The following is a 57671-nucleotide window of genomic DNA, read 5'->3' on the forward strand; positions in this document are numbered from 1 at the left end:
GATTGCTGGAACGCCTGGGCGAGGTCGACATCCTGGTGAACAATGTCGGGATCTTCGAGGTCGCCGCCTTCGACGACATCCCTGACGACGACTGGCAGCGCTACTTCGACGTCAACATGATGAGCGGCGTGCGGCTCGCGCGCAACGCGCTCCCCCGCATGCTGTCCGAGAACTGGGGCCGCATCATCTTCATCGGCACCGAGTCGGCGGTGAACGTTCCGGCCGACATGCTGCACTACGGCACCACCAAGGCCGCGATGCTCGCCCTGAGCAACGGTCTGGCGAAGCTCACCCGGGGAACCGAGGTGACGGTGAACACCATCCTGGGCGGGCCGACGTACTCCGACGGAGTCGCGCGAGCCGTCGAGCAGATCTCCGAGGCGCAGGGCATGCCGACCGACGACCTGAAGGCCGCGATCATCGGAGGCAACCAGACCTCGCTCCTGCAGCGCTTCATCGATCCGAGCGAGATCGCGAACCTCGCCGTCTACCTGGCCAGCCCACTCTCCTCAGCCACGAACGGCGCCGCGCTCCGCGCCGACGGCGGAGTCCTCACCACCACCCTCTAGTCGTGCGGCTGCCGCTCCCTCCAAGACGAGAACGAAACACAACAGGCCCTTCTCGACGACCCAGGGTGAGCGCGCGGCCGCTGTGCGACCGCTCGCGAACATATCGCCTCGCGCCGCAGAAGCGGCGGAGCGAGCAACGAGCGACGCGCGACCGCAGGCCGCGCATCGCGGGAAATGGCTCGGTGCCTATACCGCTTTACGAGCAGCGCGGCGGGCGGCCAACTCGTCTGCCGGGTCGAGAACGACGGAGTCGAGTTCGACCAGGCTGTTCTCGACCTCGCGGAGCACCTTGCCCACGGCGATGCCGAACACACCCTGCCCACGGCTCACGAGGTCGATGACCTCGTCGTTCGAGGTGCAGAGGTAGACGCTCGCGCCGTCGCTCATCAGAGTCGTCTGTGCGAGGTCGTTGATGCCCGACTCGCGCAGCTGGTTGATGGCGGTGCGGATCTGCTGCAGCGAGATCCCCGTGTCGAGCAACCGTTTGACGAGCTTGAGCACGAGGATGTCGCGGAAGCCGTAGAGACGCTGCGACCCCGAGCCGGCGGCTCCGCGCACGGTGGGCTCGACCAGTGCGGTGCGCGCCCAGTAGTCGAGCTGACGGTAGGTGATCCCCGCGGCGCGCGCGGCGACGGCCCCACGATATCCGCTCGCGTCATCGAGGTCGGGAAGACCATCGGTGAACAGGAGTCCGAGATCGTAGCGCGAATCGTCGTCCTGGATCAACTCGCTCATCAGCGCCTTCCATCGTCCGGGGCATCCGGTACTCGTCTTGTGCTTACCCCACGCTATCGATGCTGACTCCGCGGGGCAACGACATCACCACTTCGGCGCGCGGCGTGTCGCGCGTCCGACCGAATCGTTATCGGCCTCCGGCCCCGCCGTTCCGGGCTAGGGCGCGATCCGGCCGAGTGCCGAGCGGATGAGACTGGATCGCACGATCTCGAGCTGCCCCGCGATCTCCATCGCCAACTCGGCGACCTTGGCCCGGCTCGACGGGTCACGGCGCCGCGCCACCGGCATCAGCGCGCTCTCGATCAGGCCGAGCTCGCGTTCGGTGGCCTGCCGGAAGCCGCGCAGGTGCCGCGGCTCGATGCCGCTGCGCTGCAGTTCGACGAGGGCCTTCAACACCACGAGCGAATCTTCACCATAGGAATCGGCCGGGGTCAGCACCGAAGCGGAGAACGCGTCCTGCACCAGCATCGGTGTGGCACCGGCTTCGCGGGTGAGGTCGTCGCGGCTCAGCCGGCGACCGGTCTGCAGGATGGACGCCCCGCCGGGAAGAGCCGAACCGGGCATCGGCGGGTTGAGCCCCGCATCCACGTCGGCCAGGTAGTCCTTGATGACGGCCAGCGGCAGGTAGCAGTCGCGCTGCATGGTGAGGATGAGGCGCAGCCGGCTCAGATCGTTCTGCGAGAACTTTCGGTAGCCCGACTGGGTGCGGGCCGGATGCACCAGGCCACGCTCCTCGAGGAAGCGCAGCTTCGACGGGGTCAGGTCGGGGAAGTCGGCGGTGAGCTTCGAGAGCACCTGACCGATGCCGAGGAGTTGCGACGAGCCGGATGCGGTGCTCGCCGAGGATGCGGAGGAACGCGCCCCCCGCTCCGGAGAAGGCTGAACTGCGGCCGCCACTACTCTCCCGCTGCGGTGACCACGTCGATGCGCGACGGGTAGAACGTGAGGCGGAACTTGCCGATCTGCACCTCGGCGCCGTCGTCGAGCAACGCGTCGTCGACGCGCACGCCTTCGACGTAGGTGCCGTTCAGCGAACCGAGGTCGCGCACCTGGAAGGTGTGGCCGTGGCGGGAGAACTCCGCGTGGCGGCGCGAGACCGTCACATCGTCGAGGAAGATGTCGGCATTGGGGTGACGGCCCACCGTGCTGACGTTGGTGTCGAGCAGGAACCGGGCGCCCGAATTGGGGCCACGCCGCACGATCAGCAGGGCCGAACCCGACGGCAGCGCCGCGATCGACTCCAGCTCTTCGCTGGTGACGCCGCCCTCGAGAGCAGCGAGCTGCGCCGCGAACTCGCCCGTGAGCGACAACGTCGTGTCGCCCGTCGTGGTGGGGACGGGGATGCTCGTCGTGTGTTCGATGTTCGCGTCGTTCGTCATCCGGCTGCCCTCCTTGCTCCGACCAGCGTAGCCGATCGCGGCGCCTCGCCAACCGGGAATTGCCCCTGGGAATGCCGAGCGCGGCCTACACTTCTCCCATGGCTCCGTTGATTGCTTCGATCTGGGTGTTCGCCGCGATCTGCTTGGTGGTCTGGGTCGCTTCTCTGATCACCCGGGAGTACTCCTGGGTCGACCGGATCTGGTCGGTCATCCCGATCGTCTACGTCTGGATCTTCGCCGGGGCAGCCGGGTTCGCCGACCTGCGCCTCGACCTGCTGGCCGTGGCGGTCACCCTGTGGGGCGCCCGCCTCACCTTCAACTTCTCGCGCAAGGGCGGCTACGCGCCCGGCGGCGAGGACTACCGCTGGGCCGTGCTGCGGGCCCGGATGACGCCGTGGCAGTTCCAGATCTTCAACTTCTTCTTCATCACGATCTACCAGAACGTCATCCTGCTGCTCATCACGCTGCCCGCCTTCATGATGTTCGAGCATCGCGCGACGCCGTTCGGCCTGCTCGACGCTCTGCTCTTCGTGGTCTTCCTGGCCTTCCTCGTGGGCGAGACGGTGGCCGATCAGCAGCAGTGGACCTTCCAGCAGTGGAAGAAGAGGGAGATCGCGGCGGGTCGGGATGCGCGGCCGCGCTTCGTGCAGACCGGCCTGTTCCGTTTCTCCCGCCACCCGAACTTCTTCTTCGAGCAAGCGCAGTGGTGGGTGGTTTTCTTCATCGGGGCGACGGCCGCCGGCACCGTCTTCCAGTGGACCGTGGCGGGCGCCGCCCTGCTCACGATCCTCTTCATCGGGTCGACCGTCTTCACCGAGAGCATCACGCTCTCGAAGTACCCGGAGTACGCCGACTACAAGAAGCGGACGTCCGCCCTCATCCCGTGGTTCCCCGGGAAGACGACGGACGTCCAGGTGCCGAAATCGGCCGAGGTCAGTTGATCTCGAGCGGATGACCGCCGTTGCGGCCGTCCTCACCGCGATCGAGCGTCGCGATCGTGGCGATCTCGGCCGACGTCAGCTCGAAGTCGAAGATGTCGAAGTTCTCGGCCATCCGGTCTTTGTTGTTGCTCTTCGGGATGACGATGTTGCCGATCTGGGTGTGCCAGCGCAGGATCGTCTGCGGCACGGACTTGCCGTGCGCCGCGGCGATGCCGACGAGTTCGTCGGACTGGTTGATCTTGCCCTGGCCGAGGGGACCCCAGGCTTCGATGGCGATGCCCTGCGCGGCCGCGAAAGCACGGAGCTCGGCCTGCTGGAAGTCGACGTGCAGCTCCACCTGGTCGACCGCGGGAACCACGCCGGTCTCGGCGATCACACGTTCGAGGTGGTCGATGGTGAAGTTCGAGACACCGATCGCTTTCGCCCGTCCGGATGCCTGGATCTCGATCAGCGAGCGCCAGGCCTCGACGAAGGTGTCCTTCTCCGGCGTCGGCCAGTGGATGAGGTAGAGGTCGACGTAATCGGTGCGCAGGCGGGCGAGGCTCTTCTCGAAGGCCTCCTGCGCATTCGTCTGGTCGGCGTTCCAGAGCTTGGTGGTGATGAAGAGGTCTTCGCGGGCGATTCCCGATTCGTGCACGGCGTGCCCGACGCCTTCTTCGTTCTGATAGATCTTCGCGGTGTCGAGGTGGCGGTAGCCCACGTCGAGGGCGTCGCGCACGATGCGGTTGGTCTTGTCCGGGTCGACGCGGAACACGCCGAAGCCGAGCTGGGGAATCTCGATCCCGTTGTTGAGCGTGACGGTGGGAACGGTGTTTTCAGTCATTCGACCACCCTATTCCTCCGCCCTCATGCCCCTAATCGTCTTCGGTGACCAGACTCTGAACGATGAGGTCGAGCACGGCCTCCCCGTATGCGTCTTCGGCGGTGAGCGCTTCGTAGCCACGCAGCGTGCCGCGGATGACCGCGCTCACCACGAAGAGCGGGTCTCCGCCGTCTCGGTCGACCGCGAGCGACCGGAAACCGTCACGCAGCAGCTCCCGCAGCTGGTCTTCGCGCGGTAGCCACAGCGTGTCGGAGACGTCGACCGAGTCGAGGGCCCATTCTGTGGTGCCGTTGAAGCCGATCAGCTGGCCGGACGGGAAATCGTGCACTTCGACGGTCATCTCGGCGACGGTGAACACGTCTCCGGCCGCCTCGGAGGTCTCGATGACGAAGCTGTCACCCGAGCGCGGGTGCCATCGGAGACCGGCGGTGCGGAGGGCGCGGGCGAGCTCGATGGAGATCATCAGCCCATCATTCCAGCGTTCGGTGCCCGGCACCGGGACGGATCGGCAGATCGTTGGCTAACGTGGAGGTAATGGCTATCGAGCGACGGACCTTCCTGGCTGGGGCGATCTCGGCCGCCTCCCTCGCCGCGCTCGCGGCCTGCACCCCTCCCAAGCCGGTGCCGCCGACGGCGACCGTCACCACCACTCCGACCCCACCTTCTCTCGTGCCGCGCCCGGCGTCGTTCCTGCGGAGCGCGTGGGCCACCGATCCCTACTCGCTCGGGTCGTTCAGCATGACGCCTGTGGGCGCGACTCCGGCCGACCGGGCGGCGCTGCGCGACACCGTTGCGAGCCGGGTGTTCTTCGCCGGCGAAGCCACCTCGAGCGAGTTCCCCGGCACGGTGATCGGCGCCGATGCCTCCGGAACCGCAGTCGCCGATCGTGTCGCGGCGCTCGCCCGTCCCGACGATCGGATCGCCGTGATCGGCGCCGGGATGGCCGGCGCGACGGCCGCCCGGGCCCTGGCCGACTCCGGATTCGACGTGGTGGTGATCGAGGCCCGCGACCGCGTCGGCGGCCGGATCGACACGCGGGAGGGCGGCGACTGGCCTTTCCCGGTGGAACTCGGTGCGGCATCCGTCTCCGGCGACACCCTCGACCAGCTGCTGCGGACGAACGCCGTCGGCACCATCTCGCTCGACGCGACGCGCGAGACCCGCACCCTCGACGGCGTGGTGGTGCCGCCGTCGACCGTCGGGCCGAACGCCGTCACCACCGCCGTCGACTGGGCCCGGGCGCAGCCGACCGACACCTCCCTCGCGAGCGCGCTCTCCGCATCCGGCGCGTCTGCCCTTTCTACGGCACCCGCGCCTGACGGCGTCTCGCCCAGCGACGAACTGACCCACTACCTCGAGACGGCGATCGCGAGCGAATACGGCGCGAACTCGTTCCGCCTCTCGGCCGGCTACGGTCTCGACCGCGCGGGCCTCGCGGCCGGTGGTTCGCTCGTGGTGGGCGGGCTCGAATCCGTGATCGAGAGCGCCCTCGACGACCTCGACGTGCTGCTGTCGAGCATCGTCATCCGGATCGCCTACGACGACGACGGCGTGAGCCTGCGGCTCGGCACCGGCGAATCGCTGTCGGTCGACCGGGTCGTGGTGACGGTGCCGATCGGCGTGCTGCAGGCGGGCACCATCGAGTTCGACCCCGCCCTGCCCGAGGCGACGACCACCTCGATCGAGGCACTCGGTATGGGAACCCTCGAGCAGCTCTGGCTGCGCTTCGACGAGCCGTTCTGGTCGACCGATGCCACGGTGCTCTCGGTGGTCGACGAGACCTCCGAGATCGCCGAGTGGATCAACCTGCTGCCGGCGACCGGTCAGCCGATCCTGGTGGGGCTGACGGCGGCCGAAGACGTGCCGGTGACGCTGAAGCAGAGCGACGACGAGTTCATCGAGGCGGCGCTGCGGACGCTCGTTCCGTTCGTCGACGAGTCGCTCTCGACCGCAACGCCCTCGCCGACCCCGACAATCGTGCCCTGAGTCGCGCGTCGGCGCGTTCGCTCAGCGGAAGGAGCGGATGCAATCGGCTGATCGCCACGAGACCTGCCTGGATTCCCGCGAACAGCCCGATCGCGATGCCGCAGTAGAGGGCGAACTCCCCCGGGCCGCTCACCTGGTCGGGGTCGAGGAAGAAGTAGGGGTACCAGCGCACGATCGACCCACGGATCAGCGTGAACACGCCCCAGACCACCGGGAAGACCAGCACGATCGCGGCTGTGCGCCAGGGGATGCGCACCCGGCCGACCCCGATGAACCAGTCGAGCACCACGAACGCCGGTATCCAGAAATGCAGGATCTGGCTCGACCACGGCACGTCGATGCGGTAGTGGTGGCTCCCGGCCTGCGAGACGATCAACCCGAAGACGATTCCCGACACGACGACGTAGGTCGTGACGATGGCGCGTACGCTCGCCAGGAACGGACCCATCCGGTGGCCCACCAGCAACAGGGCGCCGGAGGCGCCGAGCACCACCACGTTCACCAGATTCGACTGGAACGTGAAATAGCTGAAGTAGTTGATGGTGGAGAAGGTGCTGAAACCGAGCACGTAGTCGAAGTCGAAGATCAGGGCGATGGCGCCCAGCACGCCGACCGCGAGGCGCACGAGACCGAAAGCACGTCGCACGCGGGCTCCGATCGTCTGCTCCTGGTCTGCTCCGCACGGCAGGTGCGCCCACGGAACGAGGTCGTCTTTCGAGGGTAGTCGCTCTCGCGTGGCAGGATTTCAGGATGGTGCGTCGGCGTGTGGTGGTGCGGGGACAGGTGCAGGGGGTCGGCTACCGCTGGGCAGCGCGCGACCAGGCCGTCGCGCTGGGGGTGACGGGTTTCGTGCAGAACCTCCGCGACGGGTCGGTGCTCGCCGAGGTGGAGGGCTCGGCCGCTGCGGTCGACGCGATGGTGCAGTGGATGCGCTCGGGCCCGCCCGGCGCCACCGTCACGTCGATCGAGATCGATGCGGATGCCGCGCTGGACACGCCCATATCGGCCGGTTTCGAGATCCGCCACTGAGCACCAGGCGCATCGACCCGTCACTTCGTGCCGCTTTGGTTCTCGCAAAGCGGCACGAAGTGACGGGTCGACGTGTGCGGGTTGCTCAGATCGAGACGCCGTACGCGGTGGGCGACTCGTTCTCGCCGCTCTCGTAGACCCGTTCGGCCGATCCGACGATGAGAGGATCGGGTGCGCCGACGATCTCGGCATCGCGTTCGGCGTAGTCGAAGAGGCTCAGCACATGGCGCATCGCCTCGAGCCGGGCACGCTTCTTGTCGTTGCTCTTCACCACGGTCCAGGGCGCGAGATCGGTGTCGGTGGCGGCGAACATGGCCTCTTTGGCAACCGTGTACGAGTCCCACTTGTCGAGCGAGGCGATGTCCATCGGGCTCAGCTTCCACTGGCGCACGGGATCGACCTGGCGGATGGCGAAACGGGTGAGCTGCTCGCTCTTGGAGACCGAGAACCAGAACTTCACCACGTCGATGCCGTCTTGCACGAGCATCCGCTCGAAGGCCGGGGCCTGTTGCAGGAACTCCTCGTACTGGCGGTCGTCGCAGAAACCCATCACGCGCTCGACGCCCGACCGGTTGTACCAGGAGCGGTCGAACATCACCATCTCGCCGGCGGCCGGGAAGTGCTGCACGTAGCGCTGGAAATACCACTGGGTGCTCTCGCGCTCGGTGGGCTTCTCGAGCGCCACCACCCGGGCGCCGCGCGGGTTGAGATGCTCGGTGAAGCGCTTGATGGTGCCGCCCTTGCCGGCGGCGTCGCGGCCTTCGAACACGATCACGAGACGGCGGCCTTCGAGCTTGATCCAGTTCTGGAGCTTCAGGAGCTCGATCTGCAGGAGACGCTTCGTGCCTTCGTACTCGTCGCGGTCCATCCGCTCGTCATAGGGGTAGCCCTCGCGCCAGGTGTCGACGACGGCGCCGTTGCGATCGACCAGCACGGGGTCGTCGTCGTCGGTGTCGACCACGACGTAGCCGAGCATGTCGTTGAGATCGAGCTGTGCGATCGTGGCGTCGTCGGCCATCGGTTCTCCTTCACGCGCGTGTGCGTTCGGGAGTATCGCGCAGCTCGCGAACCGATGGTCGACGCCGAGGTGAACGGATGCTTAACGCGAGCGGGTGGGGACCTGGTGGTAGCCGTCGCGGGTGAGTCCGCGAGCGGCGGAGACGACGCCCCAAAGAGCGAGTGAGCCGAGTGCAATGGTGAAGACGATCATGATGTCCTGCCTCCGTGAGTTGGTGTGAGTACACACTGCTCGCTGAGGCGAGGCGGGCTCATCCGTCGAATGCCCTATCTTCGCCGGGCCCGAGGAACGCCGTCTAAGGCACCTAGGGGCGGCTTTCGACCACCCGGACCGCCTCGAAGCTCCGGGCGAGGTAGGCGGCCTCGGTGCGGGAGGAGGTGTTCGTCTTGCGCAGGATGTTGGAGACGTGCACGCTGGCGGTCTTCGCGCTGATGAACAGCTGTTCGGCGATCTGGCGATTGCTGAGTCCCTGCGCGATCAGAGTGAGCACCTGGCGCTCGCGCTCGGTGAGGTCGTCTTCGACCGAACGCACGGCGGGCAGCGCGATCTCGTCGGGGGCGGTGGCGGTGGCGCCTCCGCCGCTGTCGCGACCACCTGCGATGCGCACCAGGCCGACCCGGCGCTCCAGATCATCGACCCGATCGACGATGAGGCCCATGTCGATGCGCTCCGCCGCCACGCGCGCCTCGTTCGCGCGAAGCCGGGCGCCGGACCGGTCGCCGGCGGACGCCAGGGCTTCTGCGTGCCGGTAGCGGGCGTAGGGCTCGAGGTGCGCGGGAGCGATCGGTGCAACCGTCGCCTGCACGGCGGCCGCCCAGAGTGCACAATCGCTGCCCGCGCGATCGGGGCCGCCCAGCTCGGCCTCGAAGAGTGCCACATAGGCTCCCGCGGTCGGCCAGCCGGACACCAGGGCGAGTGCCTCGCGCAGACGGCGCTCGATCTCGTCGAGACCACCTTCGGCGCCGGTGCCGGTACCGGCGCCGCTTCCGTCGCCCGCTCGCAGGTCGACACCGGATGCGCGGGCGCAGCCCAGCACGCGCGCCGCGATCGCGAGCACCGGCAGGTCGTGGGCCGGGAAGGTGCGGTGCTCGGGCGCCAGGATGACGCTCACCTCACGCCAGGCTTCCGCGACGTTGCCACGGGCCAAGGCGATCTCGCCGGCGACGGCGCCGAGACCGAGGCGCGACTGCGCGTCGATCCGCAGCTGCAGGCTCAGCGGGGCACGCCAGCCGCGCAGCAGCTTCTCGGCGAGGGCGGCGTCGCCCGACCATACCGTGGCCTGCAGCTTCATCCGTTGCAGATGGGCGCTGAACCCGATCGGCGGGTCGAGCTCCAGGGCGCGGTCGAGCATCTCGTTGGCCCGGCGGGACTCGCCGAGCGAGAACAACGGCTGGATCACGTTGAGCATCAACATCGCGCCGGAGGTGCGCTCGACCCCGCGCTGCCGGGCGCGCTCGGCGCCGGCCTCGGCGATGCGGATGGCCTCCTCGAAGCGGCCCAGCAGGCTCATGGCGTCGGATTCGTTGACCCAGTACCGCAGGCGGGCCGACTCGTTGCCCTCGGCCAGCTCGCCGGCGAGCGCGAGATCGGCGAGACCGGAGTCGATCTCGCCGAGCGACAGGCGCGAGATGCCGCGGATGTTCGCGGCCACCGACATCCGGGGCCGCGAACCGACCTCCTCGGCCTCGGCGTAGGCCGAATCGGCGGTGGCCACCGCTTCGTCGAAGAGCGCCTCGAGCATGAGACGAGCGGCGAGTTCGCCCAGCACGTTGGCCCGCAGCACGCTGCGGGGCCGGCCTTCGAGCACGGTGAGCGCCTCACGCAGCAGCTCGATCGAGCCGGTGTGCCCGATGTTGGCGAGGAACGACGCCTTGTCGCGGAGCAGCTTGGCATAGATGTCGGCGTCGGACGGCGATGAGGCACCGATGGCCTCGTCGATCAGGGCGATCGCCCGCTCGCTCTCGCCCGCGTTGCGGAGGATGTAGCTCGTCTCGGCGAGCAACTCGACCCGGGTGCGGTCGGCCAGCGCCTCGGCATCGGGCACCTGTTCCCAGAGCTCGATCGCGCGCTCCCCCATCCGCGCGGCCGTCGAGTTGGCGAAGGAGGCGCGCGCCTGCGCCATGGCCGTGAGCGATGCCGTGAAGGCGGCACGCACGTTGTGCGCCGCCATCCAGTGGTAGGAGATGGCCGTCGAGTCGACGCTGGGGGCGCCCTGCCGGTCTTCGAGGGCCTGCGCGTAGCAGGTGTGGAACCGCATCCGCTCGCCCGGCAGCAATTCGTCGTGGATGGCCTCGCGCACCAGGGCGTGCCGGAAGGAGTAGGCCGTGTCGTCGACCACGAGCACCCGCGCCGTGACGGCTTCGCGCGCCGCGTCGTCGATGGCGTCGGGCGTGGCGTCGCTCACATCGGCCAGCAGCTCGTGCTCCACTCGCGCGCCACCGGCGGCGATGAGTCGCAGGATGCGCTGCGTGGGTTCGCTGAGGGTCTCGTAACGCGCCAGCAGGATGTCGCGCAATGTGTCGGGAAAGCTCTCGACGGTCTCGAAGTCGCAACCCAGGATCTCTTCGATGAAGAACGGCACCCCGTCGGTGCGCTGGAAGACGACGCCGAGATCGTAGGCGTCGAGCGGGGTGCCGAGCAGCGCCGTGGACAGCTGACGCACCTGCCGGCGGTTCAGTCGGGGCAGCTCGAGCCGCGAGACCCGCCGGTTGCGGTCGAGTTCGGGCAGCCAGGCGCGCAACGGATGCCCGCGACCCAGCTCGTCGCTGCGAAAGGTGAGCACGAACAGGATGCGCGATTCCTCGACCACCCGCAGGAGGAAGCGGAGCAGGCCGAGCGTCGCCTGATCGGCCCAGTGCAGGTCTTCGATGACGAGCACGAGCGGGCGCGTACGCGCCACGTTCTCGAGCACCGTGGCCACCGCATCGTAGAGCCGGTCGGGCCCGCCTCGGCGCTGGCTCTCCGGCACATCCGTCTCCCCCAGTTCGGGCAGCAGGATGGCCAGGGCATGACGCGAGAGGCTCGCAGCCGAACCTGTGGCCTCCAGGATCGCGGCTTCGCCGAGCTCGGCTACGAGCGCCCGCAACGGAGCGACGATCGGTGCGTAGGGCGGTGCATCGCGGTCGAGGTCGATGCACTGCCCACGTAGCACGATGCTGTCGGACGGAACGTGGTCGAGGAATTCTGCGACGAGGCGGGTCTTGCCGATTCCGGCCTCGCCGCTGACGACGACCGTGCGAGTCGACCCGGTTCGGCTCTCGCGCACCGCGGTGCGCAGGGAGTCGAGGTCGTTCTCGCGGCCGATGAGCAAGGGGCTCGTCGTCTGCATACCTACATCGTGCCACCGGCCACCGACATCCGTCGAAGCCAGCGGGTCACCCGCTTGGGCACGCTCGGCGCCGGAACCTGCTGCTCGATCCGCTCTGCGGCGACCCGCCGGAACTCCAGTTCCTGCGTGAGTCGCTCTTCCTGGGCCTGGTGGAGCCAGCTGAACGAATACTCGGTGATCGACATGATGTCCTCCGTGGGGTTTCTCGATGGTTCGAGATTCCTCTCTAAGGCGGAGGCCCGACATCGGGCAGATGCCCTATTCCTCACTGAGGCACCTTAAGCGGTGCTGACCTCCGGTCCCGTCGAGACCACACGGCGCAGCACGAGCGTGACGATCGCGGCCACCACGCATCCGCCCGCGATGAAGAGCAAGGTGCTGAAGAGGCCGAGCGATGCCTGGACGAGCGGGAAGAGGAAGGTGCCGAGTGCGGCCCCCGCCTTGCCGCTGGCCGCCGCGAAGCCGGCGCCGGCCCCGCGCGTGACGGAGTCGAAGGCGAGGGTGGGCAGCGCGAATGTGGTGGAATTGGGGCCCGCATTCATGAAGAGGTTGAACGCCGCGAAGCCGATGAACACCAGGGCGAGCTGCACCGGTGTGTCCTGTGGCATCAGGTTGGTGACCGCCAGCAGGGTGAGACCCGCGGCCATCACCACGAAACCTGCGACCTGCAGCACGATCAGGCCGAGCTTGCGCACCAGGATGAGCGCGGCGGCGAAACCCACCACGAGGAAGAGGTCGAGGAACGCCGCGCCCTCGGTCGAAGTGATGTCGTCGGCGATGAACTGCGTGTTCGAACTCGCGCCGTGCGGCGACAGCGCGATCGCCGCGATGATCGTCGGGGTGAACACCCCCACGCCGTACGTGGCGATGTCCATGAAGAACCAGGGCACACTGGTCAGGATCGTGGCGCGACGCAGGCGCTTCGAGAACAGAGAGCGTTTCGGGATGCCCGGCTCCGCATCCGCAGGTCGGAGCACGCCGGTGATCAGCGGAGCCGGCATGGGCACCGCGACGGACTCGCCACGGTCGAGAGCGGCCACGGTGAGCTCCACCGCGGTGCGCGGCAGTTCCTCCTCCTCGAGTTGTTCGGGAGTGAGCGCCACCGGTTCGGGGCCGCGCGCGGTGAGCTCCTCCACCAGCACCGTGCGCCCGGCGAACACCCGCATCGCTTCCGCCGCCTCGGCGAAGCGCGCCGTCGATGCCAGCCAGAGCGGGCTCTCCGGCACGGTGCGCCGCAGCACCACGATCACGAGGGCGGGCACCACGCCGACGGCGAGCATCCAGCGCCAGGCATCCGGATTCGGATCGAGGGTCAGCACGAACAGGCCCACCAGCGCCCCGAGCAGCTGACCCACCGCCTGAAAGCTGAAGGCGCCGATCAGCAGGCGCGAGCGGAGCCGGGCAGGAGCGATCTCGGAGACGTAGCTGGCGCTGATCGGATAGTCGGCGCCCACGCCGACGCCGAGCAGGAAGCGGAACAGGATGAGCCACCACACTCCCGGAGCCAGCGCGGAGGCGAGGGCGAAGACCACGAAGAGCGTGAGGTCGATTCGGAAGGCGAGCCGCCGCCCGATGCGGTCGGAGAGCGGGCCCATCACGGCCGCGCCCACGATGGCGCCCACGATGGCGGCCGAACTGATGAGACCCGTCTCGAGCGGCGTGGTCGACCAGTCCACCACGATCAGGGGCAGGGCGACACCCATGATGAAGAAGTCGAAGCCGTCGAGCATGATGCCGAGCGACGAGAGCAACCACACCCGCTTGTGCGCCTTGCCGAAGCGCATTCCGTCGATCAGGCGCGCGATGGCGGAATCCGGCATGCCCGCATCCTCCCCGCCCCGGGTGAACTCCGCGTGAACCTCTTCGCCAGACGCCAAAATCCGCCCCGAACCGAGGTTCGAGGGGCGGATTTTGGCGGGTCGCGATGAGGATCGCGGCCAGGTGGGGGTGGGGGTGGGGCTAGTCGGCGAGGATGAGGTAGAGGGCGCGGCGGGCCTCGTCGACCTTGGCGGTCGCCTCGGCGCGCTGCTCATCGGTCGCGGCGAAGCGGAACTGCTGCACCACGCCCATCAGCTTGGCCACCGCGGCGTGGAACTCCGCGTCGGCAGCCGACTGGCCGGGAGTGGCCTCCCAGGCCTTGGTGAGCTCCTCCTGGTGCTCGGCCACGTAGGCCTTGCCCGCATCCGTCAGTTCGAACTCGGTGCGGCGGCCGTCTCCGGTCGACACGATGAGCTCCTCGTCGACGAGCTGCTGGAGGGTGGGGTAGATCGAGCCGGGGCTCGGGCGCCACACTCCCCCGGTCTTCTCCGCGATCGCCTTGATCAGGCCGTAGCCGTTCGAGGGTGCCTGGGAGAGCAGGGAGAGGATGGCCGAACGCACGTCGCCGCGGCTCGCGCGCTGCGGACCGCGAGGCCCGAAGCCGGGGCCGAAGCCCCCGAATCCGGGGCCACCAGGGCCGAAGCCCCGACCGCCTCGCCCGCTGTGCCCGTGGGGCCCGCGCTGCCAGCCGTGCTGTTCGTGAATGGGTTGTGTGTTGTGAATGCCTCGCATGGGATGCATCCTTTCTGTCAGAGTCTGTGTCGCGAGTGTTACGCGATGTGTTAAAGATATATCGCTAATCGGATGATGTCAACTCATCGATATATCGTTCACAGCGAACCTTTAGAATCGCAGCATGCATGAGGATGCCTGGGATCGCACGACCATCGAGCCGCAGAGCGTCAACGCTCCCCTGTCCACGTCGGCGATCTTCCTGACCGTCACCATCCGCGAGGGCGAGGATGCTGCCGACCGGGTTCGCGACGTCGTCTCCGACATCGGCGGGCTGGTGCGCGCCGTCGGTTTCCGCGACCTGAACGGACACCTCTCCTGCAACGTCGGGATCGGCTCCGCCGCCTGGGACCGCTTCGGGCATCCCACGCGCCCCGCTCAGCTCCGCCCCTTCTTCGAGGTGCGCGGCCCCGTGCACACCGCCGTGGCCACCCCGGGTGACCTGCTCTTCCACATCCGCGCCGAGCGCGCCGACCTCGCGTTCGAGCTGGAGCGCCTGCTGCTCGGCAAGCTCGGTGACGCCGTGACCGTGGTCGACGAGGTGCAGGGCTTCCGCTATTTCGACTCCCGCGACCTGCTCGGCTTCGTCGACGGCACCGAGAACCCCACGGGCTCCTCGATGGCCTACTGGTCGCTGGTGGGAGAAGAAGACGAGGAGTTCGCCGGCGGGAGCTACGTCGTGGTGCAGAAATACCTGCACGACCTCGACGCCTGGGGCGCGTTGAGCACCGAAGACCAGGAGCGGATCATCGGCCGCACCAAGGCCGACAACGTCGAGCTCGACGAGGGCCCGCACGACCGCAAGTCGCACAAGTCGCTCAACACCATCGTCGACGCGAACGGGCAGGAGCACGACATCTTGCGCGACAACATGCCCTTCGGCCGCCCGGGCGAGGGCGAGTTCGGCACCTACTTCATCGGATACGCGCGGGAGCTCTGGGTGATCGAGCAGATGCTGCGCCGGATGTTCGTGGGCGACCCCGTGGGCTCCTACGACCGCATCCTCGATTTCTCCCGGGCGGTCACCGGGTCGACTTTCTTCATCCCGTCAGCCGACATGCTGGAGTCGCTCGGCGACTAGACCGCATTCCTTCCGGCCCGGAAGGCGTGGCCGCGATGCGTGTCCGGCAGGTGCGCGTTGCCCTCGCCGAACAGGCGCTCCCGCAGCGTCGCCCCCTCGTACTCGCTGCGGGCGAGCCCGCGGCGGCGGAGTTCCGGCAACAGCAGCTCGATGAAGTCGTCGTAGGTGTCGGGCGTCATGTGCGGCTGGATGAGGAATCCGTCGGCCCCGGTCTGCGCCACGAACTCCTCCACCTGGTCGACGACCTCCGTCGGGCTCCCGACGAACACGCTGCCGTTGATGCCGGTGCGCCGGAAGTTCTCGAGGATGTCCCGCACCAGTGGCGCAGGCTTGCCGTCGCGACCGAGGTAGCGCTCGAGGTTCGACTGGCCCATCTCGGTGCGCGACTGGGCGATCGGCTTGTCCGGATCGAGCGCCAGCAGGTCGACTCCGGTGTTGCCGGCGTAGATCGCGGCGGCGCCCTCGGGAGTGGACATCGCGAGCATCTCGGCGTGCTTCGCCCAGGCCTCCTCGCTCGTCGGCGCCGTGATGAAGAGGGCGCCCACCACGATCTTGATCGCGTCGGCCGGGCGACCGGCGGCGACCGCACTCTCCCGAATGCCCGCGATGTTGCGCGCCACCGTCTCGGGTTCGCCGCCGCCCACGAACACCGCTTCGGCGTTGCGTCCCGCGAATTCGCGTCCGCGGCCCGAGGCGCCGGCCTGCACCAGCAGCGGAGTGCGCTGCGGCGAGGGCGGGAGGTTCAGGATGCCATCGGTGCGGAAGTACGGTCCGTCGTGGTGCACGATGTGCACCTTGTCGGGGTCGGCGTAGACCCCGCTCGCTTTGTCGCGCACCAGCGCGTCATCCTCCCACGACCCCTCCCAGAGGGTGAGGTTCACGTCGACGTAGTCGTCGGCCATGTCGTAGCGGAGGTCGTGCGCGATCAGGTCTTTGCCCATCAACGCCGCTGCGGTGGCCCCCGACGAGCCGGTGACGATGTTCCAGCCGATCCGGCCGTCGGTGAAGTGGTCGAGGGTGGCGAAGCGACGTGCGTTGGCCGCCGGCGGCTCGACCGTGGTCGACGTGGTCACGATGAACCCGAGCTTCTCGGTCACGGCCGCGACGGCCGTGATGAGCGGCATGGGGTCGCCGTGCGGGATGCCGCGTCCCTCCCGCACCGCGGCCGGCAGCAGTTCGCCGTCGAGGGCCGGAAAGCCGTAGCTGTCGGCGAGGAAGAGGAAGTCGAACCGCGCCTCCTCGAACTTCCTCGCCAGGGCGGTCCAGTGCGAGAGCTTGGTGAAGTCGGCCGAGGTGTCGCGCGGATGCTGCCAGGCTGAACCGACGGTGCCGTTCGGACCGATGTACTGGAAGATCCCGAGAATGAGAGGGTTCATGGGATATTTATGTCATAAATATCTTTCCAGCAGATTTCGGGAGGTTTCGTGGCGGTGAAATCCGGGCCTTCGGCGGCGGGGCCCTCGGCGGCGGGGCGATCGACCGGGCCGCTCGACGACGAGGCCGTGGCGATGGGCGGGCGCATCCGGGGTCTGCGCCGGGAGCGCGGACTGACGCTCGTGCAACTGGCAGGTCTCGTCGAGATGTCGCAGCCCTTCCTCAGTCTTGTCGAACGGGGCCATGCGCGGTTGAGTCTCGCCTCGATGGCGAAGCTCTCGACCGCACTCGGCGTGCCGTCGGGGTCGCTGTTGGCGACGCCGCCAACAGCGCGCCTCACCGGCAAGGGTGTCGACGTGGTTCACGCACAGGAACGGCTGGCGACCGGCCACCGCGCGGTGTGGCAACTGGCACAGTTGCCACGCGGCCTCTTCGGCATCGAGATGGTGGGCGTCGAGCGCGAGTTCACCGAGTTCGCGATGCACGAGGAAGACGAGTTCCTCTATCTGCTGAGCGGAACGCTCGAGGTCGGTCTGGTCGACGGCACCGTGCATCCGCTGCGGCCGGGCGACTCGCTCGCGGTCGCCGCCGGCGTCGCGCACGGGTGGCGCGCGGTCGGCCCGCACGGCTTCCGCGTCGTCATCGTCACTTCGGGGGCGCCGTCGCACTGAGGTGTGCCCCGGTTTCGGTGCAATTGAACACGACCGACCTCGTAGAGGGCGCCGGTTGCTCGCGTGTGCACCGTTATCCGTGCTGCACCGTCGGCTCGAAGGGTTGCCGGCTCGATCAGAACCCGACGGCCTCCGACACGGCCAGGGCGTCGATGCGGTCGGGCGAGAGCACATGCTCGATGGCGAGCACACTCGCCCCGATGAGGCCCGCGTCGACCGCCGCCCGAGACTGCACGATCGAGAGATGTTCGGTCGCCAGCGGCATCGAGCGCGCGTAGACGACCTCACGCACCCCGGCGATCAAGTGTTCGCCCGCTTGCGCCATCGATCCGCCGATCGCGATGACCGAGGGGTTGATCAAGCTGACGCAGGCGGCGAGCACCTCGCCGATGTCGCGGCCCGCCTGGCGCACCGCCTGGATGGCTTCCACGTCGCCCGCACGCACGCGCGCGATCACGTCGGCGCCGTTCGGGCAGTCGATACCCGCGCGTCGCAGGGTCTCGGCGATCGCCGGCCCCGATGCGACGGCTTCGAGGCAGCCACGATTGCCGCAACGGCAGGGCGTGTCGGCGCCGTGCGGAACCTGCACGTGCCCGATGTCGCCCGCGATGCCCTGCGCGCCGCGCTGCAGCACACCGCTCGAGATCACGCCCGAACCGATTCCGGTCGCGACCTTCACGAAGAGGAAATGCTGCACCCCCGGCCAGGCGTAGGCCACTTCGCCGAGCGCCATCAGGTTCACGTCGTTGTCCACCAGCACCGGCACGTCGATCCGGTCGCGCAGGCGGCCCGGCACATCGACGCCGTCCCACCCGGGCATGATCGGCGGATTGGTGGGCCGGCCCGAGACGTGCTCGACCGGGCCCGGCAACCCGATTCCGATCGCCGCCAGATCGCCCACGTCGTGTCCGGCCGAGCGCAGGAGCTCCAGGCCCGAGTCGGCGAGCCAGCCGAGCACGCGATCCGGACCGTCGGTGATGTCGATGGGATCGCTGTGCCGGGCCAGGATGGCGCCACTGAGATCGCTGATGCCGATCGTGGCGTGGGTCGCACCGAGGTCGGCCGCGAGCACCACTCGAGCCTTCGGGTTGAAGCCGAAGCGCGACGACGGACGGCCGCCCGTGGAGATGGCTTCGCCGACGGGCGCGATCAGGCCGAGGGCGAGCAGTGCGTCGATCCGCGAGGCGATGGTGGATCGGGCGAGCCCGGTCTGCGCGGCCAGTTCGGCTCGGGTGCGCGGGCGTCCGTCGCGGAGGATCTGGAAGAGTCCGCTCGCGCCGCTCCCCGGCGCCGATGCGACGCCCTGGCCGCCGAACACTCCACTCATGCGGCCCAGTAAACCACAGCGCCGGTGCCGAACCTCCCCCGAAACGTAACGAACCAGTCGCTTTTGTCGAAAAGCCTGCAAAAGACGCCCCTCTGATGTCATAATCCTTGTCGTGGGCGACGATGCCATCGTGTTTCGTCGCGACTGACGACGCAGGAGGCACGGATGCAGCACGAGCTGGAAGTCAACGCCTGGGTGTGGAATGCTCCCCGATCGGCGCGTGACGTACGCTTGGTCACCGAACTCGCGGAGGCCGTCGGCTTTCGCAGCGAGTCCATCGACGCCGATTCCGGCTCCGACTTCGTGGTGCGGATCATCGCCGTCGAGTCGTCCAACGGCATCGCAGCCACGACCGCACCCCGCACCACGGTCACGGTGTGCGACTCCGAGGTCCCGCTCGAGTCGGGCGCCTTCTACGACAACATCGCCACCGCGGTCGGTCGCACCATTGCGCGAACGGACGCCGAAGCCGGGTCGCCGACCACGAACATCCAGATCGACAGCGCCCAGTTCGTCGTGCGGGCCGTCAGCTCCTCGTCGGCGCTGGATACCGTTCTGGGTCATGTGGGCTCGGGTCGCGCCGACCTCCGCTCGACGGTTCCCGAGCTGATCGCGGTCTAAGGGTCGCTCACGCGACTCGCGCCCGCTCGGAGGCCGATTCCCGAATCCTCCGCCATCGGCCGGGCTCGTGCCCTCCGACGGTTTCGCGCGGCTCTCCGAAGCCGCCTTCACCGACGACTTCGTGAACGGCGTCGAACCCGAACGCGCGCGCCTGCCGCCGACCGGATGAAGGCGGAGACCTTCGAGCCCGACAGCGGCCACCTCGCGATGGTCGCCCACCCGCGCGACGTGGCCAACCTCGTTCTCGCCGCAGCAGGTCACTGATCGCTCGAAAACTGCGATCGGCTAGCTGCGATCCTGGGGATAGGTGGACTCCGCCACAGAGATGGAGCGCTCGACGAGCGTCGCGAGCACGTCGAGGTTGACGTCGTCGAGCTGCTTGACATACACGCAGGCCTTGGTGGCTCGGTGCTTGCCGAGCCCCGCCATCGTCTCGGCGTCGAGCGCCTCAGGCGTGACGTAGATCACCAGCTCCGGCCGGCGCGGGCTGAAGGCCGCCAGGGGCGCGTCGCCTTCGCGGCCGCTGGCGTAGCGGTAGTGATAGCTGCCGAAGCCGACGATGGTCGGGCCCCACATCCGAGGCGCTTCACCGGTTATACGAGACATGAGCTCGATCAAGGCGCGACTGTCGGCGCGAACCTTCTCGCTCGGCTGCCCGGCGATGAAGTCGTCGACGCTGGCGTCTGTCCAGTCGGTCGTGTTCCTGCTCCGGCCCATGAAAGCCAATGTAGCCGAGAGCCGATGCAATCGTTCTTCGGTGGACCCGAGGGGATTCGAACCCCTGACCCCCTGCATGCCATGCAGGTGCGCTACCAACTGCGCCACGGGCCCAATCTGTGTTGCCACATCTTGGTTGCCGCTCCCGGATCTCCCCGGAAACAACTTGTCTAGATTACTACATGCGGAGCCCACTCGCGAACCACGAGAGGGTGCGGATGCGCAGACTACGCATCCGCCGCCGTCACCTGGAGAGGCACCACGGGGCAGTCCTTCCAGAGGCGCTCGAGGGAGTAGTACATGCGGTCTTCCTCGTGGAAGACATGCACGACGAGATCGCCGAAATCGAGCAGGATCCAGCGCCCCTCCGACCAGCCTTCCCGCCGGATGACCTTGCTGCCGGCCTCGGCGAGACGGTCGGTGATCTCCTCGGCGATGGCGACGACGTTGCGCTCGTTGCGGCCGGAGGCCAGGAGGAACACGTCGGCCAGCGGCAGCGGCCCCGAGACGTCGAGGGCGACCAGGTTGTCGGCTTGCTTGGAGTCGGCCGCCGCGGCGGCGAGCTGTGCGAGTTCGATCGAGTGGGTTGAAGCAGTCACGAAGACTTTCTGTTCTGTCGGGCAGGCCGGAGCCTAGAAGACCCGGAAGACGAAGACGGCGAGCAGCAGGCTGACGACGCCGACGGCGAGGACGCCCGCCGTGATGGCGAGCACGACGGGAGCGTTGGCGCGCGCCCGCTTCGGAGGGGCGATGAGCGAGGTCGACGATGTGTTCGTCGAGATCGCTCGGCTGGCGCTCACGGGGGCGACGTCGGAGGCGCCGGTCTCGCCCTCAGAGCGCTCGAGCAAGGTGTCGAGGTCGTTGGACTCGAGACCGGATGCCGGAGCACCGGTGGCGCCGAAACTGGCCGGCAGGTCGATCGAACCGGTGATGATGACCTCGCCGGTCTCGTCGAGCGCGGTGCCGACGTCGCCGGAACCCGGCACGTTCGGCAGCACGAGCGCGCTCGTGGTGGAGATCGAGTTGGTGGCCGCCGTGTTGCGCAGCGAGATCAGGTCGTCGAAGGAGGAGGGAAGCTCCTCGCTCGAGACCGGAGTGCGATCGGCCGGGCTCTGGAACATCGGGGCGAGCGTGGGCTCCGACGCGGCGGCCTTGCGCTCCTCGGCCTCGGCGTGCGCGGCCGCCTCGGCAGTCGGGTCGACGGTGTCGGCGATCGGGACGTCGATCACCATCTGCTCGATCACGGTCTCACCGGTATCGGTGGTCTCGGTGATGATCTCGGCGTGCTGGGCCTCGTCGTCGTCACCCTCGTCGGCGAACTGCGTGTCGTTCTCCGACGACGGAACGATCACGGACTCCGACATCGGCACGACATCGATGATCGGCTGGGCCAGCGTCTCGGGCTCCGAGTCATCCTGCAGGTCGTCTTCGGAGTGGACGATCTCGGGGATGATGGTGTCTTCGACGATCTCGGCGTCGGCCGCACCAGCGGCATCAGCCGGAGCAGCCGCATCGGCCGGCACGGCAGAGACGGGCTCGGGCGTGGTCTCGGCCGCCGGCTGGTTGCGCACCTCGCGGCGCGACGGCGCACCGTCGCCGGCGACGACGCCCGCGGCAGCGGCTTCCGCGGCCTCGCGCTCGGCCTGCGCCTTGCGCGCGGCTTCTGCCTCTTCTGCTGCCTTGGCGTCGGCCTCGCGCTCCTTGCGCGGTTTCTGGCGCTCCAGCTCGCGTAGCTGCCGCCGCGTCAGCGGCTGCTCATCGTGGGACGAACTCATTCAACACTCCGATATAGATGGTGCTTGGTGATGTACTGAACGACACCGTCGGGTACCAAGTACCACACCGGAAAACCCCGGCCGACCCGGCCGCGACAGTCAGTGGACGATATCGCAAGCGCCGGAACTTCCAAATAGCTTACGTCTTGGCGCGGTAAAGACGAAATGGCGAAGGTGTGACCCGGCCGGGAGACCGCCACGAAATGGGCGAGTTGCCACAGTTCGTCGACGTCTTTCCAGTTGAGGATCTGCGCGACGGCGTCGGCTCCCGAGATGAAGAAGAGGTCGGCATCCGGATGCGCGGCCTGCAGATCGCGCAGGGTGTCGATGGTGTAGGTGACGCCGCCGCGGTCGATGTCGACCCGGCTGACGGTGAACCGAGGATTGGATGCCGTGGCGATGACGGTCATCAGGTAGCGGTGTTCGGCGGGGGTCACGGGCGATTTGTGCCACGGACGCCCGGTGGGCACGAAGACCACTTCGTCGAGGTTGAAGGAGGTCGCGACCTCGCTCGCGGCCACGAGGTGTCCGTGATGGATCGGGTCGAAGGTGCCGCCCATCACGCCGATACGGCGCCGCCGCTGCTGCTCCGCCGGAGCGTCGGCACGGCGCGAATCGATCGTCATCCGGCGGGTCTAGTGATCCGCGCCTGTGCGGTCGGCGTGCCCGTGGACGTCGTGGGTCTGGGCGAACTTCGCCGACTTGTGCGGGTGACGGTTCGCGACGTCGCGGTAGCTCCAGGTCACGAACGCGAGCGCGGCGAACACCACGGCGGCGATGATGCCGAAGACGATGGGAGGGAACGGCAGCTCGACCGGCACGTCCACACCGACAGCGAGCACGTTTACCAGTACAGACATCTCTTCTCCCAGGGGGTAGAACGAACGAACGTGTCTACGATACCGCTAACTGCGGAATTGCCCTGAACCCCGCACCAGCCACTTGGTGCTGGTGAGTTCCGGCAGCCCCATCGGCCCGCGGGCGTGCAGCTTCTGAGTGGAGATGCCCACCTCGGCGCCGAAACCGAACTCCCCGCCGTCGGTGAACCGGGTCGAGGCGTTCACCATGACCACGGCGGAATCGACCTCGTTGAGGAATCGTTCCGCGTTGCCGAGGTCGTTCGTGATGATCGACTCGGTGTGGTGCGTCGAATAGCGGCGGATGTGCTCCATCGCCTCGTCGACGTCGCGCACGATCCGCACGGCGAGATCGAGGCTCATGTACTCCGTCTGCCAGTCTTCCTCGGTGGCGGCGACCGCATCCGGGAACAGCGCCCGGGTGGCCTCGTCGGCGTGGATGACGACGCCCGATTCGGTGAGACGGCGCAGCACCGGGCCGAGCAGGCGCTCCGCGGCATCCTCGTGCACCAGCAGCGTCTCGAGCGCGTTGCACACGCTCGGCCGCTGCACCTTCGCGTTGTGCACGATGTCGACGGCCCACTGCTCGTTCGCCGAGGCGTCGAGGAAGACGTGCACCACGCCCGCACCGGTCTCGATCACGGGTACCTTCGACTCGGTCACGACCGTCTCGATCAGCTGCGCGCTCCCCCGCGGAATGAGCACGTCGACCGCACCGCGGGCCTGCATCAGCCGCTTGGCTCCGTCGCGCCCGAATTCGTCGATGGTCTGGACGGATGCGGCGGGCAGCCCCGCCGACTCCAGCGCACCCTGGATGAGACCCACCAGCACGCGGTTCGTGTTCTCGGCCGCCGATCCGCCGCGCAGCACGACGGCGTTGCCGCTCTTGATCGCGAGGGCCGCGATGTCGACGGTCACGTTCGGACGCGCCTCGTAGATGGCGCCCACGACACCGAACGGCACCCGCACCTGGTCGATGCGGACTCCGTTGGGCAGGCTGCGGCCGCGAACGGACTCGCCGACCGGGTCGACCAGGGCGATGATCTCCCGCACGGCCGAAGCGAGCGAGGCCAGACGGGCCGCGTCGAGCCGCAGGCGATCCTGCAGGGCGACGGAGAGGCCGTTCTCGCGGCCGTTGGCGAGATCGAGATCATTCGCCGGCACGACCTCCGCAGCCCCGGACTCGATGGCGACGGCGATCGCTTCCAGGGCGCGGTTCTTCTGGTCAGTGTTCGCCGTGGCCAGCACGAGCGATGCGGTGCGGGCCGCGGCCAGCTTCTCGTCGAATCCCGACGCGGTGGCAGTCTCCAGAACGGTAACCTCAGGCATGCCAGAAGTCTACGCGCCGGGAGTGCCGCACCGGCCGGGGAGGGGTGCGGCATGATCGCCGTCGTGCTGCTCAGCGTGGCGTCGAGCCTGTTCTACGGCACCTCCGACTTCCTCGGCGGGGTCGCCGCGCGACGCCTCGCGGTGCTGCCGGCCACACTCGTGAACTATCTCTTCGGCATGGCGGTCATCGCCGTCGCCCTGCTTTTCGGCGGCTGGTCCTGGAGCACGGATGCGACGGTGGCCGGTCTCGCGGCCGCCCTGTTCGCGATCGTGGGGTTCATCACCTTCTACGCGGCCATGGCCATCGGCCCGATGAGCCTGCTCTCGCCCGTCATCGCCCTGATCCAGGCGCTCGTGCCGGTGACAGCCGCGCTCGTCACCAGACAGGGGCTCAGCCCGCTCGGCTGGGGTGCCGTCGCACTCGCAGTGGTCGCCACCATCCTCATCTCGCAGCAGCACGTGGATGCCGCGGTGCGGGTGACGCTGCCGGGCGCGGTGCTGGCCGTGGTCTCGGGGGTCATGCTCGGCGCATCCGTCGTCGCCCTGGATGCCTCGCCCGGCGACTCGGGGCTGCTGCCGGCGTTCCTCGAGATGGCGGGCGGGGTCGTGGTTCTGGCGGCGCTGATCGGAGTGCTGCGACTCGTGCGACGGGAGATCCCGTGGTTCGCGGCTCAGCCCGAACCGGAGCCCGTCGCGGGCGCGCGTCAGCCGCATCCGACCCGCCGCGCGGCCTGGCTGGCCGCCGTGGCCGCGGGGGTGCTGCTCGGAGCCGCGAACGCGTTCCTCATGAGTGCGTTGCACGCCGGCAACCTCGCGGTGGTCTCGGTGCTCTCGAGCCTCTATCCGCTGGCGACCGTGCTGCTGGCCGCCATCGTGCTGCGGGAACGGATGTCGCGCATCCAGCTCCTCGGCATCGCGCTCGCCATCCTCGCCGCGGTGCTCCTCAGCGTCTCCTGAGCCGCAGATTTCTTGCCGCCGACCGCCCCACCGTCGCGATCATGGGCCGGAACGAGGCAAGAAGTTCGAAGGATCAGAGAGGGGCGGGCTCGAAGAAGGTGCCGATGTCGGCACCGGAGAGCGCCTCGGCCACCCGGGGGGTCGCGGTGACCAGGACGGCCGTGCCCGCCGCGGCGGCGAGACGCGCGGCGGAGACCTTGGTGGCCGCTCCCCCGGTGCCGACACCCGAGGAGCTCACGTCGCCGAAGGTCACGCCGGCCAGGTCGTCGCCGATCGGCACCTCCGTGATCTTCACGGCGCCCGGCTCCTGGGGCGGGCGCGTGTAGAGGGCGTCGACGTCGGAGAGCAGGATGAGCGCATCCGCTCCCACCAGCTCGGAGACCATCGCAGCGAGCCGGTCGTTGTCGCCGAAGCGGATCTCGTGCGTCGCCACCGTGTCGTTCTCGTTGACGATGGGGAGGATGCGCAGACCCAGCAGCCGGTCGACGGCGCGCTGGGCGTTCGAGCGGTGCGTGGGGTTCTCGAGGTCGCCGGCGGTGAGCAGCACCTGGCCGGCCACGATCCCGAAGCGGTCGAGGCTGTTCTGGTAGCGGAAGATCAGCACGTTCTGGCCGACGGCTGCCGCGGCCTGCTGGGTGGCGAGGTCGTTCGGACGGGCGTCGAGCTGCAGGAAGGGCATCCCGGTCGCGATGGCGCCCGAGGAGACCAGGATGATCTCGGTGCCGCGGGCGTGCGCCGCCGCGAGGGCGTCGACCAGGGGGGCGATCTGCCCGGCGTTCTCGCCGCTGATCGACGAGGAGCCGACCTTCACGACCACGCGGCGGGCATCCGGGATGCCGGCCCGCGTGAGCACCGGGCGACGGGTCACAGCTCGTCCTCGTCTGCCCAGAGCCCCGCTTCCTTTTCGCGCACCAGTTCGGCGCGCGCCTCGGCCTTGGCGTCCATCAATTCGAAGTATTCCTCGCGGCGCTGGTTGCTGGTGCGGCGGCGCTGACCTTCGAGGCGCGGGTCGGAGCCACGAGGACTCGTGACCAGTTCGGCCGTGGAGGTGAGCGTGGGCTCCCAGTCGAACACCACACCGTTGCCGCGGCCGATGACCACGGCGGAGCCCGAGACGGCGCCGGCCTTGAACAGCTGGTCTTCGACGCCGAGCTTGGCCAGGCGGTCGGCGAGGAAGCCGACGGCCTCGTCGTTCGTGAAGTCGGTCTGCTGCACCCAGCGCTCGGGCTTCGCGCCGATGATGCGGTAGACGTTGCCGTGCGTGCCGCCCTCGACCTTGATGACGAACCCGGCGTCGTCGACGGCGCGGGGGCGGATGACGATCTTCGCCGGCTTCGGGTCGGCGGCGGCCTCGACGCGCGCCTCTTCCACCTGCTCGGCCAGCGCGAAGGAGAGCTGACGCAGACCCTCGTGACTCGCCGTGGAGATCTCGAACACGCGGTAGCCGCGGGCTTCGAGCTCGGGCTTGACGAAATCGGCCAGCTCGCGCGCCTCGGGCACGTCGATCTTGTTGAGAGCGATGAGCTGCGGGCGCTCGAGCAACGGCAGCTGGCCCTCTGGCACCGGGTAGGCGGCCAGCTCGGCGAGGATGACGTCGAGATCGCTGATGGGGTCGCGGCCGGGCTCCAGGGTGGCGCAGTCGAGCACGTGCAGCAGGGCGCTGCACCGCTCAACGTGGCGCAGGAACTCCAGCCCCAGACCCTTGCCCTCGCTGGCGCCCTCGATGAGGCCGGGCACGTCGGCGATGGTGTAGCGCGTGCTGCCGATCTCGACCACGCCGAGGTTCGGGTGCAGCGTGGTGAAGGGGTAGTCGGCGATCTTCGGCTTGGCGGCCGACATCGCGGCGACCAGGCTCGACTTGCCGGCCGAGGGGTAGCCCACCAGCGCGACGTCGGCGACGGTCTTGAGTTCGAGGAGGACGTCGCCCTCCCAGCCCTCGGTGCCGAGCAGCGCGAATCCGGGGGCCTTGCGCTTCGTGGTGGCGAGGGAGGCGTTGCCGAGGCCGCCCTGGCCGCCCTCGGCGACGACGTAGCGCATCCCGGGTTCGGACATATCGATCAGCTCGTTGCCGTCGGCGTCTTTCACCACGGTGCCCACGGGCACGGCCAGTTCGAGTTCGCCGCCGTTGCCGCCCGCACGGTGGTCGCCCATTCCGGGGCCGCCGTTCTCCGACGACTGGTGCGGATGCCGGTGGAAACCGAGCAGCGTCGTGGTCTGCGGATCGCTGACCAGCACGATGTCGCCGCCGTGGCCGCCGTTGCCGCCGTCGGGGCCGGCGAGGGGCTTGAATTTCTCGCGGCGCACCGACACGCATCCGTTGCCGCCGTGGCCCGCCTTGAGGTGGAGGGTGACGTGGTCGACGAAAGTCACCATTCCGGTTCCCTCACTGCCTGTTCGTTGGTTGATGGTGCTGGTGAAACACGACAGGCGGGCCGAAGCCCGCCCATCAGGTCTTGCTCGCTCCGAGTGTTACTCGGCGGCGACGACGATGTTGACGACCTTGCGGCCGCCCTTGGCGCCGAACTCGACCGAGCCCGCCGCGAGAGCGAACAGCGTGTCGTCTCCGCCACGACCGACGTTCACGCCGGGGTGGAAGTGGGTGCCGCGCTGGCGGACGATGATCTCGCCCGCTCCGACGACCTGGCCACCGAAGCGCTTGACGCCGAGGCGCTGTGCGTTGGAGTCACGACCGTTGCGAGTGGAACTCGCGCCCTTTTTGTGTGCCATTAGCCCTGATCCTTACTTGATTCCGGTGACCTTGACGCGGGTGAGCTCCTGGCGGTGGCCCTGGCGCTTCTTGTACCCGGTCTTGTTCTTGAACTTCTGGATGACGATCTTCGGGCCGCGGAGGTCTTCGAGGACCTCGGCGGTGACCTTCACCTTGGCGAGCGACGAGGCGTCGGAGGTGATCTTCTCACCGTCGACGAGCAGCACTGCCGCCAGCTCGATGTTGCCGTCTTTGTCGGCCTTGATCCGGTCAAGGGTGACGATGGTGCCAACCTCGACCTTTTCCTGCCGACCACCGGCGCGCACAACTGCGTAAACCAATTTACGTACCTAACTCTTTGGGGGCCCTCAAAAGCGCAATCTGCGACGCTTGGAAGTCATGGCGTTCAGGAGAGCATTGCTCTACGCACACCAGCGGTCAAGCCTACTCGATCCAGTGATTTCGGTCAAACCGACACGAGTGGGATACTCGGCAGCGTGACCGTCTTGATCGATCGGCCCATGTGGCCGGCCCATGGAACCATCTGGGGTCATCTGGTGAGCGACGAATCGCTCGACGAACTGCACGCTTTCGCTGCCCGCGCCGGGCTGCCGCCGCGCAGCTTCGACCTCGACCACTACGACGTTCCGGCCGACCGCTACGAGGAGCTCGTCGGCGCCGGCGCCCTGCCGGTCTCGTATCGCGACCTCGTGGTGCGCCTGCGCGCCTCGGGCCTCCGCATCCGGGCCAAAGACCGCCCCACCCACTGACCCTTCCCAACCTCTTCGCGACCCGCCAATATCCGCCCTACAATCACGAGGAATGGGGCGGATATTGGCGGGTCGCGAGGAGGGGGTCACTCCGAGGGGTCGACGGGGGCGGAGACGGCGGCCGTGGTGACCCGGCGGCTGCGCGAGCGGCCCTGGCCGGGCTGCTTGGGCTCCGGAAGAGCGTCGAGCACCGAGTCGAGCAGCTGCGTCGCCTCCTGGGGGGCGACCCGCGGCTGACGCGCGGCCTTCTTGACCGGGATGTCGAGGATGGCGATGGCGGGCTCGGACTCGGAGACCGCCGGAGCGGCGGCCACGGGTTCGACCACGGGCGCCTCGGCGTCGACGACCGGCGCCGCGGAGGGCTCGGTGTCGTCGCCCTCGGAGCGGGTGTGTCGCGCCTTGCGGCGACGCGACGACGAACTGGCAGCACGACCCGAGTCGGGCGCCGACTGCTCGACCGGGGACTCCGCTGCCGCCGAAGCGTCGACGGGAGCCTCGGATGCCGCGGAGGGAGCGGATGCGTCGACCGCGGTCTCGGGTGCCGCAGCCGTCGTCGGAGTCGGGCTCGGAGCATCCGTCACCGGCTGCTCCCCCGCCTTGTCGTGACCGTGGGCGGCCGCGATGGTGGACGCCGCGATCTGGGCGAGAGCGTTCTTCGCGTCGTCGGTGATGGCGTGGGTGACGCCGTTGCCGTTGCCGCCGCTTCCGTTGCCGGAGCCGGAGGAGTGCGACGAACCGTTGGAGCCGCCGTTGCCGCCGGAGTTGCCTCCACGACCGCGGCGATTGCCGCCGGACACCTGCTGCTGCCCGCCGCCGTTTCCGTTGCCGGAGGAGCGGTGCTTCACCACGGGGTCGTGGTGGATGATGATGCCGCGGCCCGCGCAGACCTCGCAGGGCTCCGAGAACGACTCGATGAGGCCGAGGCCGAGCTTCTTGCGGGTCATCTGCACGAGGCCGAGCGAGGTGACCTCGGCCACCTGGTGCTTGGTGCGGTCGCGACTGAGACACTCGATCAGGCGCCGGAGCACGAGGTCGCGGTTGGTCTCGAGCACCATGTCGATGAAGTCGACCACGATGATGCCGCCGATGTCGCGGAGCCGCAGCTGACGGACGATCTCCTCGGCGGCTTCGAGGTTGTTCTTCGTGACGGTCTCTTCGAGGTTTCCGCCCGATCCCACGAACTTGCCCGTGTTGACGTCGACGACGGTCATCGCCTCGGTGCGGTCGATCACGAGCGAGCCGCCCGAGGGCAGCCACACCTTGCGGTCGAGCGCCTTCTCGATCTGCTCGGAGACACGGTATTCGTCGAAGGCGTCGCGCTCGCCCTCGTATTTCTCCACGCGCTCGAGCAGGTCGGGAGCCACGGCACGCAGGTAGTTCTCGATGGTGGCCTGCGCCTCGTCGCCCGAGATGACGAGCTTGTGGAAGTCCTCGTTGAAGACGTCGCGCACGATCTTGATCAGGAGGTCGGGCTCGGAGTGCAGCAGGTGCGGAGCCTGCTGCTTCTGCACCTGCTCGCTGATGTCGGCCCACTGGTTGGTGAGGCGCGTGACGTCGAGGGTCAGCTGCTCTTCGGTGGCGCCTTCGGCGGCGGTGCGCACGATCACGCCCACGTTCTCGGGCAGCACCTCCTTGAGGATGCGCTTGAGGCGGGCTCGCTCGGTGTCAGGGAGCTTGCGCGAGATGCCATTCATCGAGCCGTTGGGCACGTAGACCAGGTAGCGGCCGGGCAGGCTCACCTGACTGGTCAAGCGGGCGCCCTTGTGGCCGACCGGGTCTTTGGTGACCTGGACGAGCACGGTGTCGCCCGACTTCAGGGCGAGCTCGATGCGGCGGGGCTGCGAGCCCTTGCCCTCGGAGTTCTCGGCCGCGGCCTCCCAGTCGACCTCGCCGGAGTAGAGCACGGCGTTGCGGCCGCGCCCGATGTCGACGAACGCGGCTTCCATGCTCGGGAGCACGTTCTGCACGCGGCCGAGGTAGACGTTGCCGATGAGCGACGCGTCTTGCGCCTTGGCGACGTAGTGCTCGACGAGCACTCCGTCTTCGAGCACACCGATCTGGATCTTGTTGTTCTTGGCGCGCACCACCATCACGCGGTCGACAGCCTCGCGGCGGGCGAGGAACTCGGCTTCGGTGATGACCGGGCGGCGGCGGCCGGCGTCGCGGCCGTCGCGGCGGCGCTGCTTCTTGGCCTCGAGGCGGGTGGAGCCCTTGACGCGCTGCGGCTCGGTGATGAGCTCGGGCTCGCGGGGCGTGCGCACCTTCACCACGGTGTTCGCCGGGTCGCCCTCCGACCCGCGGTTCTCCTCGCCGGAGCGGCGGCGTGAACGCCGGCGAACGGAGGAGGAGTCGGCGGGCTGGTCGTCGCGGTCACGCGGGTCACGGTCACGCGGATCGCGCCCGTCCCGGTCGCCCCGGGGCGGCAGCGGCGGCAGATCGGGCAGATCCGGCGCCTGGAAGATCAGCGACGTGGTGCTGAGAGCCCGCACGGCCGGCTTCTCGTCGGCCGGAGCCGGGGCCATCCCGTTCGGCGCCGCGGTGAAGGGGGCGAGACCGGGCTCGTCGTCGTGGGAACCGTCGACCACGGGGACCTCCTCGGCCACCGGAGCCGTGGGCTCAGGAAGGATGGGCGGCGCGGCCGCGGGCTCGGGAACGACGACCGGAGATTCAGGAACGACGGATGCCGGAGCATCCGCCTTCTTCACCGCTCGGCGTGAGCCGAACAGCCGGGACTTGCGACGCCCCGTTCCCTCTCCGTTGTTCGAACCAGTGTCATTGTCTGAAATTTTCTCCACCATCTCTGGTGCACTCCTTGCCAGCCGGAGGCTTTCGCCTGCCGGCAGGTACTCTCACGAGCGAAGTTCCGCGTTCGCGAAATACTCCGCCAATCTCGTTGACCAATGCGCGGTTTCGCGCTCTATCCGTTCGGGTCCCGTGCCGCGCGGCGCGCAGCGGGCCCGATAAGTCTTCTTCAGAAGTTCCACGTCGTTCGTGGACTTCCACACCCGATTATCGCATGCATTCCCAGATTGCTCGCGATTGGCCTGTGCGACAATCGGACCGTGCCAGCCGAGACCGAGCCCTATCGCCGCCCCGTCGGCCTCGCCGTCTTTCTCATCCTGGCAGGCGTCGTCGGCTGGTATTCCTCGTTCGATCTGACGCTGGAGCGCATCCAGACCCTGATCAACCCCGACTACGTACCCACCTGCAACATCTCACCGCTGGTGACCTGCGGGCCGAACATGGCGAGCTGGCAGGGCTCGCTCTTCGGCTTCCCCAACCCCGTCATCGGCGTGGCCGCCTTCGTGGCGCCCATCATCGTGGGTGTCGCCATCCTCGCGGGTGCCCGCTTCGCGAAATGGTTCTGGGTGCTGTTCAACCTGGGCTTCGCGCTCGGACTCACCTTCGTGATCTGGCTGATCAGCCAGTCCATCTTCGTGCTCGGCACGCTCTGCCCGTACTGCATGCTCGTGTGGCTCGTGGTGATCCCGCTGTTCCTCTACGTCACCGCGTTCAACCTCAAAGAGGGCAACTTCGGCAACGGCGCAGGCAGCCGGGAGATCGCTGCGCTGCTGTACCCGTGGGTGTGGATCGTCGCGGTGCTCTGCTATCTCGTGATCGTGGTGATCGCGCAGCTGCGGCTCGACGCGATCACCTCGATCATCCAGAGCCTGTAGCTCCGGGGTCGTTCGCTCAGTCGAACCAGAGGGCGAGCTCGCGAGCCGCCGACTCGGGCGAGTCGCTGCCGTGTACGAGGTTCTGCTGCACGGCCAGGCCCCAGTCGCGGGCGAGGTCGCCGCGGATCGTGCCGGGTGCGGCGGTGGTGGGGTCGGTCGTGCCGGCCAGGGAGCGGAAGCCCTCGATCACGCGGTTGCCGGCGATGCGGAGCGCCACGATCGGGCCCGACTCCATGAACTCCACCAGTGGCTCGTAGAACGGCTTGCCCTGGTGCTCCTCGTAGTGCTTCGCCAGCAGTTCGCGGTCGGGCTCGATGAGCTTCACGTCGACCAGCTGGTAGCCCTTCGCCTCGATGCGGCGCAGGATCTCGCCCGTGAGGTTACGGGCGACTCCGTCGGGCTTGACGAGAACGAGGGTTTCTTCGACGTGCGTGGTCACGATGATCCTTCCGGGGTTGCCGCGGACTGCGGCGCGAGTTTTCCGAGAACACCCTAGCGGGCGAGTCTAGACGTCGATGTCGGGAGCGGAGGCGGCCGCCGCGTTCGCCCGATCGATCTGGGCGCCCTTCACCATGCAGTAGATCCAGAGGCCGATGAAGATGGCCGCCACGATGGCCAGAAGCGGCACCAGGATGCACGCGAGCGCGATCACGCCCTGCAGCGCCCAGCCGAGGCCATAGCCCCAGGGATAGCGCAGCAGCGCCGCCGTGGCCAGCAGGAGGAGACAGAGCACCGCGCCGCCGATCAAGGCCACCGGTGCCGGGAGCGCCTTCAAGCCGAAGATGACGAGGGCCGCGAAGAACATCACGACCGACTCGAACCCGAGCACGATGGCGCCGAGGTTCTGGCGGACCGAGCTGCTCCTCATTTCCATTCCTCGGCGGCGGCGATGCTGATGACCTCGCCCACGAGCGTGATCGACCCGGTGACGAGCACGGCGCCCTTCTCGCTCTCACCGGCGAGATCGCGGGCTTGGTCGAGGGCGGAGGTGAGATCGGGTTCCACCAGCACCCGGTCGGCACCCACGATGCGCACGACGATCGAGGCCAGCTCGTCGGGGTCGATCGCGCGATCCGACGAGGAGGAGGTGACCACGAAGTCGGTCACGGCAGGATCGAGGGCGCGGATGATGCCCTCCACGTCTTTGTCGGCCAGCACGGCGATCACGGCCACCACCTTGTCGAAGGTGAAGTACTCGCCGAGCGCGGCCGCGAGCGCCACGGCGCCACCGGGATTGTGCGCGGCATCCACGAGCACCGTCGGCTCGGTGCCCACCAGCTGCAGCCGGCCGGGCGAGGTGGCGGTGGCGAAGCCCTCCGTGACGACCCCCTCGGTGAGCGCCTGCGTGCCGCCGCCGATGAACGACTCGACGGCCGCGACGGCGACCGCCGCGTTGTGGCCCTGATGGTTGCCGTAGAGCGGCAGGAAGATCTCGCGGTAGGTTCCGGCGAGCCCCCGCACGGAGACCAGTTGACCGCCCACGGCGACCGTCGACTCGAGCAGCGCGAAGCGGTCGCCCTCCACGGCGAACGTGGACTCCGAGAGCTCGGCGGCCCGTTCGAGCTCGGCCAGCGCCTCGGCGGGCTGTGCGGCACTCACCACCTGGGCGGCCGGCTTGACGATGCCCGACTTGGTGCGCGCGATCTCGCCGACCGTGTTGCCGAGTCGGGCCGTGTGATCGAGGGAGATCGGCGTGAACACGGCGACCTGACCGTCGGCGACGTTCGTGGAATCCCACTCGCCGCCCATCCCGACCTCGATCACCGCGACATCCACCGGTGCGTCGGCGAAGGAGGCGAAGGCGAGCACGGAGAGCGCCTCGAAGAAGGTGAGGTGCGGTTCGCCCGCCTCCTCGAGCTCGGAGTCGACCAGGTCGAGGAACGGCTCGATGTCGCGCCAGTTGGCTGCCAGCGCCTCGTTCGAGATCGGCACGCCGTCGATCATGATGCGCTCGTTCACCCGTTCGAGGTGCGGACTGGTGAACAGGCCGGTGCGGAGACCCGATGCCCGCAACAGGCTCTCGATGATGCGGCTGGTGCTCGTCTTGCCGTTGGTTCCGGTGATGTGGATGACCGGATACGACCGCTGCGGATCGCCGAGCAGCTCCACCGCGCGCCGGGTGGCCGAGAGGCGCGGCTGCGGCGCGGCCTCGCCGAGGCGGGCGAGCAGGTCGGCGTAGACCGCGTCGCCCTCCTCCACGAACTCGTCGGGCGCGGCCAGGCCGGCCGATTCGAAGTCGCCCTCGCGCTCCCCGTCGAACTCCGCGTTCTCGTCTTCGGGGTCGTCTGCGGGCGGACCGAAGTCTCCACCGAAGAACTGATCAGACATTCTGGGTCACCGACTTCCGGCTCAGGGCGATGAGGAACTCATCCTGGTTGGCGTATTTGCCCGCGCTGACGCGGGCGAAGTGCTCGGGCGCCGCGGACGCCACGGTGCCGAGCCATTCCGAGGCGAGGACATCGCGATATCCGTCGAGCGAAGCGGTGTCGCGGGGCGAGTGCACAGCGAAGTCGGTGGCGAGGGTCTCCCCCGCCACGTCGACGGCGCCGGCGACCGCTGAAGCGACCGCGTCGGCATCCGCGTCGGAGAAGAACACCAGGTCGAGGGCGATGCGGTCGCTCACGTCGAACCCGGCCGACTTGCGGGCATCCTGCACGGCGCGGATGACGTCGCGCGCCAGACCCTCGGCCTCGAGGTCGGGCGTGAGTGTCGTGTCGAGCAGCACGAAGCCTCCCGTGGGCAGGAGCGCGAGGGCGGTGGTGTGCTCCGCGCCGTCGGCGGATGCCGCGGGGGCGGCTTCGAGCACGAGTTCGTACTCGCCCTCGAGCAGATCGATGCCGCCCGACGTCACGACACCGTTCGCCTCCGACCACTGGCCGGTTCGGGCGCCCTGGATGGCCTGCTGCACACTCTTGCCGAGCCGCGGGCCGGCCACGCGCGCGTTGACGGTGAGCCGCGAGGTGATGCCGAACTCGGCCGCCGTCGTCGCGCTCTGATCGACGAACGCCACGCTCTTGACGTTCAGCTCGTCTTTCAGGATGCCCTCGAACTGCACGAGCGCCTCGGCGTCGTCGGTCACGATGGTGAGACCCGCCAGCGGCAGGCGCACCCGCAAGCCGTTGGCCTTGCGGAGCGACAGCGCGGTCGACGAGATGGCGCGCACCGTGTCCATCGTGTGCACGAGGCCGGCATCGGCGGGGAAGCGGTTCTCGCTCGGCCAGTCGGTGAGGTGCACGCTGCGGCCGCCGGTGAGGCCCTTCCACATCGACTCCGCCACGAGCGGGACGAGCGGGGCCGCGACGCGCGTCACCGTCTCGAGCACCGTGTAGAGGGTGTCGAAGGCGTCGTGGTCGTCGCCCGACCAGAAGCGGTCGCGCGAACGCCGCACGTACCAGTTCGTCAGCACGTCGGCGAAGTCGCGGAGCTTCGCGGCGGCGAGCGTCGCATCCAGCGATTCGAAGTCGGCGGTGACGCTCTGCACGAGCTCGCGCGTCTTGGCGAGCAGGTAGCGGTCGAGCACGTCTTTCGAGTCGGTGCGCCACTGCGCCTCGTAGCCGCCCTCTTCAGCCGAGTTGGCGTAGAGGGTGAAGAAGTAATAGGTGCTCCACAAGGGCAGCAGCAGCTCGCGCACGCCCTGACGGATGCCCTCCTCGGTCACGATCAGGTTGCCGCCGCGGAGAACGGGCGACGACATGAGGAACCAGCGCATCGCATCCGAGCCGTCGCGGTCGAAGACCTCCGAGACATCCGGATAGTTGCGCAGCGACTTCGACATCTTCTGACCGTCGTTGCCGAGCACGATGCCGTGGCTGATCACGTTCTTGAACGCCGGCCGGTCGAAGAGCGCGGTGGAGAGCACGTGCATCACGTAGAACCAGCCGCGGGTCTGCCCGATGTACTCCACGATGAAGTCGGCGGGGCTGTGGGTGCCGAACCAGTCCTCGTTCTCGAACGGGTAGTGCACCTGGGCGAACGGCATCGAGCCGGAGTCGAACCACACGTCGAAGACGTCCTCGATGCGGCGCATGGTGGAGCGCCCGGTGGGGTCGTCGGGGTTCGGCCGGGTGAGCTCGTCGATGAAGGGGCGGTGGAGGTCGGTCTCGCCGTCGCGGTTCTTCGGGAGGGCGCCGAAGTCGGCCTCGAGCTCGGCCAGCGAGCCGTAGACGTCGACGCGCGGGTGGTTCGGGTCGTCGCTCTTCCAGACAGGGATGGGCGAGCCCCAGTAGCGGTTGCGCGAGATCGACCAGTCGCGGGCCCCGGAGAGCCACTTGCCGAACTGGCCCTCCTTCACGTTCTCGGGAACCCACTCGATCTGCTGGTTGAGCTCCTCCATCCGTTCGCGGATGGTGGTGACGCGCACGAACCAGCTCGACACCGCCTTGTAGATGAGCGGGTTGCGGCACCGCCAGCAGTGCGGGTAGCTGTGCTCGTAGCTGGCCTGGCGCACGAGACGGCCGGCAGCGCGGAGCATCTGGGTGAGCGGCTTGTTGGCGTCGAAGACGTGCTGGCCCTCGACATCCGGAACGCTGGCGAGGAAGCGGCCTCCGTCGTCGACCGAGATGACGACAGGGATGCCCGCGGCCTCGCAGGCCTTCTGGTCTTCTTCACCGTAGGCGGGCGCCTGGTGCACGATGCCGGTGCCGTCTCCGGTGGAGACGTAGTCGGCCACCAGGATCTGCCACGCGTTCTGCGTGCCGTACTTCTCGGTGTCGGCGTAGTAGTCCCAGATGCGGTCGTAGGCCACGCCCTCGAGATCGCGCCCGTAGTAGGCGGCACGGCGGCCGGTGCCGGGCTCAGCGGCCCAGCGCTCGGAGGCGGCGAGCGCGTCGGCGCCCGACTCGTAGCCGAGGTCTTTGGCGTAGGAGCCGACGAGGTCGCGGGCCAGCAGGAACTCCTGGCCCTGCAGGTGCTCCTGCACCCCGGTGCGCTCCCCCGGCGCCAGAGCGTGCGGAACCACCACGTACTCGATGTCGGGGCCGACGGCGAGGGCGAGGTTGGTGGGCAGGGTCCAGGGCGTCGTCGTCCAGGCCAGGGCCTCGACGCCGGTGAGGCCGAGCGACTCGGCGCGGGTGCCGACGAGCGGGAAGGTGACCGTCACCGTCTGGTCTTGACGCATCTTGTAGACGTCGTCGTCCATCCGCAGCTCGTGGTTGGAGAGCGGGGTCTCGTCCTTCCAGCAGTAGGGCAGCACGCGGTAGCCCTCGTAGGCGAGGCCCTTCGTGTGCAACTCCTTGAACGCCCAGATCACCGACTCCATGAAGGTGATGTCGAGGGTCTTGTAGTCGTTGTCGAAATCGACCCAGCGGGCCTGGCGGGTGACGTAGTCCTGCCACTCGTGGGTGTACTTCAGCACCGACTTGCGGGAAGCCGAGTTGAAGACCTCGACGCCCATCTCCTCGATCTGGCTCTTCTCGGTGATGCCGAGCTGCTTCATCGCCTCGAGCTCGGCGGGCAGGCCGTGGGTGTCCCAGCCGAAGCGGCGCTCCACCTTCTTGCCGCGCATGGTCTGGAAGCGCGGGAAGAGGTCTTTGGCGTAGCCCGTGAGCAGGTGACCGTAGTGAGGCAGGCCGTTCGCGAAAGGCGGGCCGTCGTAGAAGACCCACTCCGGCGCATCCGCTCGGTTCTGGATGCTCGCCCGGAAGGTGTCGTCGCCCTTCCAGAACGCGAGCACGCCCTCTTCGACCGCGGGGAAGCTCGGCGAGGGCACGACGGCGCTGAACTCGTCGGAATCTTTGGGGTACATGGGTCTCCTGCACGGCTTGATCTGTGCTGCACGACCCGCACTGCGGATGCATGCTGCTCTGCCCACGAGGACGGATCGGAGCTCCGCTCCCCACCGTGGTACCACCTCGCTTGCCGGCGCCGATGCTCTCGCACGTCGCCGACCGCTTGTTCTTAGGCTTTGACGGGCCCGACCCGTTCGGTTCTACCGGGTGCTCGCGCACCGTTCTTCCGACGACTCCCCGGTGATCGCCGGTTCACAGCCATGGTGAAGGTCATTCTAACCGATTCCCGAGCGGGGTCGGCGTGTGCGGATGCGCCGGCTCAACCCGTCGAGAAACCCCGCAGCACCGGATGCACCACCCGTTCGACGTAGCTGACCAGCGGCGCGCGGGAAGGGCCGTCTGCGGCCCAGCGCCCGACGGCCGCCGCGGCGGCGCCGAGCACGGCGAGCGCGATCGCCCGCGCCTGCAGGGGGCGGTCGGCCGCCAGGGGGTTCGCCGCCCAGAGGCGGGCGACCAGGTAACGCTCGATGAGGTCGGCGTGGGCGAGCGCACGGGCGAGGCCCGCGGCCTTCAGCTCCGCGTCGATGCCCATCACCTCGTACTGGGTGAGCACCAGCGGGGCTCGCTCGGCGGTGAAGCCGGCGGCGGTGACGAGCAGTGCCTCCTGCACCGCCCCGAGCGGGTCGTCGGAGGTCGCGCGTTCGGCCAGCGCATCCGTCAACGCCTGCAGGCTCGCGTCGAGCTCCACCCAGAGGAGATCGCTCTTCGCGGTGAAGTAGTTGAAGAAGGTGTTGCGACTCACCCCGGCGCGCTGGGTGATCTGCTCGATCGTGGTCTTCGCGTAGCCGCTCTCGAGGAAGAGTTCGGAGGCGGCCTCCTCGAGCATGCGCTGCGAAGACGCACGGGGCCTGCCGGCCATCTCGCCTCCCGGGAATAAATAGATCGAGTCCAACAATTAGACTGGATGGCGATCGCAGCAGATCGCTCCCCCACCATTCCACACCAGGCAGGCTCTTTCGTGTCCAGACGCACCATCACCCTCCTCGCCGTCGCGGCGGCATCCGCTCTCCTCCTGGCCGGTTGCGCGCCCGCGGCGGGCCCCGCCACCAGCGCTCCCGCCGCCGGCGGCACCCTCACCTACGCGACCGGGTTCGGCGAACCCGACTGCCTCGATCCGCACAACGGCGGCAACATGCCCCAGGCCCTGGTGGGCACGAACTTCCTCGAGTCGCTGTTCTCGCAGGATGCCGACGGCGCGATCGTGCCCTGGCTCGCCACGGCGGGCACGCCCTCGGCCGATGGACTGACCTGGGACATCACGCTGCGCGACGACGTCTCGTTCAGCGACGGCACACCGTTCGACGCGGCGGCCGTGAAAGCGAACATCGAGCAGATCCAGGATCCGGCCACCGCGTCGTCGACCGGCATCCTCGCGCTCGGCAAGGTGCAGTCGGTCGAGGTCGTCGATCCCACCACCGCCCGATTCCACCTCTCGGAGCCCGACAGCGCGCTGCTCGAGTCGCTCGCCCAGACCTGGCTCGCCATGGAGTCGCCCGCCGGCCTGGCACGCGGCCTCGAGGCGAACTGCGAGGCGCCGATCGGCACCGGGCCGTTCATCGTCGACAGCTGGACCAAGCAGGACAGCATCACCCTCGTGCGCAACGAGAACTACAACTCGGCACCGGCCGGGGCCGCGCACGAAGGCCCGGCATACCTCGACACGATCGTCTGGCGGTTCATCCCCGACTCGGCCACCCGCTTCGCGGCCCTGCAGTCGGGGCAGGTCGACGTGATCGACGAGATGCAGCCCGACAACGTGGTGGCCGCCGACTCCAGCGACCAGTTCGACGTGCTCACCGGAGCCCTGCCGGGCGCCTCCATCCGGCTCGAACTCAACTCGGGCTTCGCGCCCTTCGACGACGAGCGGGTGCGCAAGGCCTTCGTGCACTCGGCCGACGTGAACCCCGGCATCCAGAGCCTGTTCTTCGGCACGGCCGAGCGCTCGTACTCGGTGCTGTCGTCGAGCACGCCGTATGGCGCATCCTTCCCCGACGACTTCACCATCGACACCGACCTCGCCAACCAGCTGCTCGACGAGGCGGGCTGGACGGGCCGGGATTCCGAGGGCTACCGCACCAAGGACGGGCAGCGTCTCGTGGTCGACTTCCCGGTCTCGACCAACCAGTCGATCCCGGCGGAGCAGTCGCTGTTCGAGCAGATCCAGGCCACGACGAAGGAGGTCGGCTTCGATGTGGAGCTGCACCCGCTCGACCTGTCGTCGTGGTATTCGGCACTCGGGTCGTGGGACTTCGGGGTGACGAGCGCGATCTACACCAAGAACTCGCCCGACGTGCTGCGCATCCTCTACCACTCGTCGAACATCGTGCCGGCGCCGAGCGGCTACCACGCGAACAACGCGCACGTGTCGATCCCGGAGCTCGACTCACTGCTGACCGAGGCCGGCGAGACGACGGACGACGCGCAGCGGGCCTCGCTCTACGAGCAGGCGCAGAAGATCCTCTCCGACGGCGCCTATGTGCTGCCGCTCTACGACCACCTGCAGAAGATCGGCTACTCCACGAAGGTGCACGGACTCTCCCTGCTGCCGACGCTGCAGATCCCGTACTTCGGAGACGTGTGGGTTCAGCAGTAGCGCTCCCCTCCACACCCCCGGCCCCGCATTCCGTGGGCCGGGGGTTTCGCCGTGCCCGCGCAGGGTCGAGCGTGCGGTGGCTGCTGCTGCGTCTGGGTGGCGCGGTGTTCGTGCTCTGGGCCGCGGCGACGCTGACGTTCTTCGGGCTGCGGCTCATCCCGGGCGACCCGGCGCAGGCCATCCTCGGCGGCCCGGGGTCGCAGGCCAGCGCGGAGGCTCTCGCGCAGGTGCGCGCCGAGTACGGACTGGATCAGCCGCTGTTCACGCAATACCTCACCCAGCTGGGGCGGCTCGTCACGGGCGATCTCGGCACCTCGTACTCGCTTCGCACCCCCGTCGTCGAGGTGATCGGGTCGCAGATCGGCGGCACGCTGCTGCTGGCCGCGCTGGCACTGATCGTGGCCTGGGCGATCGCACTCGGGCTCGCACTGTGGTCGACGCGGGGCGGGCGGATCGCCGCCGGGGTCGGATCGGCGCTCGAGATCGTGGCCGCCGCCGTTCCGCACTTCTGGCTCGCGACGGTTCTGGTGCTCGTGTTCAGCACGACGTTGCGGTGGTTTCCGGCGGTGAGCACGGCCGGCCCGGAGGGGCTGGTGCTTCCGGTGCTCACGCTGGCGTTGCCGCTGGCGGGCTTTCTCGGGCAGGTGATGCGCGAATCCGTGCTGGACGCGCTCGACGCCCCGTTCACGCTGTCGGCACGGGCCCGCGGCGAAGGCGAGGGCGGGGTGCGCTGGCGGCACGTGCTGCGGCACGGATCACTGCCCGGCATCGCGCTCTCGGGCTGGGCGTTCGGGTGGCTGATCTCGGGCGCGGTGGTGGTGGAGACGATCTTCGCCCGGCCCGGACTCGGGCGCACGCTGCTCAACGCGGTGCAGCTGCGCGACGTGCCTCTGGTCGTGGGCATGGTGCTGGTGGTGGCTCTGGGGTACGTGGTGATGACGGTGGCGACGGATGCGGCGACCCGGGTCGCTGACCCCAGGATGAGGGCGTCGTGAGTCTGCCGACGAGTGTGATCGCCGGGGGCGCGTCGGCACACGAGCGGGATGCCCACGGCGAGCCGGCGGAGGCCGCGCGCGCGGGCGTCAATATCTCCGGGCTCCGGCGCGGTCACGGGGTGCGAGCGTTCTTCGGGGCGCTCGGCGTGGCGCAGTGGATCGCCGTCGGGTTCCTGCTGCTGCTCCTCGTGGCGGCGCTCCTCCCGTCGCTGCTGGCGCCGGGCGATCCGCTCGCCATCGACCCCGGCGACGCCTTTCGCGCGCCGGGGTGGGGGCATCCGTTCGGCACCGACGAATCGGGGCGCGATGTCTACACGCGCGTGGTGCACGGCACGGCGCCCTCACTCGTGATCGGGGTGTCGGCCACGACCATCGGCATCCTGCTCGCCCTCGTGTTCGGCACCGCCGCCGCTCTCGGCGGTCGGGTGGTGGATTTCGGGGTGAGCCGCTTTCTCGAGGTGCTGTTCGCCTTTCCGGGGCTGCTGCTGGCCCTGCTCGTGATCACCGTCTACGGACCCGGGATCGTGACCTCGACCATCGCGGTGGGGCTGGCGACGGCGCCGGGGTACGCGCGGATCATCCGGTCGCAGACGCGCGCGGTGGCGTCGTCGGCGTACGTGGAGGCGGCCGTGGTGCTCGGCAAGTCGCGGGGGCGCATCCTGGCGCGGCACATCCTGCCGAACGCGGTGGCACCGGTGTTCGTGCTCGTGACGCTCGGCGTGGGTCAGGCGATCGTGTGGGCGGCGGCTCTCTCCTACCTCGGACTCGGCGCGGAGCCACCCGCGGCCGAGTGGGGCGCGATGCTGTTCGCCGGCAAGAACTACGTGACGACGGCGTGGTGGATGACCTTCTTCCCCGGGCTCGCGATCGTGCTGAGCGCAGCGGCCACCACGGTGCTGGGCCGGGCGCTGCAGCGGCGGAGCCTGCGGTGAGCGGGGTGGGCGACGGGGGCGGGGCGAGCGCCGAGAGCGCCGGCGGAGAGCCGCTGCTGCGGGTGCGGGAGCTGCGGGTGGGGTTCGGGCGGGGCGACTCCGCACCCGTCGTCGACGGGGTGTCGTTCGAGTTGCACGCGGGCCGGGCGCTGGCGATCGTCGGGGAGTCCGGATCGGGCAAGAGCGTCACGGCCCGTTCGCTCGTCGGGCTGGCGGGCGCGGGGTCGTGGCAGTCGGCCGAGGCGCTCGACGTACTGGGCGCATCCGTGCTGGGCGGTAGTCGGAAGCGCGCGGGGCGCACCGCCGGCGGCTCCGGCGACGAGCAACTGGACGGGGACGGCCGGCCCGGCGCGGTCGACCCTGGCCGGGTCGGCGCGGACCGAGGGCTGTCGGCGGCGGCCTGGCGGCGCATCCGGGGGCGGCAGATCGGGCTGATCGTGCAGGATGCGCTGGTGTCGCTCGACCCGCTGCGGCCGATCGGGCGCGAGATCGCCGACGGGCTGCGGCTGCACACGAGGCTCTCGGTCGCTCAGCGGCGGGAGCGGGTGCTCGAGCTGCTGGACTCGGTCGGGATGCCCGACCCGGCGTCGCGGATCGGGCAACGCTCGGGCGAACTGTCGGGCGGGTTGCGGCAGCGGGCGCTGATCGCGGCCGGGTTGTCGGCCGATCCGCCGGTGCTGATCGCCGACGAACCGACGACGGCGCTCGATGCGACGGTGCAGGCCCAGATTCTCGCGCTGCTCGAGACCGTGAAGGCGCGGGGCACGGCTCTGCTGTTCATCAGCCACGACCTCGCGGTGGTGTCGCGCATCGCCGACGACGTGCTCGTGATGCGCGGCGGGCGCGTGGTGGAGTCGGGGCCGACTGAGGCGGTGCTCCGCGATCCGCAGCACGAGTACACGCGGCAGCTGCTGCGCGCCGTGCCCACGGGCGTGCCGCGGGGTGTGCGCCTGAGCGCGCCTGCGACGCCGGCCGCCGCACCCCTGCTCGCGCCCGCGCCGACCGCCGCCCTCGCGCTACCGACCACAGTGGCGCCGAACCCCGCACCCCCGACCGCCACGGCACCCACCCCCACACCCTCGACCGCCACGGCACCCACCCCCACACCCTCGGCCGCCACGGCACCACCCGCCATCGGCGCAACGGCCACCCCCGCACCACCGAGCGCCACGACTCCGGCGCCCTCACCACCCGCCACCGGCGCAACGGCCACCCCCGCACCGGTCGCGCTCGCAACCGCGCGCGACGGTGGGTCAGCCCTTCGCGCCGGCCGGTCGGTGCTCGAGGTGCGGGCCGTGAGCAAAGCGTTCCCGATTCGGGGTGCGGGCCGCGGAGCCGAGCGGGTCGCGGTCGACGACGTGTCGATCGCACTCGAGCGGGGCACCACGCTCGGGCTCGTCGGTGAGTCCGGCTCGGGCAAGACCACGCTCGCCCGTATCGTGCTCGGTCTCACCGCGCCCGACACCGGCACGGTCACGCTCGAGGGCGACGCGTGGGTTCCGCTACCCGAACGGCAGCGACGTCCGCGACGCGGCAGGCTCGGTGCCGTGTATCAGGATGCGCTCTCCTCCTTCGACCCGCGGCTCACCGTGCGGCAGATCCTGACGGACGCGCGCTCCGGACGCCGTGACTCTGTCAGCCGCGGCGACACCCACGCCGCGGGCCGCCACGGACTACTCGGCGAGTCCGGGCGCTCGGACGCGCAGGCCGACACGGTGAACCGGCATGGCGACGCGTCCGAGGCCGGCATACTGCGCGACGGGCGCAATGGGTGGGCTGGATCGCGGACACCCGTCTCCGACCTGCTCGACGACGTCGGTCTTGCCACCTCCGTGCTCGACCGCCGCCCACTCGAGCTCTCGGGTGGTCAGCGGCAGCGCGTGTCGATCGCGCGGGCCCTCGCCGCCGATCCGGCCGTGCTGATCTGCGACGAACCGGTCTCGGCGCTGGACGTGTCGATCCAGGCACAGATCCTCGACCTCTTCGATGAGCTGCAGCAGCGGCGCGGCATCAGCTACCTGTTCATCTCTCACGATCTCGGTGTGGTGCAGCACATGAGCGACCGCGTCGCCGTGATGAAAGACGGCCAGATCGTGGAGCAGGGCGAGACCGCGGCGGTCTTCGCGAGCCCCGCGCATCCGTATACGCGGGCTCTGTTCGACGCCGCCCCGCGGGTCACGACACCCTGATCGGCTGCAGGCGTGCCTTCGGGAGGAGGAGAGTGCAACCGGTGCCGAATACGGGGTGGGCTACGCTCTCGTCCTCCCGAAACGGAGAGCGAGAGTGTCGAACCGCGCTCAGCCCCGCACGATGGCCTGGATCTGCAGCGGCACCGCCTCGTCTTGCAGGCTCGTGGTGTCGCCCAGGGCCCGGCCGTCGACGATGTCGCCGAGCAACCGCCGCATGATCTTGCCCGAGCGGGTCTTCGGCAGATCGGGCACGAGCACGATGTCTCGGGGTTTGGCGATCGGGCCGATCTCCTTCGCGACGTGAGCGCGCAGCTCGGCGGTGACCGCGGCGGCGGCTTCGCGCCATCCGTCAGCATCCTCCGCGGCGAGCGCCGGGCCCCCGGCCGCGCGACGATCGGCGGGGATCACGAACGCGGCGATCCCTTGCCCAGTGGTGTCGTCGTGCACGCCCACCACGCCGGCTTCGCCGACCAGCGGATGCGACACCAGGGCCGATTCGATCTCGATCGTCGAGAGGCGGTGGCCGGAGACGTTGATGACGTCGTCGACGCGGCCGAGGAGCCAGATGTCGCCGTCGAGGTCGTACTTCGCGCCGTCGCCCGAGAAGAAGTAGCCCTGTTCGGCATAGCGGCGCCAGTAGGCGTCGAGGTAGCGCTGCGGGTTGCCCCACACCGTGCGGGCCATGCTCGGCCAGGTGCCGGCCACCACGAGGTAGCCGCCGCTGCCCTTCGCGACTTCGGTGCCCGCTTCGTCGACGACGAGAGCGCGGAGGCCCGGCAGCGCGCGGGTCGCGGAGCCCGGCTTCAGAGTGGTGACGCCGGGTAGGGGTGCCATGATCGCGGCGCCCGTCTCCGACTGCCACCAGGTGTCGACGATGGGTGCGCGGCCGGCCCCGATGTTCTCGTGGAACCACACCCACGCCTCGGGGTTGATCGCCTCACCGACCGTGCCGAGGAGGCGGATGCTCGACAGGTCGTGACCGGCGGGCACGCCATCCGGGAACCAGGTCATCAGGGTGCGGATGAGGGTCGGCGCCGTGTAATAGGTCGTCACGCCGTAGCGCTCGATGATCTCGAAGTGGCGGGCGGTATGGGGGCTGTTCGGGGTGCCCTCGTAGATCACCTGGGTGACGCCGTTGCTGAGCGGCCCGTAGATCTCGTAGGTGTGCGCCGTGACCCAGGCGAGGTCGGCGGTGCACCAGTGCACGTCGTCGGGCTTCACGTCGAACATGGCCCAATGGGTCCAGGACGCCTGGGTGAGGTAGCCGCCGGAGGTGTGCACGAGACCCTTCGGCTTACCCGTGGTTCCGCTGGTGTAAATGATGAACAAGGGCGTCTCGGCGTCGAAGTACTCAGGGGTGTGCACGTCGCTGGCGTGATCGACGGTCTCGTGCCACCAGAGGTCGCGGCCGGGCGTCCAGGGAACATCCGAGGTCTCGTCTCCGGTGCGGCGCACCACGAGCACGTGCTCGATGGCGTTGTCACCCGCCACGGCTTCGTCGGCGTTCTGCTTGACGGGCACGGCCTGTCCGCGCCGGAACTGGCCGTCGGTCGTGACGAGCAGCTTCGCCCCCGTGTCTTCGACCCGGAACTTGAGCGCCTCGGCCGAGAAGCCGCCGAAGACGAGCGAGTGGATGGCGCCGAGGCGCGCCACCGCGAGAGTGATGATGACGGTCTCGGCGATCACCGGGAGATAGATGACCACGCGGTCGCCTTTGGTGATGCCGAGGTCGGTGAGGGCGTTGGCGGCCTTGGCGACCTCGCGCTGCAGTTCGGCGTAGCTGATCTCGCGCCGATCGCCGCGCTCGCCTTCGACGTACAGGGCGATCTTGTCGCCGCGGCCGGCTTCAACGTGCCGGTCGACGCAGTTCACGGCCACGTTGAGCGTGCCGCCGGCGAACCATTCGGCGGCGGGGACGGTGAGCCCGGCGTCGGGGTCCGGGTCGCTGTCGCTGTCGCTCTCGGGATCGCTGTCGGCGGTGGCGCTCCCGGCCACGCGCGCGGGCGTCCAGCTGTGCGTGGTGTGCCACGGGGTGTGCCACTCGAGCCGTCGGGCCTGTTCGGCCCAGAACTCCACCGGGTCAGCCGCGGCGGCGGCCCACAGCCTGCCATCGACGTTCGCCTGCGCCGCGAATTCCGCACTCGGCGGATACCGCCGGCTCTCGTTCGACAAGTTGACGATGGTCTCGTTCGAGGGCGCGGCGATACTCACCCTCCGACGCTAGAACGTCGCGCTGGTGAGCCAAAAACGACCCGACACCGAACGTAACGCGCGGTAGTTTGAGCTGTGGACGATCGCATCCGGCCCCAGCACCTCTGCTCGCCCCCATCCGTCGCTGTCACAACGGCGGGCACGGTGTGGAAGTGCCGCACCTGCCGAGCCGGCTACACAATGCGCGGTGCATCCTGGGTGCAGACGAAGAAGCCGCGGAGCCGCGTCTGGGCCATCATCAGAGACATCGTCGACGGCATCTTCAGCATCCCGTGAGCCTGGATGCGGTCAGGGCAGCGGGTCAGTCGCGTCTCTCCGGCTCCGCGCGGGTCGGTCGATGCCGTAAGCGCCCCCTCACCCATGAATCAAGTAGCACCGCGCCGGCCGCCACCGTCGTCACGATCAGGTAGACCGAATATGCGCCGTTCGGAATGACCAGGATCGACACGACGACCACCGAGATCCCTACCGCCGCCATGACCGGCCCGGCGATCCGGGCGCCCCACTCGCTCCGCGTGCGTCGCCGCAACCGCTTACGATCGCGACCGCGTTCCCCGGGAATCATGCGCTGAGCGTCAGCAGTCACTCCGCGAAGCCGCCTACCACTTGCGAGTGAAGGGCAGCGGCTTGCGCATGCGGATGAGCAGGAGGATCGGGATGATGACGTAGGGCAGGTTGAAGGCCAGGAACTTCAGCGGGTTCTGCGTCTGGAACTCCGGCTCACCGAAGAACTCGACACCGAAGACCACCACACCCGTGATCATCGAGATCGCCGAGGCATAGATGACCGCCGGCAGCTGGATCCAGTTGCGGCCCGTGAGCAAGCAGAACGCCAGCAGCAGGTAGAACGGGCCGTAGACGAAAGCCGAGAGACCCGTCACGAACCGCATCCAGACGGGCGGGTCGATGAACAGCGGATCGGCGTCGTGGCCGTACCAATAGTTCGACTGTGCGAGCCAGTTCGTCGAGTCGGCCGTGATCGGGATGCCGATGGTCGGCACGAGATCGCTGATCCCGCTGGTGACGGTGAACAGCAGGAAGATCACCGCGAACGCGATGTCGAACGGACGCTGCCGGAGCGGCAGGTTGATCGGCTTCGGCGCCTTCGCCCCGCGCGCATCGATCGTGACCTCGAGGGTCGGCAGAGGGGCGCGAGAGGGAGCGTCGGCGGCAGCGGCGGCTGGCTGGGCGGTCGAGTCGGCGGTCACCCCTGGATTCTATGACCGGTACGCACGCGATCGAGGGAGCGGCGTGCCCGTTCCGGATGCCACGACCCGGCGCTCCACGGAGACGTCATCATGGTCCTCGTCTGCCTGGTCCGGATGCGCCGCGAAAGCGGGCATCCGCGCCGCCCCACGATTCATCGCGGGCCGCCGCCGTCGGGCCGGCCTGCTGGCAGCGTTACCGACCGGCACAAGGGAGGTTCCAGCGCAGGCCGTCGTGGCCCGATTTCGGACCACGGGAAACGGAATGCTGCGCGCTTGGCTATTGTGATTAATTCTCATTACCAGCTAGGCTTGATTCGGGTCATCCGGGGGGACGTCATCTTTCGAGACTGAGGTCTCGCAGTCCTGGAGATCCAGTGTCGCGTCGCTCCATCAGGATGCCTCTCATCCTGTCCGCATTCACCATCGTCGCTCTCGTTGCTGGCACAGCCCTTCCTGCCTGGGGAGCCGCGACCGACCCCGGTGAGCCCGACTCCGGTAAGAGCGTCGTGCTCGACCCGGCGACACTCGATTCCGAGGCATCCACGCCTCCCGTGACCGAGTCCGGTTCAACGCCAACGGGCGATTTCAGTGACGAACCCGATCCGAATCCGGTGCCCATTCCCGAGCCGGCGCCGCCGTTGCTGGGCGACCAGATGCCCGTTGATGAGACTGCCGCTGTCACCGCTGAGTTCGATCCGGATGCCGCGGAGCTGGTCTCGCGTACCGAGTTCGACTCCACATACCGGAACCTCGACGGAACGCTCACCACGGTGGTGTCGCCTGAGGCGCAGAACATGGAGATCGACGGCGCTTGGGTGCCGATCGAGACGGCCGTGTCCACGTCCGGCCCGTGGTCGCTGTTCGGTATCGGAGGAGCCGCGGTGGAACATCATCCGCTCGCACCCGTCTTCGCTCCGACGGCCAGCGACGACGGCTTGGTGACTCTCAGCAGGGGTGGTCATACGATCCGGTTCACCCTGCACGATTCAGCCGACAGCCCGATCGTTCGCAATGCTGTCGACGGTGAGGCGGGCAAGGGTCATGTCGAGTACGACACGGTCTTCCCCGGAACCGACCTCGTGTACGACGTGACGAAATCGAGTGTGAAAGAGAATCTGCGGCTCGAGGCGGAGCCCGGGAGCCACGGCAGGGTGTCATGGTCGTGGGCGGTCGATGCCGACGGGCTGGTGCTTCACAAGACCTCCGACGGCGGTGTCGAGTTCCAGGACGGCGACGGCGAGGTCGTGTTCCTCGTCCCCGCGCCCAGTATGTCTGATTCCTCGGCCGAGGCTGGAGTGCGGACGAGTGCGGACGCGCCGGTGCGAACCACTGTTCTGCGCCGTGGCGACGCGTGGACGCTGACCTTGAGTGCCGATCGTGACTGGCTGAACGACCCGGCACGGGTGTACCCGGTGCTGGTCGATCCCACCATTTCCACGGCGGCGAACGAGTTCACGCGTGCCTACAAGTCGAACGGGATGACCAGCAACGCCATGCAGGTGGGCAACTCCAACAATGGTGGATTCTGGCGCACGGTCTTCCATGTGGATTACGAGCAGTTCTTCGGCAAGCAGATCATCGGTGCCGGCCTCGAGGTCACGGATATCTACGCCGATAGCTCCTACGACGAGTACGGTGTCGCGTTGTCGACAGCGACAACGTTCGGCTACGACAGTGTCGGGCAGGATCTCGGCGGGTTCTCGATCGGTCCGTCCGGAGGCGCGAGCACCGACGTTCGGCTCCAGAACAAGATCTCCGAGTACGTGCGCACGGGTTACCCAGGTGGATTCTTCACTCTGATCGGCGACGAGAGCCCCGGTGTGTTCAGCTACAAGCACGTCGAGACCCAGCTGGTGGTGAACTGGAAAGAGTATCCGACCCCGGGGCGACCCGGTGCATCCAGCCCCGCCAATGGCGCGGTGAACGTGAGCGTCCTACCGAAGCTCTCGGTGCAGGGCGCAACCGTGGATGCCGCCTGGCAACTGCTCTACCGGTTCCGCGTGTCGACCTCCGCCAACCCTGCTGCCGACCCCAGCCCGGCTTATGACTCGGATTGGGTGGGGTCGAGTGAGGTGACCGTGCCGGAAGCGAAGTTGCAGCCTGGTGTGACGTATCGATGGATGTATTGGGTGCGGGACACGACCGACGGCCATCTCGGCGATTCGACGGTGCGGCAGAGTCCCGTCACCTGGTCGTTCACGACGAACACGGTGCCGCTCACGACGCTCGCCTCGGCCGTTCCTGCCGACAACGGGATCGTCGTGACGACGACACCGACGTTGAGCGTCGCCACACCCGCCGCCACTGCGGGGCGCACCATGAAGTACTGGTTCCGGATCGCGTCGGGCTCCGACTCCAAGACCGGCGTCATCGTCTCATCGGGGTGGCAGACCGGGACGACCTGGACCGTTCCGGCGAACTTCTTGCAAGACGGATCGTCGTACACGTGGACGGTGTTGTCCCAAGACCAATACTCAGATTCCACGACGCCGTGGGTCGGGCGATTCCGCGTCAACCAACGGATCACCGACCCCGGTCCTGCGCCCACTGATGCCGCCGGGCCGGTAACAGTCAACCTCGCGAACGGCAACGCCGGCCTGCAGTTCTCCTCGCCGGTCGTCTCCACGGCCGGTGGGCCGCTCGGGATGGCGTTCTCTTACAACTCGCAGAAACCGTCGAACACAGGTCTTCGTGGCGAGTACTTCGATGCGACCGAACCGGCGTCCGCGACTCCGCCGTTCTCTTTCGATGGGCGCCCGGTCGCGATGGTGCGGATCGACCCCGCGATCAATTTCAATTGGGCGCTGAGTTCGCCGACGGATGCCGCTGCTGGAGCCGCGAAACCGTTGGTGCCGGCCGACCGATTCTTGACGCGTTGGACGGGAATCATCACCCTTCCCGAGGGGAAATACACCTTCGGGGTCACCGGCGACGACGGCTATCGCGTCTGGCTCGATTCGACGAAGGTCGTCGATCACTGGTCAACGGGCGCGTCGACCACCTGGGCGACGTCGACCATCGATGTTCCGGCCGGCGGGCGGGCTTATGCTTTTAAGTTCGAGTATTTCGAGCACGGGGGCCCTGCCGGAGTCGTGTTCAAGTTCAAGGTCGGTGGCGGATCGGAGACTCCTGTTCCGGCGGCGTGGTTCACACGAACCCCTGAGATCCTTCCGTCGGGCTGGGGTGCGTCGAACATCCTGGCCGGCGTCTCCGGAACGTATACCAAGGCCGAGGTCACCGAGGGTGGAGTCAAGATCACCGATGTCTACGGCACGGTGCACTCCTACACGAAGAAGAGCACGGGCGGCTACACGCCACCAAGCGGGGAATACGGCCTCGTGGCGCTCGACACATCCGGGGCGGTGACCTTCACCGAAGAGTCCGGCACTGTCTTCGCCTTCAACAAGGACGGCAGTTTCGCGTCGGCGACCTCCCCGGGCGACGTCCGGAAGCCGACAGCTCCCGTCGTGACGTATCGTTCCGGTAGTCGGCTCGTCGACAGCGTGGCAGACCCCCTGTCGCGAGTCGGCGCCACTCCGATCTCGTACGACCGGAGGGTCGTCTACCGTTACCGCGGAGACAGCCAGTGCGTCGTCGAGGCCGGATTCTCTCCGGCGCCGGTCGGGATGCTGTGTCAGATCGAGTTCCCTGACGCCAGCGTCACGAAATTGCAGTACGACTCGAACGGTTATCTCGTACGCATCGTCAACCCCGGGAACGAGGTCGTCACCTTCGCCTACGATTCGCGGGGCCGGATGACGCAGATCCGGAACGCTCTGGCGAATGACTGGCTGATGGCCGATACCGGTCGAGCCGCTGGCGCCCCGAATCGCACAGACATCGCCTACGACACCGTCGGACGTGTATCGGCCGTGAACCTGCCCGCGGATGACGGCATCACCGAGGCATCCCGCCCAGGAAAGAAGTACACCTACGCGAACGGAACGAGCTACGTCGACTCGACAGGTCTGACGGTCCCGCCGGACACCGGAAGCGACTCGCACGCGGCGAAGGTCACGTTCAACTCGATCCTGCAGGCGACATCGTCAGTCACCGCAGAGGGCATGACCGCTCAAACGGAATGGAACTCCAAGGATCAGGCGTTGTCGTCCGTCGACGCGCAGGGGCTGAAGACGACGACCCTCTTCAACGCTCAGGACAGGGTGACCGACCGATATGGTCCGGCGCCGGCGAGCTGCTTCGGCGCGGATCGCCGACCGGTCGCGACCTGCCCGCTTGTTCCGGCGCACACGGGGTCGACATACGACGAAGGGATGAAAGGACTCAGTGTCGCCTATTGGGACAACGAGTCGTTGTTTGCCCAGCCGAAGGCGTTCAGTCTGAGCCTTTCGGGTGCAACGGATGGTGCGTTCGCCCGAGACTTCGGCGCCGGGTCACCCGCGACGGGCGTCGATCCGGACACCTGGTCGATGCGCGGAACCGGTCTGATCCGTTTCGACCAGACCGGCGCCTACCGTTTCAACGTCTGGGCCGACGATGCCGTCCGCGTCTATCTCGATGACGTGCTGATCATCGACAACTGGACCTATCACGGCGCAGCGTTCGTCGGTGACTGGAAGGTGTTCAATGCAACCGCCGGGCAGACCTCCCGAATCCGGGTCGACTACGCCGAGAACTCCGGATCGGCCAACGTGCAGCTGAACTGGTGGCGGCCGGGCGCAGCAACGTGGGAGGTGACGCCCGGGGCGTTCCTCTCGCCCGATTACGGGCTTGAGACGACTTCGAAGGGATACGACAGCGCTCCCAACGTCCCTGGAATCTCGTCGAGCCAGGTGTCGTCGATCGTGACCTCGACCAGCTACGCGAATCCCTGGCTGGGGCTCGCGACCTCGTCGAGCGTCGACCCGACCGGCCTCAATCTCACCACCCAGACGCTCTACGAGGGCCCGGAACTCTACAACCGCCGCATCGGCCATCTCGCGCCCGCGGATGCGGGAACCTCGAGTCCGGCGAACGGGTCGAGTTACACGTACTGGCCCGCCGACGGAGCCCCGTCCGCGGTCACGTGCGGAGTCGGGAAGTCGGTGCGCCAGTACGGGATGTTGAAGACAGCGACCCTGACGCAGGCCTCGGCTGAAACGGGGGTGGGCCGGATCTCGGTCGACTACGTCTATGACGTGATGGGGCGCGTCGCGGGCACCAAGAAGACCGGCGACAGCGCCTGGTCCTGCGTCACCTACGACTCGCGAGGCCGTCCGACGACGAAGACCTCGGCCTCGCTGGCCGCGCCGGTCCGAACCACGACCTACGGATACGCATCGTCTTCCGGAGACCCCTTAACCTCCTGGGTTCAGGATGACCGCACGACGGGTTCACCGACATCCGGTCGCATCACGACGGTCATGAATCTCCTCGGTCAGGCCGTGTCGAAGACGGATGTCTGGGGCACGCTCACGACGATGGCCTACGACATCCTCGGGCGAGTGACATCGACCGCCGTGCTCGCCGACGGGGTGACCAACACCACCGAGGTCACCTACTCACTCGACGGGCGAGTCGAGACGGTCAGCGACAACGGCAAGCTGATCGCCGACCCGAGCTATGCAACCGGTCTGCTGGCGTCGGTGGCGTACCCAGCCGCCGACGGCACGAACGCGGGCAACGGAACCCAACTGGCGGCAGTGGCGCGTGACGACGCCGGCCGTGACACGGCCCTCGTGTGGCAATTCCCCGAGGAACCGAGCTCGGTCGGCGACAGCGTCGTGCGCTCGCAGTCGGGCCGCATCCTCCGGGCGACGGTCGCCGACCCCGCCACCGGATCGGTCTACAACTCCACCTACTCGTTCGATGCCGCTGGACGGATGATTGCAGCGGCGATTCCAGGACACTCCCTGCGCTACGATTTCGCAAGCACCGGCGGATGCGGCACGGCCGCACGAGCCGGCGCGAACGGCAACCGCACCAGCGCCTGGGACACACCCACCGGTGGTCGAGGTCTGCAGTATTCGACCTCCTACTGCTACGACAGCTCCGATCGACTGACCTCGGCGCCCGAGACGGTCGTCAGCGCCGGCTCCGCTCCCGCATCGATGATCCGGTCGGCCCGCTCCCTCGCGGCGACGGACATCGTCTACGACGCGCACGGCAACATCACGAAGCTGGGCAACCAGACCTTCACCTACGACTCCTCCGATCGCCACCTCTCGACGACGGTCGTCGACGCCGGCGTCACGTCGAGCGTGACCTACGTCCGCGACGCGTCTGGGGCGATTGTCGCCCGCACCGAAACAGAAGGCGCAGCGGCTCCTGCCACGCACCGCTACTCGGGCTCGCTAGTGCTCTCGGAGTCGAACACCATCGAGCAGCGCACGCTGTCACTGCCCGGCGGCGTGACGGTCTCACTCCCAGCGACGGGCGACGCGGTCTGGTGCTACCCCAACCTCCATGGCGACATGACGTGGACGGCCGGCCCAGCCGGCGTCCGTACTGGCCTGTACCTCTACGACCCATTCGGGCAGCCCATCGACCTCACCACGATGGTCATCGGCAGCGCGACGGCCGACGAGTCGATCCCCGACGCCATGCCCGGTTCCTTCGACCCCGGCTGGGTCGGCTCGAAAGGCAAGGGCTACGAGCACCTCGGTTCCATCGCGACGATCGAGATGGGTGCTCGAATGTACTCGGCCATGCTCGGTCGCTTCCTGTCCCCTGACCCCGTCGAGGGCGGCAACACCGGCAACTACAACTACCCCAACGACCCCGTCAACATGTTCGACCTCTCCGGCGAGCGCGCGCTCGGCCCCTACGACAACCACTGGGGTTACAACCAAGGACCAAATCGCCCTTCAACCGGCACCGTGCAGGCGAAGGCCGGCCTCACACCCGGCGGTTCGAACTGGCAGGGCAAGCAGGCCGCCCTCAACCGATTGCAGAGCTCTGCAGCAGGCGGTGGCGCCCTGAAATCGATTGGGAACACACTCCGTTTTGCAGTCAACGTCGTGCCGAGTTTCGCCGGGCTCATCGTCGCCGCCGCCGCGGGATCCCACTCATGCCAATTCGGCAATGATGCAATCGTTATCTGCTCAGGTGCCAAGAACTTCTCAGGTAATTGGGGAATGACGTGGGGCAATGTACTCGTGACCGGTCGAACCTACGCAAGGGCAATGGATGACGAAGAATTCATATCCCATGAAACAACGCATTCCACTCAATGGGCCCTCATGGGTGCATTGGTCTTCGGGGCAACTTGGGCAGCAGGAGGAGGTGCATCATGTGGAAATCCCCTAGAACAGCAAGCCGGAATGATCACGAATTCAGGGTACTCAGATTGCGATTGGTAAAGACGTTGGCCATTGTCGCTGCAGGAGTCGGAATCGCGTCACTCTCCGGCTGCGAAAGTGTCTCTGGGTTCGATCCGATGGCTCTTCGGCTGGAGCAAGGAGCGCTCCTGATCGCTGTCTGTCAGGACATCGACGCGACTGGCATCGGTATTTCAACTGTCAAGCCTGGAGAAGACTGGACGGACTATTGGTCCACAGACGGCGAGGTAAAGATAGCCCGTGGTGACATCGTGAATGCTCTCTCTCCTGTCCAGCCGTGGAAGTCAGCGACCGGACCGCTATCGACTACCGCCGGGACAGACATCGACATTGTCATCCCGTCGTCGGACGAGAGTCCTACCGCCGGAGTGAGCTCCTATTTCCACCTTGAGAGAGATGTGCCGACCGACCGATGGCTGCAGGTCGATGGCGCGCTCACCGAAACACCTTGTCCAGAATGAGACTTCTTGCGGCGGTCGGCTTGGGTCTGGGGGTATTGTCACTGGCCGCGTGCGAGAGCCCGACCGGGCATGACCCGTCCGCTATCCGTCTGGAGAATGGACACCTCCTCATTGCTGTGTGCGAGAACGAAAGTGCCTCGAAGATTCTCGTAGCTACGAGGGCACCCGACTCTGATTGGGTGTCATATTGGTCCGCGGAAGGAGACGTTCAAATAGCAAGCAGCGACATCCTGGATGCGAATACTCCGCCGGCATCCTGGGCACTAGCCACCGGGGTTCTTTCGACCAATGCCGGCACGGAGATCGATATCGTCATCCCCTCGTCTGACGAGAATCCCGCAGCAGGGGTCAGCTCATATTTCGAGTTGGGGTCCGCCCTCCCGACTGATCGGTGGCTCCAAGTTGACGGCTCGCTGACGAAATCGCCGTGTCGGAATTGAATTGGCAGGGCCACCTCTCACGTGCACGAAGGATTGGCGACTGGTCAGCTACTCGTCCGGGAGCGCCGTCGCGTTGTCAAGCAAGCGTCCGGATGAGGTTCGCGATTGGAGCGAGGTCGACACCAGCTTCTGGGTTGCAGCTCTGCACTGCTTGGGCAGCAGGCGCAGGATTGTGGTTGATCCCCTGATGGACGGAGTACTTTGAGGCCCGTACGAACCTTCGGTATTGCCGCTTTCACGTTGATTGGCGTTGCCATACTCTTCCGTCTAGTCATCACCTTCACGGGGTCCAGCTCGGATTCGACTGCCGAACTCAGCGGCATCATGATTGGCCTGGGCGGCGGCGCAATACTCTGCTGGGGAATCTATGCCCTCGTCACGGCACCGGTCGCGAGACTTCTAACCAAGGTCAGCCGGACAAATCCGGAAGCCGCGGTATTCATAGTCGTGACTGACGAGTTCCTGGATTCTGCACTGAACGAACTCGGAATCGAGCGAGCCCGAAAGTCTCGATTCATCGCTTTAGTTGCAAACCAGTTAGGGGTCCAGTTACAAGGGAGTCGCCGAAAGGAAACGATCGCGACCTTCGAGTGGGCGATGGTCGAAGGGTTCTCTGTTGGATCCGCGACCTCGAGGTGGAGCTCCAGCGCGTGGTCCAACATCGTCATGCACGTGCATGGCGACTCGGAGACGGTCGGAGTTCCACTTTCAGCTATGCCAGGTCGCTCCGGTGGAAACTACACGTCAGCTCAGATGCGCACAGTTATTGACGCGATCGTAGCGAAACGGCCTCCTTCGACGGCCAGCAAGAGCACGTGAGCGCCGTCGCGTTGCCAAACGAGCGTCCGGATGAGGCTCACGATTGGAGCGAAGTCGTCACCTGCTTCTGGGTTGCAGCTCTCCAATATTTGTTCCGTGTTGAGACACAGTCGGCGATGTGATCGTGTCGGTCAAAGCCTCGAAATGCGTTACGTTCGCCGTGTTCAATACGGTCGTGATTGTCGTGTGCGTCCGTGCTATCTGGATGCTGGCAGCGTGGCTCGCGGACCCTTCGGGCTCAGGCCTGCTGCCTGCGATCGTGCTTCTGGGTAGCATCGCGGTGATCATCGTGGTTTTCGTCATCCCCGGAGTTCTGGCCGTCCGACGACTGCGAAGAGTGAAGTCCCGCTGGCCGAGCGGACGCGTCTATCAAACGACGCCGCATGAGAACTTCGACGTACTGATTGCCGCGTATGCTGCGGAGAACGGTGTCGGCCCACCCCCCTATCGCCCTTGGGACGTCTATCTGGTCATGGATGACGACCTCGTCACATTTCTCGCTGGGTCCTCGAATCAGGAACTCGTATCGCTCAGGC

At 68.0% G+C, this 57671-nt stretch carries 50 protein-coding genes and 1 tRNA gene (2 of these 51 cut by a window edge); 18 read left to right on the forward strand and 33 right to left on the reverse strand.

Going from position 1 to position 57671, the window contains the following annotated elements; all coding sequences use genetic code 11:
• Positions 1 to 569: the 3' portion of an SDR family NAD(P)-dependent oxidoreductase gene (locus BLW00_RS11310; protein WP_092553868.1), read on the forward strand. 223 nt of this gene lie to the left of the window's left edge; only the last 569 of its 792 coding nucleotides appear in the window; its start codon lies off the left edge, out of view; it ends in the stop codon at positions 567 to 569.
• 186 nt (positions 570 to 755) lie between these two features.
• Here BLW00_RS11310 and BLW00_RS11315 read toward each other — a convergent pair whose 3' ends face one another.
• The 3 genes from BLW00_RS11315 to BLW00_RS11325 form a co-directional block, all read right to left on the reverse strand.
• Positions 756 to 1304: a MerR family transcriptional regulator gene (locus BLW00_RS11315; RefSeq protein WP_092553871.1), complete on the reverse strand. Its 549-nt coding sequence runs from the start codon at positions 1302 to 1304 to the stop codon at positions 756 to 758.
• A gap of 156 nt (positions 1305 to 1460) precedes the next feature.
• Positions 1461 to 2201, reverse strand: coding sequence for a transcriptional regulator FtsR (ftsR, locus tag BLW00_RS11320; protein ID WP_092553874.1), 741 nt, complete (start codon positions 2199 to 2201; stop codon positions 1461 to 1463).
• Positions 2201 to 2683 carry an FHA domain-containing protein gene (locus BLW00_RS11325; protein ID WP_092553877.1) on the reverse strand — a complete coding sequence of 161 codons (483 nt, stop codon included), beginning with the start codon at positions 2681 to 2683 and terminating at the stop codon, positions 2201 to 2203. The genes ftsR and BLW00_RS11325 overlap by 1 nt, the downstream gene beginning before the upstream one ends.
• Positions 2684 to 2781: 98 nt before the next feature.
• On the opposite strand from BLW00_RS11325, the gene BLW00_RS11330 reads away from it, so the two are divergent.
• Complete coding sequence (locus tag BLW00_RS11330; RefSeq protein ID WP_092554711.1) at positions 2782 to 3624, forward strand: DUF1295 domain-containing protein; 843 nt, start codon at positions 2782 to 2784, stop codon at positions 3622 to 3624.
• Here the strand turns inward: BLW00_RS11330 and BLW00_RS11335 are convergent.
• Positions 3617 to 4447 (reverse strand): aldo/keto reductase, encoded by an 831-nt coding sequence (locus BLW00_RS11335; RefSeq protein WP_092553880.1) that lies wholly within the window; start codon positions 4445 to 4447, stop codon positions 3617 to 3619. The two genes, BLW00_RS11330 and BLW00_RS11335, sit on opposite strands and share 8 nt — an antisense overlap.
• A gap of 31 nt (positions 4448 to 4478) precedes the next feature.
• On the reverse strand, positions 4479 to 4910 hold the full coding sequence (locus tag BLW00_RS11340; RefSeq protein WP_092553883.1) for a pilus assembly protein CpaE: 432 nt from the start codon (positions 4908 to 4910) through the stop codon (positions 4479 to 4481).
• A 71-nt stretch (positions 4911 to 4981) separates the two neighbouring features.
• Between BLW00_RS11340 and BLW00_RS11345 the strand changes: the two genes are divergently transcribed.
• The gene (locus BLW00_RS11345; RefSeq protein ID WP_092553886.1) at positions 4982 to 6433 is read left to right on the forward strand and encodes a flavin monoamine oxidase family protein; all 1452 of its coding nucleotides are present in this window, start codon (positions 4982 to 4984) and stop codon (positions 6431 to 6433) included.
• On the opposite strand, the gene BLW00_RS22915 is transcribed toward BLW00_RS11345, so the two are convergent.
• Positions 6342 to 7079, reverse strand: coding sequence for a Pr6Pr family membrane protein (locus BLW00_RS22915; RefSeq protein ID WP_139256685.1), 738 nt, complete (start codon positions 7077 to 7079; stop codon positions 6342 to 6344). The two genes, BLW00_RS11345 and BLW00_RS22915, sit on opposite strands and share 92 nt — an antisense overlap.
• Before the next feature lie 104 nt (positions 7080 to 7183).
• On the opposite strand from BLW00_RS22915, the gene BLW00_RS11350 reads away from it, so the two are divergent.
• Positions 7184 to 7462: an acylphosphatase gene (locus BLW00_RS11350; protein ID WP_092553888.1), complete on the forward strand. Its 279-nt coding sequence runs from the start codon at positions 7184 to 7186 to the stop codon at positions 7460 to 7462.
• A gap of 85 nt (positions 7463 to 7547) precedes the next feature.
• Here the strand turns inward: BLW00_RS11350 and ppk2 are convergent, their stop codons facing one another.
• From ppk2 to BLW00_RS11375, 5 genes are all read right to left on the reverse strand, one after another.
• A complete protein-coding gene (ppk2, locus tag BLW00_RS11355; RefSeq protein ID WP_092553891.1) occupies positions 7548 to 8480 on the reverse strand; it encodes a polyphosphate kinase 2 in 933 nt (310 codons plus the stop codon).
• 304 nt (positions 8481 to 8784) lie between these two features.
• Positions 8785 to 11808: a helix-turn-helix transcriptional regulator gene (locus BLW00_RS24245; RefSeq protein ID WP_092553894.1), complete on the reverse strand. Its 3024-nt coding sequence runs from the start codon at positions 11806 to 11808 to the stop codon at positions 8785 to 8787.
• 2 nt (positions 11809 to 11810) lie between these two features.
• Positions 11811 to 11993, reverse strand: coding sequence for a hypothetical protein (locus BLW00_RS11365; RefSeq protein WP_092553897.1), 183 nt, complete (start codon positions 11991 to 11993; stop codon positions 11811 to 11813).
• A gap of 93 nt (positions 11994 to 12086) precedes the next feature.
• A complete protein-coding gene (locus BLW00_RS11370) occupies positions 12087 to 13628 on the reverse strand; it encodes an MFS transporter (RefSeq protein ID WP_139256686.1) in 1542 nt (513 codons plus the stop codon).
• Between the two features lie 139 nt (positions 13629 to 13767).
• Complete coding sequence (locus tag BLW00_RS11375; RefSeq protein WP_245741527.1) at positions 13768 to 14358, reverse strand: PadR family transcriptional regulator; 591 nt, start codon at positions 14356 to 14358, stop codon at positions 13768 to 13770.
• Between the two features lie 124 nt (positions 14359 to 14482).
• Between BLW00_RS11375 and BLW00_RS11380 the strand changes: the two genes are divergently transcribed.
• Positions 14483 to 15439: a Dyp-type peroxidase gene (locus BLW00_RS11380; protein WP_092553906.1), complete on the forward strand. Its 957-nt coding sequence runs from the start codon at positions 14483 to 14485 to the stop codon at positions 15437 to 15439.
• On the opposite strand, the gene BLW00_RS11385 is transcribed toward BLW00_RS11380, so the two are convergent.
• On the reverse strand, positions 15436 to 16815 hold the full coding sequence (locus BLW00_RS11385; protein ID WP_092553909.1) for an NtaA/DmoA family FMN-dependent monooxygenase: 1380 nt from the start codon (positions 16813 to 16815) through the stop codon (positions 15436 to 15438). The two genes, BLW00_RS11380 and BLW00_RS11385, sit on opposite strands and share 4 nt — an antisense overlap.
• Positions 16816 to 16869: 54 nt before the next feature.
• Between BLW00_RS11385 and BLW00_RS11390 the strand changes: the two genes are divergently transcribed.
• A complete protein-coding gene (locus tag BLW00_RS11390) occupies positions 16870 to 17484 on the forward strand; it encodes a helix-turn-helix domain-containing protein (RefSeq protein WP_139256687.1) in 615 nt (204 codons plus the stop codon).
• 115 nt (positions 17485 to 17599) lie between these two features.
• Here the strand turns inward: BLW00_RS11390 and BLW00_RS11395 are convergent, their stop codons facing one another.
• Entirely contained in the window at positions 17600 to 18811 is a 1212-nt protein-coding gene (locus BLW00_RS11395; RefSeq protein WP_092553915.1) for an ROK family transcriptional regulator, read from the reverse strand.
• A gap of 165 nt (positions 18812 to 18976) precedes the next feature.
• On the opposite strand from BLW00_RS11395, the gene BLW00_RS11400 reads away from it, so the two are divergent.
• Positions 18977 to 19432 carry a hypothetical protein gene (locus BLW00_RS11400; protein WP_092553918.1) on the forward strand — a complete coding sequence of 152 codons (456 nt, stop codon included), beginning with the start codon at positions 18977 to 18979 and terminating at the stop codon, positions 19430 to 19432.
• A gap of 285 nt (positions 19433 to 19717) precedes the next feature.
• On the opposite strand, the gene BLW00_RS11405 is transcribed toward BLW00_RS11400, so the two are convergent.
• From BLW00_RS11405 to BLW00_RS11435, 7 genes are all read right to left on the reverse strand, one after another.
• A complete protein-coding gene (locus tag BLW00_RS11405) occupies positions 19718 to 20149 on the reverse strand; it encodes a DUF1801 domain-containing protein (protein ID WP_092553921.1) in 432 nt (143 codons plus the stop codon).
• A gap of 41 nt (positions 20150 to 20190) precedes the next feature.
• Positions 20191 to 20263 (reverse strand) — tRNA-Ala (locus BLW00_RS11410).
• A 113-nt stretch (positions 20264 to 20376) separates the two neighbouring features.
• Positions 20377 to 20748 (reverse strand): ribosome silencing factor, encoded by a 372-nt coding sequence (gene rsfS, locus BLW00_RS11415; RefSeq protein ID WP_092553924.1) that lies wholly within the window; start codon positions 20746 to 20748, stop codon positions 20377 to 20379.
• Positions 20749 to 20781: 33 nt separating this feature from the next.
• Positions 20782 to 21924 (reverse strand): hypothetical protein, encoded by a 1143-nt coding sequence (locus BLW00_RS11420; RefSeq protein WP_092553927.1) that lies wholly within the window; start codon positions 21922 to 21924, stop codon positions 20782 to 20784.
• Entirely contained in the window at positions 21921 to 22550 is a 630-nt protein-coding gene (gene nadD, locus BLW00_RS11425; RefSeq protein WP_092553930.1) for a nicotinate-nucleotide adenylyltransferase, read from the reverse strand. The genes BLW00_RS11420 and nadD overlap by 4 nt, the downstream gene beginning before the upstream one ends.
• Positions 22551 to 22559: 9 nt before the next feature.
• Positions 22560 to 22784: a hypothetical protein gene (locus BLW00_RS11430; protein ID WP_092553934.1), complete on the reverse strand. Its 225-nt coding sequence runs from the start codon at positions 22782 to 22784 to the stop codon at positions 22560 to 22562.
• A 45-nt stretch (positions 22785 to 22829) separates the two neighbouring features.
• Complete coding sequence (locus BLW00_RS11435) at positions 22830 to 24110, reverse strand: glutamate-5-semialdehyde dehydrogenase (RefSeq protein WP_092553937.1); 1281 nt, start codon at positions 24108 to 24110, stop codon at positions 22830 to 22832.
• A 51-nt stretch (positions 24111 to 24161) separates the two neighbouring features.
• Between BLW00_RS11435 and BLW00_RS11440 the strand changes: the two genes are divergently transcribed.
• A complete protein-coding gene (locus BLW00_RS11440) occupies positions 24162 to 25067 on the forward strand; it encodes a DMT family transporter (protein ID WP_092553940.1) in 906 nt (301 codons plus the stop codon).
• A gap of 73 nt (positions 25068 to 25140) precedes the next feature.
• Here the strand turns inward: BLW00_RS11440 and proB are convergent, their stop codons facing one another.
• The 4 genes from proB to rplU form a co-directional block, all read right to left on the reverse strand.
• Positions 25141 to 25935, reverse strand: coding sequence for a glutamate 5-kinase (gene proB, locus BLW00_RS11445; RefSeq protein WP_092553943.1), 795 nt, complete (start codon positions 25933 to 25935; stop codon positions 25141 to 25143).
• Entirely contained in the window at positions 25932 to 27440 is a 1509-nt protein-coding gene (gene obgE / locus BLW00_RS11450; RefSeq protein ID WP_092553946.1) for a GTPase ObgE, read from the reverse strand. The genes proB and obgE overlap by 4 nt, the downstream gene beginning before the upstream one ends.
• A 96-nt stretch (positions 27441 to 27536) precedes the next feature.
• Complete coding sequence (gene rpmA / locus BLW00_RS11455; RefSeq protein WP_092553949.1) at positions 27537 to 27794, reverse strand: 50S ribosomal protein L27; 258 nt, start codon at positions 27792 to 27794, stop codon at positions 27537 to 27539.
• Positions 27795 to 27806: 12 nt separating this feature from the next.
• Entirely contained in the window at positions 27807 to 28115 is a 309-nt protein-coding gene (gene rplU, locus BLW00_RS11460) for a 50S ribosomal protein L21 (RefSeq protein ID WP_092553951.1), read from the reverse strand.
• 156 nt (positions 28116 to 28271) lie between these two features.
• On the opposite strand from rplU, the gene BLW00_RS11465 reads away from it, so the two are divergent.
• Positions 28272 to 28544, forward strand: coding sequence for a DUF4031 domain-containing protein (locus BLW00_RS11465; protein WP_092553954.1), 273 nt, complete (start codon positions 28272 to 28274; stop codon positions 28542 to 28544).
• A gap of 86 nt (positions 28545 to 28630) precedes the next feature.
• Here the strand turns inward: BLW00_RS11465 and BLW00_RS11470 are convergent, their stop codons facing one another.
• Positions 28631 to 31342 carry an Rne/Rng family ribonuclease gene (locus BLW00_RS11470; RefSeq protein ID WP_092553957.1) on the reverse strand — a complete coding sequence of 904 codons (2712 nt, stop codon included), beginning with the start codon at positions 31340 to 31342 and terminating at the stop codon, positions 28631 to 28633.
• A gap of 264 nt (positions 31343 to 31606) precedes the next feature.
• Here BLW00_RS11470 and BLW00_RS11475 point away from each other — a divergent pair, with 264 nt between their 5' ends.
• Positions 31607 to 32221: a vitamin K epoxide reductase family protein gene (locus tag BLW00_RS11475; protein WP_245741528.1), complete on the forward strand. Its 615-nt coding sequence runs from the start codon at positions 31607 to 31609 to the stop codon at positions 32219 to 32221.
• 16 nt (positions 32222 to 32237) lie between these two features.
• Here BLW00_RS11475 and ndk read toward each other — a convergent pair whose 3' ends face one another.
• From ndk to BLW00_RS11500, 5 genes are all read right to left on the reverse strand, one after another.
• A complete protein-coding gene (gene ndk / locus BLW00_RS11480; RefSeq protein WP_092553963.1) occupies positions 32238 to 32660 on the reverse strand; it encodes a nucleoside-diphosphate kinase in 423 nt (140 codons plus the stop codon).
• 66 nt (positions 32661 to 32726) lie between these two features.
• Positions 32727 to 33089, reverse strand: coding sequence for a DUF4233 domain-containing protein (locus BLW00_RS11485; protein WP_217634351.1), 363 nt, complete (start codon positions 33087 to 33089; stop codon positions 32727 to 32729).
• A complete protein-coding gene (locus tag BLW00_RS11490; protein ID WP_092553969.1) occupies positions 33086 to 34549 on the reverse strand; it encodes a bifunctional folylpolyglutamate synthase/dihydrofolate synthase in 1464 nt (487 codons plus the stop codon). Before BLW00_RS11490 ends, BLW00_RS11485 begins: the two co-directional genes overlap by 4 nt.
• Positions 34542 to 37964, reverse strand: a complete 3423-nt coding sequence (gene ileS, locus BLW00_RS11495; protein ID WP_092553972.1) for an isoleucine--tRNA ligase — start codon at positions 37962 to 37964, stop codon at positions 34542 to 34544. The genes BLW00_RS11490 and ileS overlap by 8 nt, the downstream gene beginning before the upstream one ends.
• 302 nt (positions 37965 to 38266) lie before the next feature.
• A complete protein-coding gene (locus BLW00_RS11500; protein WP_092553975.1) occupies positions 38267 to 38866 on the reverse strand; it encodes a TetR/AcrR family transcriptional regulator in 600 nt (199 codons plus the stop codon).
• Positions 38867 to 38965: 99 nt separating this feature from the next.
• On the opposite strand from BLW00_RS11500, the gene BLW00_RS11505 reads away from it, so the two are divergent.
• The 4 genes from BLW00_RS11505 (at position 38966) to BLW00_RS24035 (ending at position 44716) form a co-directional block, all read left to right on the forward strand.
• Positions 38966 to 40600, forward strand: a complete 1635-nt coding sequence (locus BLW00_RS11505) for an ABC transporter substrate-binding protein (RefSeq protein ID WP_245741529.1) — start codon at positions 38966 to 38968, stop codon at positions 40598 to 40600.
• A 71-nt stretch (positions 40601 to 40671) separates the two neighbouring features.
• The gene (locus BLW00_RS11510; protein ID WP_322788339.1) at positions 40672 to 41595 is read left to right on the forward strand and encodes an ABC transporter permease; all 924 of its coding nucleotides are present in this window, start codon (positions 40672 to 40674) and stop codon (positions 41593 to 41595) included.
• Between the two features lie 146 nt (positions 41596 to 41741).
• Complete coding sequence (locus tag BLW00_RS11515; RefSeq protein WP_245741568.1) at positions 41742 to 42527, forward strand: ABC transporter permease; 786 nt, start codon at positions 41742 to 41744, stop codon at positions 42525 to 42527.
• On the forward strand, positions 42524 to 44716 hold the full coding sequence (locus BLW00_RS24035; RefSeq protein WP_245741530.1) for a dipeptide ABC transporter ATP-binding protein: 2193 nt from the start codon (positions 42524 to 42526) through the stop codon (positions 44714 to 44716). The genes BLW00_RS11515 and BLW00_RS24035 overlap by 4 nt, the downstream gene beginning before the upstream one ends.
• Positions 44717 to 44824: 108 nt before the next feature.
• On the opposite strand, the gene acs is transcribed toward BLW00_RS24035, so the two are convergent.
• Positions 44825 to 46927 carry an acetate--CoA ligase gene (acs, locus tag BLW00_RS11530; protein WP_245741531.1) on the reverse strand — a complete coding sequence of 701 codons (2103 nt, stop codon included), beginning with the start codon at positions 46925 to 46927 and terminating at the stop codon, positions 44825 to 44827.
• 75 nt (positions 46928 to 47002) lie between these two features.
• Here acs and BLW00_RS22920 point away from each other — a divergent pair, with 75 nt between their 5' ends.
• Positions 47003 to 47203, forward strand: a complete 201-nt coding sequence (locus tag BLW00_RS22920; protein WP_139256688.1) for a hypothetical protein — start codon at positions 47003 to 47005, stop codon at positions 47201 to 47203.
• 25 nt (positions 47204 to 47228) lie between these two features.
• On the opposite strand, the gene BLW00_RS22925 is transcribed toward BLW00_RS22920, so the two are convergent.
• Both BLW00_RS22925 and BLW00_RS11535 read right to left on the reverse strand, forming a co-directional pair.
• Positions 47229 to 47492 (reverse strand): hypothetical protein, encoded by a 264-nt coding sequence (locus BLW00_RS22925; RefSeq protein WP_139256689.1) that lies wholly within the window; start codon positions 47490 to 47492, stop codon positions 47229 to 47231.
• A gap of 34 nt (positions 47493 to 47526) precedes the next feature.
• A complete protein-coding gene (locus BLW00_RS11535) occupies positions 47527 to 48135 on the reverse strand; it encodes an EXPERA domain-containing protein (protein WP_245741532.1) in 609 nt (202 codons plus the stop codon).
• Positions 48136 to 48530: 395 nt separating this feature from the next.
• Here BLW00_RS11535 and BLW00_RS11540 point away from each other — a divergent pair, with 395 nt between their 5' ends.
• The 3 genes from BLW00_RS11540 to BLW00_RS11545 all read left to right on the forward strand — a co-directional run.
• Positions 48531 to 55436 (forward strand): PA14 domain-containing protein, encoded by a 6906-nt coding sequence (locus tag BLW00_RS11540; RefSeq protein WP_092553985.1) that lies wholly within the window; start codon positions 48531 to 48533, stop codon positions 55434 to 55436.
• Positions 55437 to 55513: 77 nt separating this feature from the next.
• On the forward strand, positions 55514 to 55876 hold the full coding sequence (locus BLW00_RS22930) for a hypothetical protein (RefSeq protein WP_139256690.1): 363 nt from the start codon (positions 55514 to 55516) through the stop codon (positions 55874 to 55876).
• A gap of 1377 nt (positions 55877 to 57253) precedes the next feature.
• A protein-coding gene (locus BLW00_RS11545) for a hypothetical protein (RefSeq protein WP_092553988.1) crosses the window boundary here: on the forward strand, positions 57254 to 57671 show its 5' portion. It continues 188 nt past the right edge of the window; the window shows 418 of its 606 coding nt (coding positions 1–418); it begins with the start codon at positions 57254 to 57256; the stop codon falls past the right edge of the window.

Source organism: Herbiconiux ginsengi, from assembly GCF_900107435.1.
Classification (GTDB): Bacteria; Actinomycetota; Actinomycetes; order Actinomycetales; family Microbacteriaceae; genus Herbiconiux; species Herbiconiux ginsengi.

Bases quoted from the DNA above. Each gene is read 5' to 3' on its own strand.
- BLW00_RS11315 (WP_092553871.1), bottom strand. From the start codon at position 1,304: ATGAGCGAGTTGATCCAGGACGACGATTCGCGCTACGATCTCGGACTC.
- BLW00_RS11325 (WP_092553877.1), bottom strand. From the start codon at position 2,683: ATGACGAACGACGCGAACATCGAACACACGACGAGCATCCCCGTCCCC.
- BLW00_RS11330 (WP_092554711.1), top strand. From the start codon at position 2,782: ATGGCTCCGTTGATTGCTTCGATCTGGGTGTTCGCCGCGATCTGCTTG.
- BLW00_RS11335 (WP_092553880.1), bottom strand. From the start codon at position 4,447: ATGACTGAAAACACCGTTCCCACCGTCACGCTCAACAACGGGATCGAG.
- BLW00_RS11340 (WP_092553883.1), bottom strand. From the start codon at position 4,910: ATGATCTCCATCGAGCTCGCCCGCGCCCTCCGCACCGCCGGTCTCCGA.
- BLW00_RS11345 (WP_092553886.1), top strand. From the start codon at position 4,982: ATGGCTATCGAGCGACGGACCTTCCTGGCTGGGGCGATCTCGGCCGCC.
- BLW00_RS11350 (WP_092553888.1), top strand. From the start codon at position 7,184: ATGGTGCGTCGGCGTGTGGTGGTGCGGGGACAGGTGCAGGGGGTCGGC.
- ppk2 (WP_092553891.1), bottom strand. From the start codon at position 8,480: ATGGCCGACGACGCCACGATCGCACAGCTCGATCTCAACGACATGCTC.
- BLW00_RS24245 (WP_092553894.1), bottom strand. From the start codon at position 11,808: ATGCAGACGACGAGCCCCTTGCTCATCGGCCGCGAGAACGACCTCGAC.
- BLW00_RS11365 (WP_092553897.1), bottom strand. From the start codon at position 11,993: ATGTCGATCACCGAGTATTCGTTCAGCTGGCTCCACCAGGCCCAGGAA.
- BLW00_RS11370 (WP_139256686.1), bottom strand. From the start codon at position 13,628: ATGCCGGATTCCGCCATCGCGCGCCTGATCGACGGAATGCGCTTCGGC.
- BLW00_RS11375 (WP_245741527.1), bottom strand. From the start codon at position 14,358: ATGCGAGGCATTCACAACACACAACCCATTCACGAACAGCACGGCTGG.
- BLW00_RS11380 (WP_092553906.1), top strand. From the start codon at position 14,483: ATGCATGAGGATGCCTGGGATCGCACGACCATCGAGCCGCAGAGCGTC.
- BLW00_RS11385 (WP_092553909.1), bottom strand. From the start codon at position 16,815: ATGAACCCTCTCATTCTCGGGATCTTCCAGTACATCGGTCCGAACGGC.
- BLW00_RS11395 (WP_092553915.1), bottom strand. From the start codon at position 18,811: ATGAGTGGAGTGTTCGGCGGCCAGGGCGTCGCATCGGCGCCGGGGAGC.
- BLW00_RS11400 (WP_092553918.1), top strand. From the start codon at position 18,977: ATGCAGCACGAGCTGGAAGTCAACGCCTGGGTGTGGAATGCTCCCCGA.
- BLW00_RS11405 (WP_092553921.1), bottom strand. From the start codon at position 20,149: ATGGGCCGGAGCAGGAACACGACCGACTGGACAGACGCCAGCGTCGAC.
- BLW00_RS11420 (WP_092553927.1), bottom strand. From the start codon at position 21,924: ATGAGTTCGTCCCACGATGAGCAGCCGCTGACGCGGCGGCAGCTACGC.
- nadD (WP_092553930.1), bottom strand. From the start codon at position 22,550: ATGACGATCGATTCGCGCCGTGCCGACGCTCCGGCGGAGCAGCAGCGG.
- BLW00_RS11430 (WP_092553934.1), bottom strand. From the start codon at position 22,784: ATGTCTGTACTGGTAAACGTGCTCGCTGTCGGTGTGGACGTGCCGGTC.
- BLW00_RS11435 (WP_092553937.1), bottom strand. From the start codon at position 24,110: ATGCCTGAGGTTACCGTTCTGGAGACTGCCACCGCGTCGGGATTCGAC.
- BLW00_RS11440 (WP_092553940.1), top strand. From the start codon at position 24,162: ATGATCGCCGTCGTGCTGCTCAGCGTGGCGTCGAGCCTGTTCTACGGC.
- obgE (WP_092553946.1), bottom strand. From the start codon at position 27,440: ATGGTGACTTTCGTCGACCACGTCACCCTCCACCTCAAGGCGGGCCAC.
- rpmA (WP_092553949.1), bottom strand. From the start codon at position 27,794: ATGGCACACAAAAAGGGCGCGAGTTCCACTCGCAACGGTCGTGACTCC.
- BLW00_RS11470 (WP_092553957.1), bottom strand. From the start codon at position 31,342: ATGGTGGAGAAAATTTCAGACAATGACACTGGTTCGAACAACGGAGAG.
- BLW00_RS11485 (WP_217634351.1), bottom strand. From the start codon at position 33,089: ATGAGGAGCAGCTCGGTCCGCCAGAACCTCGGCGCCATCGTGCTCGGG.
- BLW00_RS11490 (WP_092553969.1), bottom strand. From the start codon at position 34,549: ATGTCTGATCAGTTCTTCGGTGGAGACTTCGGTCCGCCCGCAGACGAC.
- ileS (WP_092553972.1), bottom strand. From the start codon at position 37,964: ATGTACCCCAAAGATTCCGACGAGTTCAGCGCCGTCGTGCCCTCGCCG.
- BLW00_RS11500 (WP_092553975.1), bottom strand. From the start codon at position 38,866: ATGGCCGGCAGGCCCCGTGCGTCTTCGCAGCGCATGCTCGAGGAGGCC.
- BLW00_RS22925 (WP_139256689.1), bottom strand. From the start codon at position 47,492: ATGATTCCCGGGGAACGCGGTCGCGATCGTAAGCGGTTGCGGCGACGC.
- BLW00_RS11540 (WP_092553985.1), top strand. From the start codon at position 48,531: ATGCCTCTCATCCTGTCCGCATTCACCATCGTCGCTCTCGTTGCTGGC.
- BLW00_RS22930 (WP_139256690.1), top strand. From the start codon at position 55,514: ATGGCTCTTCGGCTGGAGCAAGGAGCGCTCCTGATCGCTGTCTGTCAG.